This window comes from Microbulbifer maximicatervae (SeqCode) (assembly GCF_052467065.1).
Genome location: NZ_CP174299.1, coordinates 228,169 through 285,839 on the forward strand (window position 1 = coordinate 228,169; position 57,671 = coordinate 285,839).

Sequence of the window (57,671 nt, forward strand, 5' to 3'; positions counted from 1 at the left end):
ACCGCAGATCCCCCATTGCCGTTTTGCGACAGAGGCTCTTCCTCATCGATGGCGGCAGAAATACTCGCTGCAAGGCCGATGTCGACCGGCGCGACCTGTTCGCGGCGCATAACACTCGCCGCAAGTTGGTAACGCGACCAGCGCTCACCGAACTCTTCAGAGGCCGCGCTGGCCTTCAGAAGCCGTTGCAGCTCCAGTTCGCTGACTTCGCCATCCATGAGCGCCGAGAGCGACTCGTTAAGACGTTCCTGATGATTCCCGTGGGACATAGGGGTTAACCCTCTTGTGCAATCATTTATTCGGTGCCCACAAGCACCATATTTGGTTACATGTTATGACCGGAGTCTGAGCGGTTGGTTTCCCCGACTGGGAAAATTTTCCGCAATTTTAACCCCTGTCACCCAGTGTTTCCGGCTCGCCGGCCATCACGGCCTGGACTGTCCGGTCTATCGCCTCCCGTGCGCGAAATATTCTAGAGCGCACAGTTCCCACCGGGCATCCCATAACCTCGGCGATTTCCTCGTAGCTCAGTCCCTCAAGCTCTCTCAGCGTTACCGCTGAGCGCAGATCCTCTGGCAGTGCGCGAATAGCGCGATGCACCGCCGCTTCCAGCTGGTCGCGAAACATCTGACTTTCAGGTGTCTCGTTGTCACGCAGCAGGTCAGCGCCCGAGTAAAACTCAGCATCTTCCAGTTCAACATCGGAAGATGGCGGCCGACGACTGCGGGAAACCAGGTGATTCTTGGCGGTATTGATCGCAATCCGATACATCCAGGTGTAAAAAGCACTCTCGCCGCGAAAATTGGCAAGAGCACGATAAGCCTTAATAAAAGCTTCTTGGGTTACATCCTGTACTTCACTGTGGTCCTTAATGAACCGACTCACTACAGCAACAATTTTGTGCTGGTACTTGAGTACAAGAAGGTCAAAAGCGCGTTTGTCCCCTTTTTGTACCCGTTCTACCAGCTCACGGTCACTCGTTGACGCCTGATGCGCTGTCATCCCCAACTCCCATATCCAGCCACACTGCGGGCGCCACAAAATTTAACTGCGGGGCCACCGGCGCAGGCGTTTCTTTTACTGTGTTGATGACAATGACAATAGGACATAAGTTCCACGTCAAATCGACGAATAATCAGGAGGCGCTATACTACGCGACCCTTAAACATAATTGAAATCTATGAATGCCCAGGCAAACTACGACGTTCTCGTAATTGGAAGCGGTGCAGCAGGCCTTACACTGGCCCTGCATCTCGCCTCCCAGTATCGCGTGGCCCTGCTCTCCAAACAGAGATTGCAAGATGGCTCCACCTGGTTCGCCCAGGGAGGCATCGCTGCAGTGCTGGATGAGATGGATTCGGTTGAGTCGCATATTGCAGACACATTAGACGCGGGTGCAGGACTCTGCCACCCCGCTTCAGTGCGCTTTACCGTAGAGGAGAGCACTGCTGCGATCAGCTGGTTAATCGATCAAGGGGTGGACTTCACCCGCGAGGAGCAGGGCTACCACCTCACTAAAGAGGGGGGGCACAGTCACAGGCGCATTATTCATAGCGCTGATGCCACCGGCCAAGCGGTACACAGCACCCTGATCACCAAGGTGCTAAACAGCCCCAATATCGATTGTTTCGAACACCACGTTGCCATCGATCTAATTCGCCAGCCGGATCCAGATAAAGGCCGATTTCGCTGTGCCGGCGCCTACGTACTCAACAAGCGCAACGATGAGGTCGAGCTGATCCAGGCTAAAGCCGTCGTCCTGGCCACCGGGGGGGCCAGCAAGGCCTACCTTTATACCAGCAACCCGGACGGCGCCAGCGGCGATGGAATCGCAATGGCTTGGCGCGCCGGGTGCCGCGTGGCCAATATGGAGTTCAATCAATTTCACCCCACTTGCCTTTACCATCCCAAGGCCAAAGCCCTGCTGGTAACAGAGGCTTTACGCGGTGAAGGCGCTGTACTCAAGCTTCCCGACGGCAGCCGGTTTATGGACCGCTTCGACAAGCGAGGAGAGTTGGCGCCACGGGATATCGTCGCCCGCGCTATCGACCACGAAATGAAGCGGCTGGGGGCAGATTGCCTCTATCTGGACATTTCCCACAAAGATCCTCAGTTTGTACGCGATCACTTCCCAACGGTTTATAACAATTGCCTTCGATATGGCATTGATATCACCCGAGAGCCTATTCCAGTGGTGCCTGCAGCTCACTATACCTGTGGCGGCATTATGGTCGATCGCCATGGGCGTACAGATCTGGACCAGCTCTACGCCATTGGCGAAACGACATTTACCGGCTTACACGGCGCCAACCGCCTTGCCAGTAACTCGCTGTTAGAGTGTCTGGTTTACGCTCGCTCAGCAGCCCTGCATATCGATGAGCACCTGGGTATGGTACAGGCGCCCCGCCCATCTCCTGACTGGGATGCATCGCGAGTCACCGATTCCGATGAAGATGTAGTGATTTCCCATAACTGGGATGAGCTGCGCCGGTTTATGTGGGACTACGTGGGCATTGTGCGCACCCGCAAGCGACTCTTGCGCGCGCAGCACCGAGTAACGTTGCTGCAGAAAGAAATTCGCGAGTTCTACGCCAATTACCGCATCAGCAGCGATCTGGTTGAACTGCGCAATCTCTCCCTGGTATCGGAATTGATTATTCGTTCGGCCCTGGATCGCCGCGAGAGCCGGGGGCTGCACTACTCCCTCGACTACCCCCAACTGCGTGAACTTGCTATGGACACGATTTTGGTGCCAGAGAACTTTGCCGGCCAGCGCCAATTTATTTAACCGACCAGTTTTTAGCCAACTGGGCCCGCCACGGCAACCCAGCTAACTAGCGGGAATAGCGCAGTGCCACTTGTAGCCTGCGCCAATCCTGCGGCGCCAGCATATCCTTGGCCAACACCAAACGGAGCCGGCGCCCAGCCCTGTCCCGACCATTAATCACCACCAACCAAGACCACAACACCAGCTCATTTACAAACTGGAATTCGCGACGATCTGCGCCATCAGGGTGCCAAAACCACCTTCGCTCGCGGGTCGATAAATGGCCTCTCACAGCTTTTACCTTGCGCCACTCTATTCCGGCGTAAACCACAACAAAAAGGCTCGCCAGCCCAGATAATACTGAAGGCAAGTTACACAACCAGACGAGTAAGATCGCCAGAAGGGTGATCAGTAAAAGGAGCAAATGCAAAAGCAAGGAAGGCGCAACGACGCAACTTAGGCGGGCGCTGCGCTCATAAAGCGGGGGTGTCGAGCTATTCCTGGAGTCCGGTGTTGTCACGGATGATCTGCACTATTCGCTTCAAGTCCGGGTCAGCCGGATCTTCTCGACGCAAGAACCAGGCGAACAGATCCTGATCCTGCTCATCGAGCAGGCGGATATAGCGCTGCTGATCCTCTGGCTCCAGGGTCTCGTAAACATTATCCAGAAACGGCAGCAACACCAGATCCAATTCCAACATGCCACGGCGGCTGGCCCAAAACAGGCGGTTGCGATCCATACTTCTTTCCAACCAGATAAAAAGCGCAGTATACCCCCTGCCCCACCAAACTTGAAAAGGGCGCGAAGGACCCCCAAATTATGCCCCGAATACAAATGCAGGTGGCAGGATTATGGATCAGCAACAGTGGCAGGATTTTCTCAGCAACGAGGGCGCCATTTGGGAGGGCAGCAAAGCTCACTTCCCTCTCACCAGTCGCGAAGACCCTCAGAGTTTGCACCTGCTGGACCTGGGCCCAATCGGAGCTATTTCCATTACCGGACCCGACAGCCAGAAGTTCTTACAGGGGCAGCTCACCTGTGACTTGATCAACCTTCCCGATGAACACAGCACCCTGGGAGCTCACTGCAACCCCAAGGGGCGTATGATCAGTGCTTTTAGTGCACTGAAACTTTCGCAAAGTGAATTCATCTTCCGGTTGCCAAAGGATTTGGCCCCCATCGCCCAGCAAGCGCTGGCCAAGTACGCCGTCTTTTTCAAGACAGAGCTGCACGACATCAGTGATGAAACCCACTGGTTAGGCCTGCAGGGGCGCGATGTGGCAGAGCGCACCTCCAAACTGCTGGGCTTCGAGCAACCCTCAGTCGGCGAGGTGAAGCTATTTGACTTCGAAGGAGAGCGCTGCATTGCCCAATGTATTACCGACCTGCAGCTAGCCATCCTGGTACCCACCAGCAAGGTCCAGCAACTGTGGCAAAAGCTATCACCAGAGTGTGAAGCTACCGGCTATGACTGCTGGCAAATGCGCCAAATTGAAGCCGGTATCCCTCAGGTGGACGCCGCCACGACAGAGATGTTTATCCCGCAGATGACCAACCTGCACCTGCTCGGTGGCGTGAGCTTTAAAAAAGGCTGCTATACCGGCCAGGAAGTAATTGCCCGGATGCAATTCCGCGGCGCTGCCAAACGTCGCCTTTACCGGGCCAGCTGCGCTTCGGGGGATCTCCCTGAATCGGGCATGGAGATATTTGGAGATGGAAAGCAAAGTATTGGTAATCTGGTGGAAGCCTGCCATAGCAAAGAAGGCATTCAGCTACTCGCCGTACTCACCATATCCAAAGTGGCCGCAGGTGAAACCTTACACCTGAAAGATGGCCGCACTTTGGATATCGAGGAACTCCCCTACGATGCAGACGCCGATCCGCTAGCCTAAACAGGAAAATTACTTTTAATCAAAAAGGCGACTTTTTAGTCGCCTTTTTTGTTTATGAGTTAACAACCAGAAAGAACCTCTGAAAAGCAAAAAGGTTTGCACCACTCAAAACGCAGCTTACTACCGCTACTATATTTATAGATATTCCCCTAGGCTTCAAAATTCCAGCTTAATAAAGCAGTAGAGGGAGGCAATATTGAAAGAGTTAGACCAACTAATTGTCGTTCTTGAATGCTGCATTATTCTGGCAGGCTTTGCTGCAATAGTTGGCACACTCCAACCCACAAAAGGCAGAAATCTTGGCGAAGGAAGAATTGTATCCCTCGCGATGATTATTTATATCAGTTTGATCAACGCATTACTGGCTGCCTTCACCCTGACTCTATCCAATTTTGATCTCGCTGATCGCACCCTGTGGTCCTTAAGTAGTTTTGCCATGAGTGTGGCTACATCATTCTCTATCGGCTATCTCTGGATAAAGAAACGGCTCAAATCTATCTCTATTGTCGCCAAGATTACCTACTTCCTTCTTTTTGGAATTGCCGGCTCAGTAGTTATTATCAATATCATGAATGCGCTAGGGATTGTCTTCAACAAGGAATATGGGCCGTATTTTTTATCTTTTGTATGCAACCTCTTTGTCGTTGGTTATGCATTTTCAAGACTGCTTATGCGCCCATTGTGGGTAGCTGTTAAAGAAAATGAACTAGGCCGAACCGACAAGGAGAAAACGGTGGCGTCCGGCTGATTTTCAGCTAAAAGTGTGGTGCCAACCATTGGACACCTACACCTAACAATAATTATTAACCATATAGCAAGCGGGCTAAAATAAAGCTAATTGTGAGACGGGAAACAACTTACCAGCTCTCCATTTCACTCATATACTGTTATCAGCTTTCCTATTTAACCTTTCTGCTTAGGGCAATAGCGGAAGATGGAAAAACTGTCGGTACAAATCGATCAATTACTTGTCATTATTGAAATATCCATAGTGTTGGCAGGGTTTGCGGCAATGGTTGCCACATTTCAGTCACGGAAAATAGAGAGTATATCTAGGGGGCATGTGGTGTCCCTGGCCATGATTGTCTATATCAGCCTATTCAGCGCACTGCTCGCCGCCTTTTCTTTGGCACTTTTGAACTTCCGTATCGATGCTGGCTATGTGTGGTCTACAAGCAGCTCCTTGATGGGAATAGCCACCACAGGCTTTATTGTCTATCTGTGGAAAAAAAGACACTTCAAATTTGTGTCTATTGTAATGAAAGTTACCTACTATGGGCTTTTCAGTATCGCTTCATCGGTAGTTATCGTCAGCACCCTCAACGCTACTGGCATATTTTTCGAAAGAGAGTTTGGCCCTTATTTTTTAGCCTATATCTGTAACTTGTTTTTTGTCGGCTTTGCATTTGCCCGGCTATTAATGCGACCTCTTTGGAAGGCCGTTGAAACCAAAAAGAAACACCCTGTGAAGGGCCGCTAATCCAAAACAGAAAAGATTATTGAGCAATTAATATATCACCACTCAACTGGAAATACTTTCTGACTTACTCAAGCCCTATATCCACAGTCAATTCCAACACGATTTTAGCGCCATTTTTTACGCTCAAATGATTTTTACCTATAAATACTAATTTTCTCTATTTACAATCCGGGAGAGCTGAAAACTCTTCTTTTTTTGACTCGTACCACTTCTGCATGGATTCAGGATCCTTCATCAGTTCCTGCATTTTCTTCATAGCCAGTAAGTGTTGGGCATCATTTTTACGATACATCTCGATTCCGTGCATCTTACTGAGTTCCGCCACCTCTTCAAAACTATCCCCGTGAAACTCCAAATCGCAGGCACCCCCCAACTCCTTACAAGTCATCATTTTCATAGCAATATCACCTTAGATTTCATAAGTTATATTTTATCTGACAGATAAATAACTTCAAAAGAGCCAAAAATAGATAATAGCTCTAATTGGCTTTCAAGCCTCGATAGATTTCCATCCCAAAACACTGCCGAAGCAAAGAGTAGACGCATATAGCCACTAAAATTTTTTATCTAAAAGCCAAGAGAAGGATAACAGGAATAGAATTTTTGGCGCTCTGGATAAATACAAACCCAGATAGATAATACCTATCCGGGTTAAGCCACTAAATCTCCACAGCAACCCGCTTCAATTGACTCGCCTCTGGCAAAGTCCATTCAATAGGCTTTTCACCACGTTGCTGCAACCAGTTATTTGCCTGGGAAAAAGGACGGGTTCCAAAGAAACCCCGGTGCGCAGATAGAGGAGAGGGATGTGGAGCACGCAACACTAAATGCTTATTGCGGTCGATAAAGCCTCCCTTCTTTTGGGCATAGCTCCCCCAAAGAACAAAGACTAACCCTTCACGCTGTTCCGCCAGCTTGTGAATCGCCGCATCCGTAAATTGCTCCCAACCCTGCCCTTGGTGGGCGCCGGCCTTGCTGTCCTCAACAGTAAGGGTGGCATTTAGCAAAAGCACGCCCTGCTCTGCCCATGGTTGCAGGCAACCGTGGTGTGCAGGAGGAATACCCATATCGGAGTGCAACTCTTTATAAATATTTTGCAGCGATGGGGGAATGCGTACTCCGGGCATCACAGAAAAGCACAGACCATGGGCTTGGCCAACGCCATGGTATGGGTCCTGACCCAGGATAACAACTTTTACCTGATCAAAAGGTGTGGAGTTAAAGGCATTAAAGATCTGGCCACCAGCTGGGTAGATCTTCTTGCCGGCAGCCTTCTCCCCCTTTAAAAACTGACGCAATTGGGCCATATAGGGTTGGTCAAACTCCCCGCCCAAAACATCGTACCAAGAGGGGTGGATCTTTATTTTGTCCGGAACCGGCATTCTTAAACCTTCAATATCTTTTTAACATAGTGTTGTAACTCGGGCACAACTTCCTCCTCAAACCAGGGCCTGCGACGCAACCACAGGGTGTTGCGCGGGCTTGGATGCGGCAAGGGAAAGTATCCCGCTGGCAGTGCATCGCGGTAATGGCGAACATTCTCGGTAATACTGCCATACCAGTGCGGGAGGTAATGGCGCTGGGCGTATTGTCCCACCAACAGCGACAGTTGCAAGTTGGGTAATTGTGCCATTAGGCGCTGATGCCAGGTGGCGGCACACTCGGGTCGCGGCGGCAGGTCACCGCCCTTGCCGCGCCCAGGGTAACAGAAGCCCATGGGAATAATGGCAATCTGGGACTCGTCGTAAAAGGTGTTCCTATCAATCGCCAGCCAATCTCGCAAGCGATCTCCTGAGGGATCATTCCAGGGAATACTGGTCGCGTGGACCTTGGTGCCCGGGGCCTGGCCGACGATCAGTAAGCGTGCAGACGCTGCAGCCCTCAAGACTGGATTCGGCCCTAGAGGAAGCTGTTCTTCACAGAGGCGACAAGCCCGTATTTCCTCCAGCAGTGCCGGTAACTTCTCAACTACCACCTACTATATGTCCCTATTGTTTACCGTCGGGGAAAGCCAAATGTAACAACCGCGCGCGGCGATCCTGGGGATCACGGGCACGACTGATATTATTGTTATTGAAAACCACAAATATCCCCTGGTTATTTACAGCAACTCCAGACCCCATTCCCCCCAACCGCGACACTTCATAGGCGTGCTCCGGGGATTCTTCAATCTCACGGTAAACCAAGCACCATTCAGCTTGCAAGCTCGGCAGAGCTCTTCTACATACCGCATATGCGTTGCTTTCAAGAGTAAAAAGAGCGCCGTCATGATAATCAAGTCCTCTCAGATTCTCCGGGTGGTCTCCAAAATCCAGCCCCACTACAGAAGGCAAGGAGAAAACTTGAAACTCTCCTTTATTTCCCACCTTTAACAATCCCCTGGGTTCCCGCTCTAAAGCTACCCACAAGTCATCGCCAACCTCAACTATCCCCTCCCCGCCATTATTGTATCTCAGCGAATAACCCAGGTGTTCTATTGCTGATGACCACTTGTTATTAATCCAGCGTGAACTCCCATCTGTGTCCACTTCTGCTATTCGATTGTGGCGTTCACTCAATAAAAATGTACCGTCGTCTCTACAACATATTCCACCAAAACGCATTGCGGATTTAGGCCGCAATAAATCCATAACAAAGTGAGAAACATTATCGGCTACTCCCCTTTTGGGCGGAGGCAGGCCGCTAACTTTCAGGTATTTTTCTAATGTCGCACTCTGACCGTGTAAATTGATTCTATATATTTTTTCCGATTCTTTAGGAGAGATCGTTATTAATTGACCACAAAAACTCAAACCAGATAGACCTACACCCGAGCTATTATCTATCCAGTAATCAGCAATATCTTTAGCCAAAAAAATCTCAGCAGCCATTCCCACGGATGCTAAAAATATGAAATTAATTGCGAGGAAAACTGTCTTGATCATTACATTCCCCATTAAACACAACCCAACTATTCGAACCCCAATAACAGAAAGTCTCTATTGGTATTTAGTCAGATTGATCTGGCAGAGCCAGATGTAATAAGAGTGCTCTGCGATCCTGAGGGTCGTGAATACGGCTGATATTATCATTGTCAAACACAATAAAAACGCCCCGCTCTCCAATAGCCAAACCATCTCCCTTGCCACCGGTCCGCGATACCTCGTAGCCGAGTTCAGAGGAGTTTTCATGTTCCCAGTAATCCAGACACCACTCAGCTTTCAAGCTGGGTAATTCCCTGCGACAAACTGCATAGGCATTAGGTTCCAGGGTCCACAAAGCCCCATCATAGTAATAGAGGCCTGCCATATTTTCCGACTCATCACGAAAATCCAGCCCTTTTACTGGCGGCGGTGTAAAAATCTGTACACTTCCCTTGGGGCCGAGTTTTACCAGGGCACGGGGATCCCGCTCTATAGCCATCCAAAAGTCATCGCCCACCTTCTGCAGCCCTACACCGGAGAGATTGTACCCGTGCATATAGCCTTGGGCTTTAGCCGTGGCCGACCACATATTTTCTAACCAATGCCCCTTTCCCTCCATATTTATTTCGGCTATGCGGTTGTAACGTTCACTCAACAAATAGAATTTATCATCGGCACAGGTGATGGCTTCAAAATCCATCGCTGCAGCTGGGCGAGTAAGTTCCAGTAGAAAATACCATAAATTAGTAGGCCTATCTTTTTTCGGAACCCGGAGCCCAGCCAGCTTGATATAAGGCTCCAAGGTTGCACTCCTATCTCCCAATACTATCTGGTAGATCTCCCTGGATTGCTTATCCGACACCGTAACCATTTTTCCATCGCAAAAACTCAGTCCAGATATGCTTAACCCGGCACTATCATCTACCCAATAATGAGCTATTTTTTTGGCGGGAATAATTTCAGCTGCCAGCCCCAAGGATGACAAGAGCGCACATACGATAGTTAAAAAAATACGCTTAATCACGATCCTTCCAATTTATCGCCAAAGTGATTTAAGAACCGGGAGATTCCCTGCGGCCAACAGACACTACCAAGCTGTAAGATCCCAATAGCTATTGGTACACAGCATAGTTACCCCAATTGCTCTAAACAATTTTAGCGCTAGTGACTAGAAGATATTTTAAAAATGGAGGGACTTGTTGAACGGGAAAGAACTAAAGGGATGGGATTAGCGCCGACTCCCGGAAAGTACGGCGCCAGACAGAGTCAATTATTGCAGCCTACTGACCTCATCTGGCATTGCCAGATGCAACAGCAGCGCGCGCTTGTCGTCAGGCGCCTGGGCACGGCCAACATTATTGTTGTCGAGGATAACGAAAATACCCTGCTCTCCGACTGCCAGCCCCTCGCCCTTTCCATAGCGGGTTTCTTCATAAACCCGCTCGGGAGATTCTTCAAGGGCGCGATAATCCAGGCACCACTCTGCTTCCAGGCTAGGAAGTGCCCTGCGGCACACGGCGTGGGCGTTGCGCTCCAAGGTAAAGAGTGCGCCGTCGTGGTAATCCAATCCCGCCAAGTCCTCTGAACGGCCAGCAAAATCCAGGCCATCTACTTGAGGCAGAGTCAGTGTGCTGGCCTCGCCATCTGCATTAAGCCTCAACAAACCACGGGGTTCGCGCTCCATGGCTATCCAGAAAGTATCGTCGGCTTTCACCAACCCCTCGCTGGAAGCATTGGTCTTCTGTAGAAACCCCTGGGACCTGGCTAATGCCGACCAGCTATGCTCCTGCCAGCGTGCATTTCCCTCGATATCTACGATGGCAATACGGTTGTAATGCTCACTGACCAGATAGACCTGGCCATCGCTACAGGTAACACCTTCAAAGTCCAGATCTCCTGCCGGGCGGAACAACTCCTTGAAGCCTTCCCAAGCACTGACAGGCTCATCCTGCTCCGGTATCCCAAGGCCGCTTAAGCGAAGATGCGATACCAGGTCGGCACTGCCATCGCGAAGTTCAAGCGTGTAGATCTCTTCAGAATTCTTATCGGAGACTGCCAGCAGATCTCCAGAACAGAAACTTAAGCCGGAAATATCCAGGCCTGCACTACTATCAACCCAATAGCTGGCCAGCAACCTAGCCGGGGTAATTTCTGCGGCTATCGCCAGTGGCGACAACAGCACGGATAGAACACTGAAGAGAGTACGCTTGATCACTGCAAAACCAACTAATCGCGGAAGTTATTAAACTGCAATGGCTGTTCCAGCTCTTTACCGCGTAACAAGGCGATCACCTGCTGCAAGTCATCGCGCTTCTTGCCAGTAACACGCACCTGCTCACCCTGAATGGCAGCCTGCACCTTGAGCTTTTCATCTTTGATCAGCTTAACAATCTTTTTTGACAGTTCTTTGTCAAGGCCATTTTTCAGGGTCACGTCCAATTTGACCTGCTTGCCGGATTGCTCTTTATCACCTACATCCATCGCCAGTGGATCGATATCGCATTTGATCAGTGCGCCGCGCAGCATATCCACCATCTGGTCTACCTGCATGTCCACTTCAGCGCGAACTACCAGGGAGAACTCACTCATCTCCACTTCCGCATCCACACCTTTAAAGTCGAAGCGGTTGGTAATAGTGCGATTCACCTGATCCACAGCGTTGGTGAGTTGGTGCTTATCCACTTCAGATACAATGTCAAAAGAAGGCATTAAGTTGTCTGCTCCTATTTCCAGGTTTCCGGAGTAATCTCCGCGTTGTTGTCACTATCAGCGAGCCAGATATGACCATCCTGAATGGTTGCACTCAGGTCCATATTACGCTCAGCCATAGCCGCCAATTGCTCAGTGGCATCAGCGGCTAAATGGTAGACGGTAAGGTTATCAAAGCGCTCCAATTGGCTGGCCTGTTTCTGCCACCAGATTGGTGCTGCACGGCGCCCGTAACTGTATACGATAACGCGCTTCGAGCGGTTGCAGGCTTTGCGAATTCGCTCCTCAGTGGGAAGCCCCACCTCGATCCAGAGATCGATTTCCCCGCTCAGGTTCTTTTGCCAGAGATCCGCTTCCTCATCGGAGGACAATCCCCGGGTAAACTCCAGCGTTTCCGCCGCATTGTGTGCAAAAGCCAGTAGGCGCACCATCATACGCTCATCTGTTTCCGAGGGATGTCGCGCCAAAGTGAGCGGGTGCTCGGCGTAATAATCCCTGTCCATATCGGATATCTGGACTTTGGCCTTAAATATTGTTGCTTTTAGCGCCATTTTGGCTCCATGGTGATGCCTTCTCCAGCGCCGGGAGTCAGGCGGACTATTCTTGATGGGTTCACGTGAGAATAAGGATATTCCGCATGACCTCTGCGCTCCCCAGCGGCTGGCCCTTTTGGCAGAGCTCACTGCTACTGCTGCTGGCAACCACCCTCAGCGGCTGTGGTGTCAACAATATCCCAACCTATGACGAGCAGGTTAAAGCCACCTGGGCCCAGGTTCAAAACCAATACCAGCGCCGTGCCGATCTGGTTCCCAATCTGGTGCAAACCGTAAAAGCTTACGCATCCCACGAACGGGAAACCCTACAAGCCGTCACTGAGGCCAGGGCCAAAGTCAGCTCTCTCCAGGTTGACGGCAACCTTCTCAATGACCCAGCCAAGCTGCAACAGTTCGAAGCAGCACAAGGCCAGCTAACCAGCGCGCTATCCCGCCTTATGTTGGTGGTAGAGCGATACCCCGACCTCAAAGCCAACCAGAACTTCCTCACACTGCAATCTCAGTTAGAGGGCACCGAAAACCGCATCAGTGTCGCGCGCCGGGATTATATCCAGGCTGTAGAGCGCTACAACCGCGAGATTCGCACTTTTCCAGGAAGAATCTGGCATGCCGTGCTCTACAGGGATATGCCGCTTCGAGAAACTTTCGAAGCCACCAGTGAAGATGCCAATAACGCACCTGAGGTCAACTTCCAATAGACAGGCGCCATCGACCCCAAAATGAACCGCCCCAGTCTTGCCATAACCACCCTGATCGCTCTGGTCTGTGCCATAGCAGCCTGGGCCGATGTACAGTTTCCAGCGCTGTCCGGCCGGGTAGTAGATCAGGGAGAGTTGTTAAAGGCCGATGAGAGATACCAACTTACTGAGTTGATACAGCAGTATGAGCGCGACAGCGACAATCAGCTGGTTGTCGCCACCATCCCCGAGCTTCAGGGCATCACTATAGAGGAGTATGCCAACCAACTGGCACGCAAGTGGAAGCTAGGAAAAAAAGACAAAGACAATGGAGTGCTTTTCCTGATTGCGCCCAATGATAGAAAGGTCCGTATCGAAGTCGGCTACGGCCTGGAAGGAGCCCTAACCGATGCATTGGCGGCAAATATTATCCAAACCAAAGTACTGCCAGAGTTTCGCAATGGCGATTTTAGCGGCGGAATCAATGCAGGGGTTCGATCAATTATCGCCGCGACGAAAAATGAATATGTCGCTGAACCCGTAGAAACCAAAGAGGGGCGTCGAATTGCTGTACTGGTAGGCCTGTTCCTTCTGCTGGTCATGCTACACCTCTTCGGCAGTGCCGTACTGGGTTCACCTGCACAGAGCCGCGTTTTTAAGCGGGGGCGCTACGGCGGCTACTATGGTGGAGGTGGATTTGGCGGAGGTCTATCCGGCGGCAGCTCTGGGGGCGGGTTTAGCGGGGGCGGCGGAGGTTTTGGCGGAGGGGGCGCATCGGGAGGATGGTAATGCTCACCAATACTTATCAACGCCAGGTAGCAGAGGCAATCAAGGAAGTAGAGTCCCGCACCGACGCTGAAGTCATGGCTGTGGTCGCCAAGGAAGCCGACAGCTACCTTTATATCTCTACCCTATGGGCCGCATTCCTAACACTGTTAGTCTCCCCCCTGATCGAATTCCTGCCGTTCTGGATCAACCTCCAACAGGCGGTGACGCTTCAGTGGATTTTATTTATTGTCCTGGCAGTAATATTCCGCTGGCGCCCCATCACCATGCGCCTGGTACCAAAGAAAATAAAATTCTGGCGAGCTTCAAATTTAGCCCGCAGGCAATTTCTGGAGCAGGATTTACACGCAACCAAGGACCGACTCGGGCTACTGATATTTGTTTCAGAAGCCGAACACTATGTAGAAATACTGGCCGACAAAGGCATTGCCCAACACATCACCAATGACAACTGGCAGAGAGTAGTGGAAAATTTTGTGCAACAAATCAAGCGGGGAAAAGCTGGAGAGGCATTACTGGCATGTATTGAGCAATGCGGAGATCTACTTCACGAAGCGATACCCACCAGCACCATTAAAGATGAACTGCCGAATCATCTAGTCGTCATCAATTAAATCCCCGTATCCCCCAAAACTGGCAACACCAACTTATTCAAGTTTCAAAACGAAACTCCACGCCATACCAACCTACCCTCATATTGTGACTTGAATCATCAACTAAGCTGCCTAAAGGCATAAAACCCATAAGTAAACTCTGTACAAGAAGATGATTCCGACTAAAACCCTATTGCAGCTTTTCAGTATTACTCTTCTGTTACTGGTATCTGGATTCAGTGCCGCTCTCTGGTCTCAAGAACTACAAAAGAAAAATACGACTTCGACAATCGGGGACGGTAACTTCCCGGGCACTCGTATAGCCTCCCCTCGCCCAAAGCAAGCCACGACCCGCTTCCTGCCAGCATTGGGTAACAGTGATAAATTAACATTTCATGTCGAGCATCAGTGTAGCAACCACATTAGCGATCTCGACGCTCTCAGGGTGGAATGGGCCATCAGTAACCGGCAAGTGAATTTTCCGACTTGGGACCCCAGCAGTACCAAGCCGGAGTCCGAAAAGTTACCAGCTGCCCCCACTGAGGTTGTATTCGTACCTACTATTTATGGCGGAAAAGTAATTTATACAAAGCTGATTGGGAAAATCTATATGGAAGTCAATATAGCCTTCGGTATTGATCTTGAAGTACCAGACTAAATTAACCCCCCTTCAAAAACGAATAAAGTGCAACTGATCAACTCTGCTCAAGCAACACATGACTCCCAAAGCGAAATTTTATTTATCATTCAACAAAATACTTATCAGCCTGGCCCTGATATTATTCAACAGTACATTATCAACAACCAGCAAGGCTGATTTTATCAGTTTAAGTGGCGCTGAGACCGCCAACAATATTGCGGAGATCGATATACAAAAAAATATCCTAAACATTAGATTCGAGATATCAGCAAGCGATGCCAAACTATTTTGGCCAGGAATTGGTGATACACCAGACATTTATCGACTGGCACAATCGGCAAAAACCCAACAATCTTTCGACTTTCAAGTACTCTCTGGAAATAAGAGCATTAAGCCCAAACTCATCTCAATTCGAGTAGCCCAGAGAAAACCTAGAATTTCCCCTTTTGCTGGGAAAACCGATCCCCGCACCGGCATAAAAATGCCGGATTTCCCGGCAGATAAAAAGATTCTTTTAACTCAGCTGAAATATCCAATCGGTGGACTTTCAGTCCTGCAACTAAAACCACCCATCGGTAGTGATAAGCAGGCATCCGTGACAATTGGCTTTACCAGTCGCCACGGGCAAACACCTATCAGCGGCTTTCACTACCTATCCCAACCTGAACCACTCATTATCGACTGGAAAGACCCATGGAATACACATTTTAAGAACACCAATATTAGTCGGCGTAATCGCTACCCTCTAATGTCTTTCCTCTACGTAGAGCCCCGCCAGATACGCCATGAGATACTCGTGCGCACCAAGGACTTACTGGAGTGGACTAATCACCCTTTCGATGCCTGGCAACTATTAACACCAGAAAGTAAGGCCTTCCTGCACCACACAGTACGCAGCTATCTAAATAATAAAAATCCAACTTCTATTGATCAGTCGCCCTCACAGCCGAATAGCATTGAGACTGTTTTTCTTCGCGCAAATAATAGCGGGTACTCACAGATTTCAGAGAATGACACTATTGAAATGGGCTCAGTGATGATTGGCTACCGGGAAAAATTTTCCATCGATGCACTGCCCCGGAGTGTTACCGTAGACTGGAATCTATTCACCGATACGATCAACTCCGTTCCCACCCTAATTCAGGACCCCGCAGGCCCATTTCCCACCCATGTAATTCCCTCATTTCCTGATATTCAGTGGCACAACTACCTATACGATTACCGACCTCCAAATAGCGATCCACTTGTAATAGAAACCCCTAGCCTGGCGGTCCCTATGGCTATCCTATTTTCATTTCTTATTATTACGATAATTGTATTGACGCTATCCACAAAACACTCACTTATAGGCCGCAAGGGTTCAACTATTCTCTATACCGCCATAATAATCTCAGCTGTCGCTTTGTACCTCAATCTTCCAGAAGAATACCGGGTAAACCTCCCAGGAACCGCTAAAAAACGGGACTTGGGCCAAGTAACAGAACAGCTACTGTTAAAAGTTGCAGCCGCATTTAAAGAGCCTCTACCGATCAATCTGGAATTAAAGCTAAAAAACCTGATTACCAAGGAAGGATTCGAAAGTACCTATTCAAATCTGGCACAAATTTATCGCCCCCAAACAACGAGTGGTGGCTTGGGATCAATCAGTGCTATTACAAATCTTAAAGTCGAGTACTCCAGCCAAATTAACCTGAATGGCAACAAAGGATTCCGGTTGATTACAAGTTGGCAGGCGGTAGTAGAGGACCGAAGCTGGGGACAGTTTGAACAAAGACCGCAAGAGACCCGGGCCAATATCGCAATTATCCAGTCTGATAACCACTGGAAAATCGCTGGATTTACGCCCCTATCCGTACGGTAAGAATAAAATAGAGAAATAGCTAGAGCCATGAAAAACAGCACACTCAAGTTGCCCGCAATGATCGCTCTATACCTCCTCATATCCAGCCTCAGCGGGCAAGCACAAGCGCACTTTCTTCTTAACTTCAATGTACGGATTTTCCATATAGAGCACACAGCCAGTGGTGCCAACCTATATATGAGAGTGCCTATGCCCTATTTACTGGCAGATAAAGCAGGAAAGGGGCGCGACCCCTATACAGGCAAACTCCCGCAACCCGCGCCCTATATCAAAAACTCATTGGATCAAGGCGACTTGGTCCATTATGTGGATTTTAAGCAGCTGGAGCTAGCGCCTCTAGGACTCGGTAAAATTGCAGAGAGCGCCACTTTTCTCCGCCGTACTGACAAACAAATAAAAGGCGATGTAAAAGCCGTGCGCTTGTATCGGATAGGAAGTGAACCGGACTTTGCAACGCTGGAGGAGGCACAGCAGGCATTTTTAAAGCAATATTTACCTGAAGATACCAATCAAAGGTTGTATGTGGGTGACACCTTGGTTGATATTCAGATCTTCTACCCTCTGGAAGCTCCCCTTGGAGAATACCAACTATCCAGCTCTCTTAACCCCGGCCTCCCCAACCAGGAAGATACCGCCAACCTGGTACTGGATTACAACCCAGGTAAGACCCAGGTATTTCGCTCACGCGGTCTTATGCAAAAGCCACTACTGATTACCCACTCCTCAATAGACGCTGTGAAGACTTTTCTGGCGGAGGGCATCGCCCATATCCTGAAGGGGTTGGACCACGTGTTGTTTGTACTCTGCCTAAGCCTCGGTGCACTCAGCCTACCGCTACTCTTATGGCGCGCTACCGGCTTTACCATCGGTCACAGTATCACCCTCTCAGCCGGATTCTTTGGCTTTGTCCCCACAGTCAGCTGGTTCGTACCTATGGTAGAAACCGGTATCGCCCTATCCATAATCTATATGGCCTGGATATCACTACACAGGGAAGACACTAAGATAACAGGTAGCGAAAGCACAATTTTTATCGGCACCTGTATGCTCGGCCTGCTCCATGGCCTGGGTTTTTCATTTGTATTATATAAAATACTCCAAGTTGACTCCCCGAATATCTGGCAAAGCCTCTTGTCCTTCAACCTGGGAATAGAAGCCGGGCAAATACTCATAATTCTTGCCATATGGCCCCTTGCCTATTTAGCCAGGCTGTGGAAAAAGGAATGGGAAATCCGGATACGTTATTCTGTTGCTGGACTCTGCAGCGCAATTGCTTTTATTTGGACATTAGATAGAGGATATGAACTTGTTTCGGCAATCTTCTGAACAGGAGAATGAGTTTTCTCTCTGGCTATTACACTCGAGATAATACACCTAAAAATGTCTTGTATTCTCAAGCTCCAGAGGCAAAACTCACTCCAAAATTAACCTCCCTGTCACTACACACGTAATATTGAATAAAAATACAAAGTGCAATAAATCAGGACGTTAAATAATTTAAGATCCAAACCCCTTGGGATGCTGCTTCCCGGCGTCACCTATTACTTCCCAAGAAGCCTTTGAGTCAACCCATAAATGATGAACCACTTTTAGGTTTTCGTTACCATCCACCAAGCTTCCTGCAGGAATGTAAGTATTTAAAGAATCATTCTCTCCGGGCAGAGTCGAACCGCAAGTAGCGCAAAAATTTGTATGCCAATCATGCCCAGGCTTAGACCAATACTTAAGGTTCTCCTTACCTTTAACCCAACTAAACTTCTCGGTAGGCACGATAGCTACAGTAATAGCGCCACTCCCTGTGGAGCGACGGCAGATTGAGCAGTGGCACATATATAAATCTGTGAGGGATTCTTGTATCTCATAAGCTATCTCTCCACAATTGCATTCACCTTTAGTCAAAAAGACACTCCTTTTTTAATAATATAAAGATACAAAGCCCACATATCTGAGACATCTATATCACCTTGTATAGATTTTAACCGATCATAGAGTCCCAAAAGAGCATCTACTCGCACTGAACAATCTCCCCAGCTAATTTTAAGTCCGGCAATAGCTATATGTTCTACAACAAATGTCTCAGGCTGAACTTCCGCTCCAAAGAGATAAAAGGTTATCAGAAAGAACTGGCTTTTGTGGTGCGCATATCTATTTGCACAAACCTTTATCTAACCTGATTTCTCTCATCATTGATTCAAGTTTTCGGTAGCAAGTGGCTAATAGAGGCTGAGTTGAGCAATATATAAAAGTGAGCACCCGCACACTTAGTGTGGTGCTCACTTTCTCACTTGGTGAAAGGATTCTATACAACTTAACAGGTTACTGCGGGATCAACCGGGGCTTCATGTATCGTGAAGACCGGAAATATCATTAAAGAATTTAAATTTAGCAACATGATGATAGATACAGAGAACTAGGCGTAGCTTAGTGTAAATTTTATTTAGGCCTAAGGGCCTCAATAAACTCCGCATCTACCCACATAATTTCAAAATTCGGTGGAGTACAACGCCGACAGTAGAAAAGGTATTTCCCATCGGGCGTTACATATCCACCACCATCTTCCCCTTCTGTATTGATATTATCACCGAAGTTAATAGCCGCGCCCCATGAGCCATCTTGTTGGCGAAAACTGATGTACATATCGCTATCACCATATCCACCCTCTCTTTCACTATCCCAGATAATGTAGGACTCATCAGGAGCAATAAACGGATGAGCAGTCCACTTGCCTGTATTTATCTGCTCTCCAAAAGGTTTTGGCGCTTCACGCTTACCATCTAACAGACGCGAATATCGAAGAATGCCATCTCCATTTGAACCTACTTCATCAAATACAAACGTTCCTTTTGCAGAAGCCGTAAGGCGCATGATACGAAAGTCTTCAAATAGTGGCCCCAGGCTTTTAGGTTCTGACCAACCATTGTCAGTGCGCTCTCTATATCGATTTCTAGAATACATTATTTGACCATCAGGTGAGATAGAGCCACCCCAGGCCACCTCCGATTCATACCAGCGATTACCCTCAAGCTTGAATACAACTTTCGAAGACTCGCCACTTTGGTGATATCTTCTTGTAACGTAGTACTCCTGCATATCAGGCGTGAAGTAGCCACCCCAATCCCGATACTCTTTCGAGGGATTAGGAGCGAATAACTTTGGAGTTAACCCAGGAGGTTTCTGTCCAAGATAGGGCCCTTCAAGAGCTGTCTGTGTATCCTGACTATAACTGTTAACACCCAGGGCTAGCAGTGAGAGTAGAGCAATTGAAATACAAAGGTGCCTCATGACATATCCTTGCTTAAACATGAAGTAATAAGCAACCAATGTATCTATTCAGGCTTTATAACACCTGACGTCCATATGAATTTTGTCTGATTCTTGTGAGAAGAGGTGTGATCCGCAGACTATTTGTATGAAATATACACAAAAGCGACTCTATAGCGAAGGTTCAGACCTCCCTTTTGCCCTCCATATATACTGACCTTGCGGCTCATTTTGTATTGCCAATCCACACCGAGCCCCCAATTACAGAGAGAGTTATCGGGAAACAACGATCTTAAACCTATAGAAATACACCCTCAGATATTCACCTATTCGCTGTAAGTAAATCCACAAGTCTGCCCAAAAGAAATAAATGATAGTGGAAACTGTGAAACAACGAGTACTATTTTCTAATCTCAACCATATGATCAATTTTTATTCTGCGGGATTAAGAATGAGCGATACTTTAGTCCCAATGGCTGCTGCATTTTCTACCAGATAGACATCAATCTGGTAGAAAGTGCAGCTCAATTAGATACATTGCCTGAAATACACTTACTTAGATCTCTACCTATTGAAGTGAGAGCGCTTTCCTTGGTGGGAGGCTTGGTAAGTGATGTCTAGAGGTTGGATTGGGAGAAAGAACCCTGGGCGTTAGGTTCCTAGAGCTAGACAAGCTATTGAATTTACAACATTTAATCAGCTCCGGTGTCAATACTCTATTTGCTGGGTTTCCAGAACTGCTCCTGGGGTTGTAACTTACCCAAATAACAGAGATGCAATGCCAAACAAACTACCTGCCTTTAGCTGACGCAAGTTGAACTGGGTGTTTAACTAGGCCTGTTGAGTTAATGGAATAGCTTCTAGCTTTGCTATTACGTAGCTTGACAGAATCTTCACAACCCCATTGTTAAGCTGCTCATTTCAAACTTGAGTTTTCGAAATGAAAAGGTTATATCAAATTTGTTTTTTTCTGGTAAGTTCAGTATTGGTTATTGCTTGTAGATCATCACATCTAGAGATTTTTCCTGAGTTAACAGACAGCTCTTTGTTGGAAAAAAAATTAACTGTTGCTGAAATGCGAGAAGATGTGGAGGCATTCTACTTGGGGGCTTTAGAAAGACATCCGGCACTAGATCATTATACCGATTTGCAGGAGCTGGAAGAAGCGGTGAGAGACTTACAGCTACAAATCTCTGATTCTATGAATCGACTCCATTTCTATCGAGTTGTAGGGCAACTGGCGCACAAGTTTAATGATGGTCATTCTTTTCTGATATGGCCTTATCAGGAGTATGAAAAACTTATAGCCAGTGGCAAAAAGCCCTTCCCATTGGCTGTTACTTTAACTCCTGATGGTAGTATCGTAACAAAGAATACGTATATAAATGGTAGGCAATCAGTGCCGGCAGGGGCAAGAATTACAGGAATTAATGGTCAAAGTATTCAAACCTTGATGGATCATATGCAGAAGTTTGCAGGTGGGGAGTCTCGCTTTCTAAGAGAGCAAATTATTACTAAACGGTTTGGTGTAATGTTATGGGCTGTCTTTGGGTTTATTGACGATTTTGAATTGAAGTGGCAGGAGCCTGTGAGCCGATCCAATCATACTACCCAGTTACTTTCCAAACAAAACTGGCACCTTCAAGATGAAATTATCAATGGCAGGCAGGACTTCTATTTTAAAGTCATATCAGATGACACTGCTTATCTTCATATAGGCAGCTTTGATGTAGGATTGGACTGGTTTAGCGAGTTTATCGATCAAGCTTTTACTGATATAAAAAATAGAAAAATTACATGCTTGATTATCGATTTGCGCGAAAACTTAGGGGGTAATACTGATAGTGCCACCTATTTATTAAGCTATATTGCCCACAAAGAGTTTCGTATGATTTCTTATATGACAGAAAAATTGAATCAACAAAATCGAGGGCTTTTTAACTATAAGGGAAAAGCTGGAGAATTGATTCAATACGACTGGGATGAATGGCACCGCCCCATAGATAATAATAACTTATTTGAAGGAGAAGTTTATATACTGATTAGCCCGGTTACTTATTCTGCTGCTATCGTATTTTCTAGTGCGGCTCAAGATCATCGATTTGCTACATTGATTGGTCAGAAAACGGAAGGCTACTCTAACCAAACTGCGCAAGGTAACTTGTTTAATTTGCCACATTCACAATTGAGGGCATATATCACTACACGCAAACTGGTAAGGCCCAATGGGGACGATAAAGTTAGCGGTGTAATACCAGATATCCCAGTAACTCCGGATGCAGAAGCTATCGCTGCCGGATATGACTTGGCCATCAACAAAGTGTTATCTTTACGAAATAGTGCTGACTAAGAGGTAATCATGAGCCTGACAGCTTTATTAATTGAAGACAATACAGACATCGCTTGCCAGGTGTGCGACTTTTTAGAGCAACAACTGTTCCAGGTAGACTATGCCAGTAGTGGCAAGATGGGGTATAGCCTGTTTCAACAACATCAATATGATGTAGTATTGCTGGACTTAATGTTGCCTGATATTGATGGTATTAAGTTATGCCGACAGATCAAAACTAATTATGAAGTGAATACCCCGGTGTTGATGCTCACCGCTAGAGATAGTATTTATGACAAAGGGATTGGTTTTGAAGCTGGTGCTGATGATTATCTAACCAAGCCATTTTCATTGGAAGAGGTGGCTATGCGGTGTAAGGCCTTATATCGTCGACATAACCTTTATCGATCTCAAATCCTTAATATTGGAGAATTGTGTATTGATATACGCCAGCATAAAGCTACCCGCCGAGGGCAGACTCTAAAGCTCAGTCGTACAGACTTCAAACTACTATTGTTACTCGCCAAGGCGTTCCCTCAAGCTATGACCCGCTCTGAACTATTAAGTAGAATTTGGGGAGACAATTTTCCTGATAGTGATGTATTACGATCACATATCTATATATTGAGAAGTATATTGGATAAGCCTTTTTCATATAACATGCTAAAAAATATTCATGGGGTTGGATATAAATTAGATGTGCCATATGAATAACCCAGCTCAGTGGCCAAAGAAAGGCATACAGCAGCGCACCTTGTATTTAATTGCAATTTACTCAATTTTTTTGGGTTTGCTTTATAGTCTTGTAATAGTGGCTTATGCTTGGGTAGTAGAAGATAATATTTTTAATAGATTAGTCAATAATGAGGCCGTATATCTCAAGGAAGTCTATAAATCATCTGGAGAAATTACAACTCCAAGATTGCAGTTTATTCAGTTGTATGGAAGTAGAAGTGCTTTGCCAGGCAATATTCCTGTTTTGCTAGAGCAAGATCCAGAAAGAGTTGAATTTGTATTAGATCGAGGCCCAACTCTCCATATCAAACCAGTAATTCTGGGGGAGCTGGAAATGGTATTAGTTGCAGACATTTCCGCTTACGAAGTTAGTACTGATTTTCTACCAGAAGTAACGATATGGCTATCATTGATGCTTGTGTTACTCGTAGTTTTAGGTTTATTGCTGGCCTTCTGGGTATCAAGTTATACTTTAAAGCCTCTACAATCTCTTGCTTATGCAATCTCAAGAAGTAAGCAGCAGCCCATTTCGCCGGGCTTCGCCAGGGCTTACCCTAAAGATGAAATAGGTTATTTGGCAAAGACTTTTGAAGATACCTTATTGTATAAACAAGTCATCTTAAAGCGTGAGTCCGACTTTACTCGGGACATTAGTCATGAACTCAGAACTCCATTGAGTGTATTACGTAATATTATTAGCAAGGTAGCTGGTACTGGCAGAATATCTTTAATGGAGATTGAGAGGCTACAAAAATCTTCATCAGAGATGCAAAGAACTATATCAACTCTGCTGGCTCTGGCAAGGCAGGAGTCACTGGAACGCCAGGAGGTAAGCTTATTGTTTGTACTTGAAAAATCGATATTAAATCATGTACAAGCAAGCCCTGATAGCCTTTTAACTTTTGAACTTCAGGTTTCTGCTGAAGAAAAGGTGCGAGCTAATGAAAATTTGTTGCTGCACCTTTTTACTAACCTCATAGAAAATGCAGATCATTACGCCAGCGACCATAAATTGAGCATTAAATTTTCACAAGGAAATTTACATTTTTCGAATAATATTGATGAGATTCAGCAGAAGTTGATAAAAGATCCTTTTACTGAAAGTGCAAAAAACAAACATAGTTCCGGCTTGGGGCAAGGGCTGTACTTAGTAAAGCGTATTTGTGAAATGTGTTCTTGGCAAGCACGGTATCAATGCGCTCAAAGCAGATTTGAAATAATTATCAGAACTTAAATTAATGGCCACTCCACTCTCTCAAGTTGGATGCCCCAAGGTAGCAGTGGCTCATAACCCTCAACGGATTGACAGTGAGGAATCTGCTCAAGCAACTTGACGTAATACATTTAGGGGGCAAGGCTGTGCATCTTGGCAGTGCGAATCAATCTGAAGTGCAGGCATAATGCTTTAGCGCCATTGACCAAAGATACAAACAGGAAGGTCTTACGAGCCATCACAAAACTGCTTATCTAATCAATCCTCTTCAGGCGTCTTTCCACTTTTTCTCGCCACTCTTGGGAGAGGGGCCGCAATCGATGGACGGCCTCAAGTACTTGTTTGCTAAAAGCATACCCCTTATCAAATAAGGCTCTAAACATGGCATTTACACTGACAGAACCAGGTGCCTCAGCAACTTTACTTAGTTTTTTTCTTGTCCTATATAACCTTCCTCAAGCACCCTAAAATACACACCAGTGTTAAAGTAATCTTTAAATAATTTAACGGTATTATTATTATCTAAAGCCATATTGAGTTTAAAACATGGAATTCTTGGCTGACTTACCTCGAGGAGACAATCGCCTATGCTAAATTGGTCGCCGATAAAGACTTCATCTTCGATAAGCCCAGAGACTGTAAAATTTTCCCCGAAAGTTCCATAGGGTAAATGGCTTTTATACAGGATTTGTTGCCAATAATCATAACTATTGAAGTTAAGGTATCGTCAAGTGTATTGGTTGTCGTTAGGAAGTCATAACTAACATAGATTGATTTGTTCTAGGCTAAATACAGCTAGCACCAAGTGCTTTAACAGTTTTCAACCAGGAGTCCTGTTGATTCTTATCAGACATAATCATTGAACCAAATAAACTAACCTCTGCTTTCGAGAAGCCGCAGTATTGAAGAGTAAATCGATCAAGCTGCTCTAATACTGGCTTTGCTTGTTCTTCTAAATATTCTGTAGGGGCATCCATTGTCAAAATTATTCTTGATGTTTTGCCTTTAAGAAGTTGTATCGGTTCTGCACTACCACTCTCAAATTTAAAGGTAATTCCGGGAAGAAAAGATCGATCAATCAAGCCTTTTAGCTTTCCTGGCAATCCGCCCCACCAAATAGGCGACACCACAACAATATGCTGTGCCCATTTAAGAGCCTCTTGAAATTCAGATAGACAATCCTCCAATACTTGATAATCATCGTACCCAAACTCTAAATTCGAATTGAAGTCCATTTCCGACAGGTTATATCGCCGAACATTAGCCTGTCTCTTTGCTTCAGACTCATAGACATCGCTCAACTGCTTAACAAAACTGTTCTTCTTTGGATTGCCATTTAAAAGTAGGATATTTTTCATCTCGTCATACTATTGCTTAAAGACATGATGAAAAGTCTACCGTCTCCCCTTAAGGGGAGGGTCAAGGCTTTTATGACAGGAATCTATAGACGCAATACATTGATCAACCTTCTCAGCTTTATTAGAAAGTGATTCCAATTCAGCCTCAATTTTTCTTTTTACTTTCTTCAGAAAAACGCTGATTCGAGCCCAATCAACCTCTCCATTATGGTACCGAATAACATCCTTCAACTCAGCCAAAGTCACCCCAAGTACTTTGGCTTCTGAGATCAAAGTAAGAATTTCAACATCTTCTGCCGTATAGACTCTATATCTGCCCTGCCTTTTAGGAACGGCAATAAGGCCTTTTTCCTCATAAAATCTTATCGCTTTTACAGTGAGATTCGTTCTTCTTGACACCTCTCCTATAAACATACAGACCTCCTACCTATGCTCAATTTCCCGTTGAGATTACAGCCTATGAAAAATATTCATCACATGAAAGGAGCCTTCTATGAGTTTGGGACCTTCGCAGCTCTTACGGGTACCTAGTAGAACCCCATAAGAGCCGGGACTCACTTCTTACATTCTCATGCTTTCGGCATAAACATTACGTTGAAGAACGTAAATACGCAATACCGCAAATTAAGAAGAAAGGGCCATCTATCTGGTTTCCTGTGATCAATTCAGACGGGAGAACCTACCTACGTAAATAAACTACTATTAATGGCAGTAACACCCCCTATGCCGCCTCATACGCATCTAGCAGGTATGACTAGTTCTAGACTACCTCTTAATTGATTTTCAATGGCAGTGAGCAATGCCTATTCAAAGGAAGCTTAGAGACTGGTAGATTTTAATCAGAGGTACTTTACTGTATACCAAAAAGCTCTAGCTAAGTAAGTCTGGAGTTGTACCGCTCGCTTTAAGCATGTGGCCTATCCCCATGTCTTTTTGCTTTAAGTTAACGAATAGCTTTGAGGTAAACACACCAAAGGGCATTTGAGCTACTCCTGTCTCTGTACCGGTCGGCGTAACAATGGCATAACTAGGTGTTTTATAAGGCTTAGTCTTTTTACCTTTGGCTTGATTAATGATAACACTCGCCAAGATGCCTCCTTGAACGTTTGCTATATAGCCGTGCTTATTTTCATCCAGAGTAGAGCAATCACCTATCGCATAAAGGTTAGAATAACCCCTAACCCGCATATATTCGTCCACTTTAATTAATCCCATCTTATCTAACACACCGGGTAGTTCTGTTTTTAGAAACTCGGTATTTGGCGACATACCTACACATTCATAAACCAAGTCTGCCTTGAAAGTTTCTTGAGTATTCATAGAACGGTAAATTGCACCTTCTTTAACTAACCGGGTACTGAGATGTACGCTAACGCCTTTAGCCGTAAGCTGTTCTAGCGCCTTGTTCTGAGCTTTAGGCTTAAGATGGCCAAGTAGTACATCTTTAGAATGGACTAACGTCACGGTTTTATTGGGAAAAGCGCTGCTAATTTCCCCGGCCAGCTCCACGCCAACGGTACCGCCTCCTACAATCAAAACTGACTGAGATTTCGCCAGTATTTTTTGCTCATTCCGCATTTCTTGCTCACGCTCGGAAATCGTATAAGCTGATGTAGATTTAGCTATCGGCAAGGTTGGGTAGCGACTGCCTGTCGCGATAACTGCCTGCTTAAAGTGGATCTCTAATCCATTCGATGACTTTGCTATCCGGTCATCCATGGAAACCACATCTGCTTGAACAAAATCGCTCTGAATAAAGTCACGATAATATTTACGTGGATTAGCAGTCAGTAAGTTAGGCGCTATCGCATTACGTAATGTGGCAAAGGTCACTTCAAAATGGTCCTTTCGGTCAACCAATACCACCTGCATACCCTGCTTAGCTAACTTTTGGGCCACAGAAACACCAGCAAAGCCTCCACCAACGATTAACACGTCTGTCCGTTTGATCATAACTCGCCTCAATATCGTTCAGCTGTTTGGATAAAGCGCGACCGCTCGCAATGCCTCACGAACAGGTCACTTCTTGATAAGGAGATAAGGATAAAGTTAGACTTAAGCTAATGATATTAACTATAATCTAAGTTCTTGTTAGCTTTCACCTAACAAGTTGGTTTAGCTGATATCGGGTGATGATACTGCGCAAGCATGAAGTAAAAAGGTGCACGCAGACTCCCAGCTTCTGCTGGTAGAAGAAAAACAAATAACTGGTTTACGTAAAAGCTGCTCATTCAAAATGATCAGCGGTGTTGATGTTGTCCAGTTTGCAAGCACTGGCAAATGGTATCAAGTGCAAATTACTCATGCTGTCAGCACAACAGAAAAGATGCTTCATAAAAGAAAGCCAGTTAATGGCTATTTTCAGTTTAAGATCCTCAAATATGCTGCATCAGAAACTTACCTATATTTTCTCTAAGCTCACGCCACTATGACTTTGGAACAATTACGATATTTTAAGGCGATAGTTGAAGGTGGCTCGCTAAAAGCTGCTGCCCAAACACTTCACCGAACACAGCCCACTATAAGCGCCGCCATCAAGAAATTAGAGGCGGACCTCAATCTACAACTATTTGATCGGGACCAATACAGGAGCACACTCACAGCTGATGGCAAAGCCCTGTATGAACAATCCAAACATGTACTAGCTGAAGCCCACTCGTTTGAGAGCTTAGCTAAACAGCTAGTCGCAGGAGAAGAACTGGAAGTAGGTATTGCGTTTACTTCCGCCATACCAGTCGGCCCAATACTCAGCGCAATCCGTCAGTGCAAAATTGAGTACCCAAAAACACGCTTGGAGGTCTATTCCGAAAATGGCCTTGGGCCACTGGACTTATTGAAGGGAGGCCAGGTTTCCATAGCTATTATTCCGTGGACTGAAACTTACGACCAGCTTGAATCCATTCATCTAATGAATATGAAATTCATTTCTGTGATCGCTGGCGACTCTCCCCTACTTACCCAATACGAGGAAGTCCCAAGGCAGATTATGCTACGCCATCCCCAGGTAATCATCAGTGGTAGGAAGTCATCCACTAAAACCTACGGGGTGCTTGAAGGGGGCGATCAATGGAAAGTCAACGATTTTCCGACTAAAAAAGAAATTATTCTTCAAGGTATGGGTTGGGGTACGCTACCAGAACATATGATAGAAGCGGAGCTTGAACAGGGCTTATTATCTCCCATTGCAGTGGAAGGGATCCCAAAACCGCAAGAACTGGAAGTACGCGTGGCAAGACAAGCTTCTAATCCAATGGGCCCCGTAGCAAGTTACCTTTGGCAATTATTCCTAAACCTTCAGGGTTTTCATTAAAAAAATACTTACGATATTTCTACCAAAATTTTTCAGATTCTTTATGTTTAACATATAGATTCTAAGAATTTGAAGCTGACCTACCAGGTGCTTGTATTTTACGAGAGAAACTCTTTGGTTGAGCTTCATCACACTAGCGCATAGGTAAATAAAAGGCGCTTAAATTATCCTATTAAAAACAATTAAGTTTGTTTCCATATCAAAGATGCGTAAAATCGATAGATCTCTATTAGTATTTTGTCATTTTTGGTTGGGCTTGATTCGACTCTCACCTAAAGAGAAGTACCAGAATTTCCTAAGCGATCTATTCCTTCAAGAGGAGAACGGTAGCGAGATATAAGAATAAGTAAAAGGCGCTGACCCAAGGTGCTACCAACACCCGGGGCCAGCTAACCAAATTGATAACGCAACTATCAAAAGTCGAGTAGACCAAAGGAACTTCCCCTTCGACCTCTCACAGAACCGTACGTGAACCTCTCAATTCATACGGCTCTTCGTATTCAGCACATTTTCAATCTTCCCATTCTCCAGTGTGCAAACAAGCCGCGCATTTGTTGACGAACTTTTCCAATAAAGGCCCAACTCTTGAAACAGCTTCGCTTCAGATGCTTAAACTTCTTCCTGGCCCAACGCATCAGTGTTTGGTCAAGATACTTCTGAAGTCGATAAACACCATATCTCCGCCCAAAGTGACCATAGTAGTTCAGCCAACCCTGTATTGCGGGATTAAGTACTTTTGCCATTTCAGATAGTGATCGATCCACCCAGTTTATTACTCGCCATTGCCTGACCTTATCCTTAATCCTCTTGAAGGCCTTAGGGCTCATTGAAGGACTAAATGCGGTGAAGATCTGTCCTTGGCGATTCCTTGCTTTTCTGGGACCAAATCGAAAGCCCAGAAAGTCAAAGTGGATCACTGGGTGGGAGTCTTTACGATTACTGTTCTTGCAATAGACCTTGCGCGTTTTCTCTGGATGAGCCTCAAGCCCGCAGGTAGTCAAGCGTGCTTTTAGAGCCGCCAGTAAGCGATCCGCCTCTCGAGGATTACGACAATGGTAAACAGCATCATCCGCGTAACGCTCAAAAGGAATATCTCTGTGCGTTCTCACCATCCAGGCGTCCAGCGCGTAGTGCAAAAACAAGTTTGCCAGTAGAGGGCTGATTACACCCCCTTGTGGAGTACCTTGTGTTCGCTCTTCAAGCTGTCCGTCCCGATGTTGTACTGGAGCCGTTAACCAGCGCTGTACATAGAGTCTGACCCACTGATGATTATTATGTTTATCTAATGCCTTCAGCAGGAGTTCGTGATTAATATTGTCAAAGAAACCCTTGATATCTAAATCAACTACCCAGATTCTATCCCAGCATCGTTGTCGAGCTCGGCGCACTGCGTCTATAGCAGATTTGCCTGGCCGATAGCCGTAGGAGTCAGGGTGAAATACCTTCTCCAATTCTGGCTCCAGCAGTTGCTTAGCCACCATTTGCGCAATGCGATCTTCGATTGTGGGGATACCCAGTGGTCGCAGGCTGCCATCGAGTTTCGGAATATCCACTCGTTTGACGGCTGATGGAAAATAGCTGCCAGATGACATCCGATTCCATAGCTTGTACAGGTTTTTGGCGAGATTCGATTCATATTGCTCTATCGTTATCTCATCAATCCCCGCTCCGCCGCCATTGGCCTTGATCTGCTTCCACGCTTCCCAAACCGCTCGCTTGGGAATATTGAATGGCTTTGCGCTAATCGTTAATTCCTCCCCATCTGGGTTGATTACACGGTTAGTCGCCGAATACGACAACCCCTTCGCTCCACGTCCATTACAGCCGCTTCTCCACTACTACGGGCTGTTCCGCCCCTGTGACCAGTCTTGGTACTCAACGTCTTGCAGGGCCTCTACTTGACGCTCTTCCTTAACACCTGGACGACAGGTTCTCCTGTTCCACCCAAAAGCCTGTTGTGTGTTCACGCCACCTCTATGCCGGATGCCACTCGGTCGGTAAACAGGTAACCTCCAAGCTTATCCCCGCACTTAGCCAGTGCACGGGTTTTGACATCATCTTGGTAATACGCTTTCGACACCTCATCAGTGGTTCATTTGCATTCGTCTCTACACAACATACCTGACGTATCTCGTACGCCTTTTCCTCAAGCGCTTCTAACCAAAGCTCTTTACTCCGATCACCTTGAGGGGGTTTGTTATCACTTCCTGCAAAGCGATAACGGAGGGCCGACCTCCATCTCCTGGATAGCACGTATTTTTTTTATTTATAAAAATAAAAAATAAAAAAATACTCAGGACGCACTGGCTATATGCATCATACGCTAGATACCCGCTCGTCTTCAATAAAGTGGAGTAGATTCAGTAGCTTGGGATGTGTCCCCAAGCTCTGGGAGCGTTGCGCTCGCCTTTTCTTCTTCTATGCTTATCGTTCTCGTGCGCCCCCTCTTCTAGCCGCTTCTTTCAATACTCACCCAAGAGAACGCTCTTTCTTGTAGCCTATATCAGTAGGAAATGAATATGTTGATATTGAAACGCCGAATAGGTGAAAACCTACGAATCGGCACCAAAGTTTCGGTTAAGGTATTAGAGGTTAAAGGCAATCAAGTGAAGATGGGGATACATGCCCCCAAGTCCGTACCCGTTCATCGAGAAGAAATATATAGGCGCATCCAAAAGGAATAGATGGTGAACTGCCGAAGCCGTTGAGAAGCAAGTGTTCGGTCTTCCCAGCGGCTTTCCAATTAGTTTATGACCTTTGGAAAGGCCTCGGTTAGCTAAATACTTGCACAAACTAACCAACAACAACTGTCTCTATGTGATATTTGTCAAACTCCAATACGAACTGCATTCAACTGAAACCTTTACAGATGGGGTCGTTGAAGGGCGTATTACATACTATCTGCTTGTATTTAGCATAAGCTTCTGCATTATAATTTCTGGATTGGGGATTCATAAAGCCATGAAGGTAAGTGGAATGATGAACCTCCACTTGCTCTTTCTGCTTCAACGTCTGCATAACCTCTAATACAGAAAAGTGAGGCTCCATCGCCGGGAATATCAAGCGCGTAGAAAATATAGGATCAATTTTGACGTAATGGCGAACTTGTGAACTATAAAATAAAATTGCCCCTGAAACATTACTCAAAGCTTGATGATCAGATAACCTCCATATGGCCGATGCACCAATACTAAAACCTACTAAACTCACATGACCAAATGATGCGCTGATTCGTTCTGATAATTTTTCAACGTATTTATCGAGCCCAACCTTTGATGTAAAGTGTGAATACGCCTCAACTTCACAATCGAAATTCATCAATTCTGAATTATACGGATCAACTATCTCTACACTACCAGGAAGATCAGCTGCAAATCGCTCTAACGCTTTTGTACGACCAAAAATATCTGAAACCAAAATCCAAGCCATAGTTTATTTTTTTCATATAACAAGAAAGAAACGATACACCGACCAGTTATAGTTTAATCTATGCATATTTATCGAGCTCGATACAGTATGTCGTAAAACATCGACCCAACAGCTCGGTTTTATGTACTGTTTTGGATATTCTTTTCAAAGCTCTGTATTCTGGCCTACTGTCAAGCAAATGACACACTATTTCTTTATGCCCCAACTCCTTAGCCCAACCGATCATTGTTTTGAATACTGAGAGTCCAAAACCCCAAAACTGTTGAGATATAACAACAGCCATCTCATAGCCGCTATCATCAGGTTGAATACCACACCACCCAGCTAATACTCCACCAATGTAAATTAGTCGAACACGGCACCCAGGCAGGGAGTCTACTTCTAACTTAAACTTGATCCACTCATTAATACTCTGGACATCAAAGTATTCATGTTTAATTAAGTGCTCCCTAAGTGAATCCTCATTGAGTACAGCTAACAGCTTATCTCGCTTCACTTGGGTTAGCTCCTTAAACTCGATTCTACTCATATTAAAGTAATTTTGACCTTCTCGTTTTGGGGTGGCTTTAAAGACAAAATAGTTTTTGCCTGCTTTGTAAGTTACCCAAGAGTAATTGCGACCGAAAGGTAGGCGCCTATTCAATGGGGAAAGTTTCTTTATTTATTTGAGAAAAAGAATACAGCCGCAGTGCAAAAAAACACACAAATAGGACGTCAACTTCATCACTTTATTAGTCGCTACGGTTTGCTCTCTTGTACTTTTCCTGGTACTCGCGGCGCTGCTTAGTAACTTCATATAATACAATTCCAGAAGTTGTTCCGAGGTTCAGACTTTCAATCATTCCAAACATTGGAATGGATACGCAGAAAGCGCTATTTTCGACTGCAAGATCACTTATACCTCTAGATTCGTTACCAAACCAAACAGCCAGTTTTGGCTGAGTGTAATCAGCCTCATGCAATATAAAGTTGTCTTTTCCTTTTACATGGGGAGAGGTGACAATCGAGATAAATCTATTTTTTGCCAAATGATCCAGGCATTCCTCGGTACTATCAAAACGCTTTACGAAGCTCCATTTGATCGCAGAGACAGATGGTTTTGAGAGTGACTTTCTTTCTCTCATTTCCTGCCATTCATTGGGCAATAGGTTGCGTGGATCAACAATATACGTTTTTTCAACGCCTAACGCATTGACGTTTCTTATGACTGTTCCAATGTTCTTCATATCCATTGGGCACTCGAGAACAGCTATCAGATTTTTACAGCGATAGGGCTTAATTTCATCAGCTCTTTTTCGGGCACCATTTTTATCAATTTCCATATTCTCGAAGACCTTAGATAATTTGTTCACTACTAACATCGCAGTCAGACACAGCCTGGACTGTGTAAATACTAACAACAATAAGCGCAGCAACCTCACAAAATATGTATAATGCTATGTTAATGGCTGCATTACTTAATTAACTATTAAGCTACACCGACGCCCATAAACCGCCTATATAATTAAACGATATTATACCTAGCGCCAAATAATACAGGGTAGTGCCGATGGACAGTTGTACCCAATACTTTTCTCCACCCATCGATTTGCAGTGATAAAACCATACAGCCCCTATGGCTATCAATGGGCCAACAACTCCCCAAAAAATCCATGTAATTATTCCAGGAATAAACTGAACATTGATGGACACTATGTTCAGTATCGTATATAAAATTGTAAATAGTACAGATTTAGTCAAAGGATACTTAATTATTTCCACTCTCTACCTAGACATTTAAACTTGAGCATAGAGCACGCTGTCTAGCCACAACATCAGAAACAGCATGCGCCAGTTATAGGAAGTTAACTCCAAATAACCCATCCGATAGCCACTCCTAAAACCAAGCAGGAAGCTCCTATTTTAACCAGTAAGTTATGCTCTGCTCTATCTTCCATTATGGCGCCCTGAATGTACAAGTTAAGCGCTTTCTCTGCTTCATCTGAAGATGGAAATTCTTTATAGAAATTCAGTAAAGCGTTTTGAACTTTGGGTACCCACAAGGATGGATTATCCTCCTCAGGAGGATAATCTAATACAGCCAAAACATAAGGTGCCTGGGGCTCTACTAGCTTTCCTATTTTCTTAGCTTCATCGTAATACTGAGATATATCCATCGTTGTATCTACGTATACCATTTCAATTAGATGATACCTTTGCAGTCGATTGTACTACCTTGTTAGCCCTAAAACTTCCACCAAGCCTTCCTTTTTGGCTTGGCCAAGGTAACACTTTCAATTGGAGTGCCCTCTGGCAAACCCTGAACTTTTTTATGAAATTGTCCTGATATTGAGAAGTGGACTTCGATATCAGTTATCTCAAAATTTTCTACGTCAATTTCACCACCAAGAAATAGAGGTATCTTAATGCTGTAAATCATATATTTAGAAAGTGACTTACCTGATTCAATCAAGCTACGTACAAATTTTGCCCCCATAAAACCGCTAACAAATTCAGAGTCTTGTAATTTTGAGAGAAACTCTTCTCCATCTTTTGCGATGAACTCGACTTGGCAAAGTGTAGTACTCAAAAACTCCACTTCATTGGTTTTTACGTTTTGAATAAACGCATCGCCAAGAGCGGTAATAACTATAGGTAACTTACCCTTACCAATAAGCCATTCCCAATCGGATAGAAGGTCTCCCTGGTTAATATGAGAAAAATTTACTGTTAAATCATTTAATGTCATGAGAATATTTTTACTAGTTAGCGCTTGCGAACCGGAGTGGAGATCAAAACTACGAAGCAGCGGATCATGGCCTACTCTGTTAGATCACCACTCCCTCATTTTTCCATCATTTGCCATATAACTATTGACCAAGCTTTCAGAAAGGCTTGCAACTCTCATAACCTCCTCCTCTGTCAGTTCTCTACCTAAATTTAATTTAAGCTGAGAAAATGCCTTCGAGTCTTCACAAATCACGTTTGGCATAGACGATATTGCTGCCCATTCAATTTCGTGACCTGGTATATTTGTAGTAGCCTCATATGCATCAACTACCCATCCACACCCCAATCGAATTGCAATTAACCCACTTTCGACAGCTCTTTTATCATCTTCTGGAGTTAGATTTTTTGGGTGAATATACACCCATTGGCGAACATCCTCGACAGCCTTTTTCTTTATCGCTTTTAATGCAGCCTCTCCACCGACTTTATACTGAAGGTACTCAAGAAGCCCCTCTACACATGAATAGGCTTCTGGTTAAAGCTGATCATACTGATCATCAATAATAAATTCACATTCATCAATTAGCTCTTTGAGCTGCTTTTTATCAAAATAATTTAATTCCGAGTAATCCTTAATATCTAGGACCGATGGAAGCTCCATATATACCCCTCAAATCTAACATTTATATAATAGCTATCCAAACCACTATTATCTTTACTACGGTTTCAAATGTAAATTCACTCCTCACATTTACTTTTAATTATGAAGCCGATAAGGTAAACACAAATGGGACCATAGAGCTAAATAAAAAATGCGTTCTATATGGCCACTATCACAAGCACCAAATAAATATCTAACTCTTTGATTTTAAACTTATGACTCTAATGAACTTAGTTTCTTCATAAACTGAACTCGCTCAACTACCACCGCCAAGTCGCCGCTATATACGGCCCATGCTGAGTAATATCATAAGCAAAACGCCCATCAGAAAGTCGATCGGAATAATCAATACTGTAATACTGATACCCAAAACGCAGTGAACTGGTTTTCCAGGCGCGCCAGTCGAATCCGGCTAGTAGATTCCACTGTAAGTCATCACCCCCAGCGCCAAAGCCTCCCAGTTCCGTACGTACAGCAATGGTTAGGCATTCAGTAATTCCGATTGCACCTCGCGCAGATAACGTAGGTTCCCACCAACTCTGTTTGCCTCCAAGGCGATTCCTGAACTCTGGTCTGGGGCCTATATTAATTCCCGCTCGTGCTTTCACTTTCTGCTTTAATCGGTTCCAGCGCAAACCCGCTCCCACATCAACAAAGTACTTTCGTCCACTATTAGCCAGGTTCCCTTCTAAAACCCTGTAACCCGCCAGGGCATTTATCCAGCCCTGGCGAGCATCCACTTCTACATCAATATCTATATCGATATCCAGTTGTGGGTTTCGCGGCGGGGTTATGGTTGCTCCCTTATCCAATCTGAGGTGCACATAGTAGAGATCCGCCACTACCCCAAAGCGCCCTTTCCAGGCTTCCAGGCGCACAGAAAATGCAGCGTTGAGGAGCTCCAGGGTTTTGCTTAAATCCAGATCAATATCGACACTGGTGTCAGCGACAGTGGAAGTCCCTTTAGTGCGAAGCGGGAGGAAAAGATAGGGAGTGGCAAGGAAGCGCCAGTCATCGGGCTCTTTGGAAGTTAGGCTGGCAGCTGTTGCAGGCTCCGAACTTTGCGCAGCGGCGGTACAGGAGATAAAGCTACAGAGCGCCAGCGCCAATATTTGCCTTGCGCTTTTCGCTTTCGCCTGTCCCTGTTTCATAGCAGCAACCGCTCCAAATCATTCGAGGCTCGATAGAGCACCAATGAATAAGGATAGATAGAGCTGAGGGAAGTTTCAGAGTGAGGAAATCTGCGGCATAGGGGGAGGAAATACTGCCGGGCAGGTCAAACTACCCGGCAGTGAGAAGCGATTAGTCGTTCGCTTCAGGGCGCATATGCGGGAACAGCAGTACGTCGCGAATCGACGGAGAGTTGGTAAACAGCATTACCAGACGGTCGATACCGATGCCCTCACCAGCGGTGGGCGGTAGGCCGTATTCCAGCGCGCGGATATAGTCGGCGTCGTAATGCATGGCTTCGTCGTCACCGGCATCTTTCTCCGCAACCTGGGCTTTGAAGCGCTCGGCCTGATCTTCCGCGTCGTTCAACTCGGAGAAACCATTGGCTATCTCGCGGCCGCCTACGAAGAATTCAAAGCGGTCGGTGACAAACGGATTGTCATCGTTACGGCGAGCCAACGGAGACACTTCGGTTGGGTACTCAGTGATAAAGGTCGGCTGGTCGAGACGATGCTCTACAGTCTTCTCGAAAATCTCGATCTGTACCTTACCCAGGCCCCAGCTGTCTTTCAGCGGGATTTCCAGCTTCTCAGCTACCGCGCGGGCGGATTCGATATTGTCGATATCGGCCGCAGTGAGTTCCGGGTTGTAGTGCAGGATGGAGTCGAACACAGACAAACGCGCGAACGGCTTGGAGAAGTCGTAGCTGCTGTCCTGGTATTCCACAGTAGTGGAGCCCAGTACATCTTCACAGATACCGCGCAGCATCTTCTCAGTGAGGTCCATCAGGTCGTTGTAGTCCGCGTACGCCTGGTAGAACTCAAGCATGGTGAATTCGGGGTTGTGGCGTGTGGACAGACCTTCGTTGCGGAAGTTGCGGTTAATCTCGTAAACCCGCTCAAAACCACCCACAACCAGACGCTTCAGGTACAGCTCCGGGGCAATACGCAGGTACATATCGATATCCAGCGCATTGTGGTGGGTAACGAACGGACGCGCGCTGGCACCACCGGGAATAACCTGCAACATGGGCGTTTCCACTTCCATAAACTGCTGGCCGTTGAGGAAGTCGCGGATGTACTCGATCACTTTGGAGCGCACGCGGAACACTTCGCGGGCTTCCGGCGTCGCGATCAGGTCCACGTAGCGCTGGCGATAACGCATTTCCTGATCGGCAATGCCGTGGAATTTTTCCGGCAGCGGGCGCAGCGCTTTGGTCAGCAGGCTGTACTCTTCACAGTTGACGTAGAGGTCGCCCTTACCAGATTTGTGCAGGGTGCCTTTTACGCCGACGATATCGCCGATATCCCAGGCACCGAAGCGCTCTTTAATATCTTTCTGTGCCGCTTTATCGGCGTATAGCTGGATGCGGTCAGATACATCCTGGATCACCATAAAGGGTCCGCGTTTAGCCAGGATTCGCCCTGCTACGCACGCCCGTTTACCCAGTTCTTCCAGCTCCTCTTTCTGTTTATCGCCGAACTCAGCTTGCAGGTCGGCAGCGAGGTTCTCGCGGCGAAAACTGTTGGGGAAAGCATTGCCCTTCTCGCGCAGAGCGGAAAGCTTGGTGCGGCGCTCGGCGATCAGTTTGTTTTCGTCTTGCTGGATATCAGTCATGGTGATCTATCAGTTTTGTGATTGATATTGCCCCTCATCGACGAGGGGCGCGGTGAGAGTGGAGACTTTAAATCAGAGGCCGGCTTTTAGGCTGGCTTCGATAAATTGGTCCAGGTCTCCGTCCAGTACTGCCTGGCAGTTGCTGGTCTGGACATTGGTGCGCAGGTCCTTGATACGCTGGTCGTCCAACACGTAAGAGCGGATCTGGCTGCCCCAACCGATGTCGGCCTTGCTGTCTTCCATGGCCTGCTTCTCTGCGTTGCGCTTGAGCATTTCCTGCTCGTACATTTTTGCGCGCAGCATTTTCCAGGCTTTATCGCGGTTCTGGTGCTGGGAGCGCTCGCTCTGGCACTGCACGACGATACCGGATTCTGTGTGGGTCAAACGCACCGCAGAATCGGTTTTGTTCACGTGCTGACCACCGGCGCCGGACGCGCGGTAGGTGTCTTCACGCACCTGGGACTTGTCGATTTCAATCTCGATATTGTCATCGATTTCCGGTGACACAAATACCGAGCTAAAAGAAGTGTGACGGCGGTTGCCGGAATCAAACGGCGATTTGCGCACCAGGCGGTGTACACCGGTTTCTGTGCGCAGCCATCCGAACGCGTGGTCGCCGGCGAAATGCACAGTGGCACTTTTGATACCGGCCACTTCCCCCGCGGAGACCTCTTCCAAGGTGGTCTTGAAGCCGTGGGCCTCACCCCAGCGCAGGTACATACGCAGGATCATTTCCGCCCAGTCCTGGGCCTCGGTACCACCGGAGCCGGCCTGGATATCCAGATAGGCGTTGTTCTCATCGTTCTCGCCGGAGAACATACGGCGGAATTCCAGAATCCCCAGCTGCTGCTGGAGGCCTTCGATCTCAGTGGAGACCTCCCCTACGGAGTCCTCATCATTTTCCTCAACTGCCATTTCCAGCAGCTCGCGGCAATCGGCGATGCCGGAGTCGAGATTTTCGATGGTATTGACCACCGTTTCCAGGGAAGAGCGCTCGCGCCCCAGTTCCTGTGCGCGGTTGGGGTCGTCCCAAACGCTCGGCTCAGCCAGCTCCAGCTCTACTTCGGTAAGGCGTTCTTTCTTGCTGGCGTAGTCAAAGATACCCCCTAAGAACGTCAGTGCGCTCTTCGAGGTCTTTTAATTGATTGATGAGGGGATTGATTTCCATGAACTTTCGGTGTCCGGACAAAATAAAAAGCGGCGCGCATTCTACCGCAGCGCGCGGGGGTCCTTCCAGTCAGATAGGGGCTGATATGGCGGCAAATCCTCTACTAGGCGGTCTGTCCCGATAGCTTTTCCAGGATTGCGCAGTCCGGGGACTCATTGCCGGCGCAACTATCGGCAAAGGCCCGCAAGGTTGCGCGCATCCCCAGCAGGGTCTGCAACTGCTCTTCGAGCTGCCCGAGCTTGTGATTGACCAGGTCTTTGGTCTCGCGGCTGTGGCGCTCCGGGTTATCCCGCAACCCCAGTAACGCCCGGACTTCCTCAGTGGTAAAGCCACAGGCCCGCGCGCGGCGCACAAAGCAGAGGGTTTCGACATCGGCAGTGGAGTAATCCCGATAGCCATTAGCAGAGCGGCCGGGCACCACCAGGCCAATATTTTCGTAGTGCCGCAGGGCCTTGGCACTGAGGCCCGAATTCTCTGCGGCCTGGGAAATGTTCACGATTACCCCACTTAAGATTTCAACTCAGGCACTGTTGTCCCGACAGGCAGCAAACTGATACTGCACTTTCTCGGCGGGGCTATATCCCAGCTCAATTGAGGCATCCAGGGCATCCATACCGATCAGGTGCATCAGGATATCTCCTGTGGGTGCGCCACATACGGCGGGGAACATCCTGTCGGTGCGGACTCCACAGCGGGACTCCTGCACCTTTACCCCATTGTCACTCAACTTGGCCTGACTCTGCTGAAGGGTCATACCACCCCCTTCACACTGCTTGCTGCCACTGCCGCGGTAAATCCACACCATTTCCCCTGGCCTCATAGTCGCTGCAGGAGGCGTGGGTGCGACTTCGGGCTCCGCCGCGCCGGGTGTGTTCTCAACCTCGTTCTCCATCGCTTTCTCCTCCCTCGACTGGCCGCAAGCCGCCACTGAGATAATCAGGGCCCATACCCATAAGAATGACAACCGTTTTTTCAACACAGAACATCCTCCATAAAGCGATAAATAGCCGTGTCAGGATAACGCCAACCAGGCTCCCACCGATAGCATCAAAGTACCAGAAATCCGATTAACCAAACGCACATTTTCAGACCGCTCCAACAATCGACTCAGGGCCTGGCCGCCACCGGCATAAATCAGCAGGCACAACGCCTCCAAAAGCAGCAATATCGCCAGCAAGACTGAAAGCTGGGGTATCAAAGGTTTGGTATCGTTAATAAATGGCGGTAATAACGCAATAAAAAACGCCCAGCCCTTGGGGTTAGCCACAGCTGTAACAAAACCCTGTAGTGCCAGCGCTCTTCGCGATGGTCGGCTAGCGTCGACCGTATCACCCTGATCCATCAGAGCCAGCTGCCCCCGGGAGCGCCACATCTGCACGCCTATCCAGGCCAAATAGGCGGCCCCGCAGTATTTGAACAGCTGAAATAAAGTCGGATACTGAACCATCAATACCGCAGCACCGAGTGCAGAGGTAATCGCCACCGACGCAACACCGATCAACTCTCCCACCATCATCCATAGAGTCTGACGCACGCCCAGGGTAATTCCCAGACTGAGCGATAGCATCATGCAGAGCCCCGGTGTGACCGAGGCAAAGAAGCTTGCGGGAACAAAGAGTGCCAGTGTCGATAATTCCATTGATATTCCTAGTGGTGAGTACCGCTGTGGTTGCCGTAGTGACTGACCAGCATCCCCGCCAGCATCAAACCACAGCCAATTAACTCCGTGGTATTGAGCATTTCATTGAGGAATAGCCAGCCCGCCGCCAGGGCAAAAACTGCCTCCAGGCTCATAATTACGGTAGCGTGAGAAGGCGCGGCGTAGCGTTGGGCCAAGAGCTGGAAAGTAAACGCCAGTGCCGTGGAGAAAATCATCATATAGGCAATAGGCCAAGCCGCATCGATCGCCGATTGCAGTGTCGCCTCTTCGGTAAATAGCGAAGCTACGGCGGACAAAAGGCCACACACCAGGAACTGGATACAGGCCAGCCGCAGGGCATCGTAGCGTTTTACCAATCGATCCGCCGTCAATACCTGAATGGCAAAAACAAAGGCGCTGGCAAATACCATTAAGTCGCCCACCAGCTGGGATTCTTCACTGAAGTCCGCCAACCAATAGAGACCGAACAAAGCGAGACCAATTCCCATCCAGGTCCAGCGATTGGTTTTATGCCCCAGGGACAAACCGATTACAGGCACCAGCAGTAAATAAAAACCGGTAATAAATCCAGCGCGGCCGGCAGTGGTATACAGCAGGCTCACCTGTTGCAGTGCCGCGCCTAGAAACAGCCAAAAACCCAACAGTGCGCCACCGGGCAGGCAGGCGCGCCAGGTGTGATTCACCGATTGCCCTTCGGCTTCACCGGGCTGGGCATCGCGACGGGAGGACAACCAGTAAACGATGGGGATCAGGATTAAACCGCCGAGAATAAAACGCCATGCGTTAAATGCCAGCGGCTCAATATCCGCCATGGCAATCTTTTGTGGCACAAAGGCAACGCCCCAGAAGAGAGCGGCTAATAACAGTAGGACTTCGGCCTGGACTTGTTTACGTTTCACTACTTTTTACTTCCAAACAACTTGGGAGCTGTTGCAAAAAACTCCGTGTTTTTCCCAACAGCCAAATACAAAGTGCGCCCTATACCGCTTCTAACAGGCTCACCATTAATTGCAGGGATTCCCGCCCGCGAAATTCATTAACATCGAGCTTAAAAGCCAAGCGCACTCTTTCCGTGGGCTGCGGCCACTGCTCGGTGTCCACATTAAAAGCAATAGCATCCAGCGCCAGTTGCGGCGCCTGGGGCGGCGCCACCACCATTTTTAAATGGCGCTCGCCGACGATGCGCTGTTGCAGCAACAGGAATTCACCGTCGAATACCGGCTCTGGAAACGCCTGTCCCCAGGGCGCACAAGCGCGCAACATGGCTGCCGTGTGCAAAGTGTAATCCCCAGATTCCAACTCACCGTCAGAGTCGATAACCGCGTGCAGCTGGTTTTCATTCAGGCGGTTGCGCACCACCTGCTCAAAAGCCTTACGGAAAGCCTCCAGGTTTTCCTGGGGTAAGCTCAGCCCCGCCGCCATGGCGTGGCCACCGAACTTGCTGATCAGGTCCGGGTGAGAGGCGGCTACGTCACTCAGGGCATCGCGAATATGCAGCCTGGGAATCGAACGCGCAGAGCCCTTCACGAGGCCGTTATCACCCTCAGCAAATGCGATCACCGGGCGGTGGAATTTCTCTTTGATGCGGCTGGCCAAAATACCCACCACACCTTGATGCCAGTTGGCATCGTACAGACACAAACTCCAGGGAATTTCGCCCTCCAGGCGCAACTCATCCAGGGCCGCCATTGCCTCCCGCTGCATCCCCTGCTCGATCGCTTTGCGATCCCGGTTCAGGGCGTCCAGCTCGCCGGCCAGCTCCCGCGCCTCAGTGGGATCGCGGGTGAGCAGGCAGCGGATACCGGTGCCGATATCGTCGAGACGACCAGCCGCATTAATTCGCGGCCCCAAAATAAAACCAATATCTGTGGTAGAGAGCCTGCGCTGGTCGCGCCCGGCAACCTCCATCAGGGCGGCAATACCGGGCCGGCAGCGGCCGGCACGGATACGGGCGATGCCCTGGTGAACCAGAATCCGGTTGTTGTGATCCAGCGGGACCAGGTCGGCCACTGTACCCAAGGCGACCAAATCCAGGTATTCGGCCATATTGGGCGGGGCGATACCGCTCTGCTCAAACCACCCACTCTGCTGTAGGGCCGTGCGCAAACGGCTGAGCAGATAAAAGATCACCCCCACCCCAGCGAGATTCTTGCTGGGAAAGTCACAGTCCGGCTGGTTCGGGTTTACGATGGCATCCGCCTGCGGCAGCTCACTGCCGGGCAGGTGGTGATCCGTCACAATCACTTTCATACCAGCAGCTTTTGCCGCTGCCACGCCCTCGATACTGCTGATACCGTTATCTACGGTGATCAGCAGATCGGGCTGATAATCTTTGGCTACCTCGACAATTTCTGGAGTCAGCCCGTAGCCGAAGTCAAAGCGGTTCGGCACCAGGTACTCCACTCCCGGCGCGCCCATTGCACCTAGGGCCAACACCCCCAAGGTGCTGCTGGTGGCTCCATCCGCATCGAAATCCCCCACGATAAGGATTTTCTTTTGCCCGTGGATAGCATCCACCAGCATGGCAACGGCAGCCTCCAGCCCTCGCATACTCTGTGGGCTCTGTAGTTGAGAGAGGCTGTGATCCAGCGCTTCTTCGCTGACAATCCCCCGCCCCAACAGGACACGCTGCAATATTTTTGGTGTTTCAGAAGCAAAACGGCCAGTAGACAAATCCACTGGCCGCCGCTGAATTTTTGTACTCAATGTATTTCTCAGCAAACTAATAGCTAATCGGTTGCCGCTTATTGCACGACAGTGTGCCGATTAGCTGCCTTCTGACAGCATCGTCGCCATATAGTCGTGTACTTGGGACAAGTTATTGGGCAATACCTTGAAGCGCTCCTCCCGCTGCCAGAGATCCTGCATATGAGTCGGCAGGGGAATCTCTTTTTCTGGCAGGGCCTGGGCCACGGCATCGGGGAATTTTGCCGGGTGTGCGGTAGATAAGCAAACCATGGGCTGTTCGGTAGAGTGACGTACCTGTCGTGCGGCTTCAACCCCGATAGCTGTATGCGGATCGAGCAGATATTCGCAGGAGCTGAAGGTCTCGCCAATCACTTCAACCGTGCGCTTGTCATCCACCCGGCTGGAGGAGAAAACCTCCCTCGCTTTGCCCAGGGCCGATTCACCCAAATGCATGGGCTGGCTGCGATCCGCCAGCAATTCAGCAACCGACGCGCCATCGCGACCGTAGAGATCAAACAGCAATCGCTCAAAGTTGCTCGACACCATAATATCCATACTGGGAGACAAGCTGTGCACCAGTGGTTTGGGAGTGTGGTCATTGCCGCTGATGCAACGATGCAGAATATCGTTGGCATTGGTCGCAATTATCAATTGGTCGATAGGCAATCCCATCTGCCTCGCCAGGTAACCGGCAAAAATATCGCCAAAATTACCGGTGGGCACGGAGAAATTAACGGTTTTATCCGGCGCCCCCAGGCGCAGGGCAGCATAAAAGTAATAGACGATCTGCGCCATAATCCGCGCCCAGTTAATGGAATTAACCGCTACCAGGCGGCGTCCATCGGGCAGGAATGATTGATCGGCAAAACTCGCTTTCACCATATTCTGGCAATCGTCGAAATTACCTTCGAGAGCGATATTAAATACGTTGTCCGACTGCACTGTGGTCATCTGGCGTCGCTGGACTTCAGACACACGGTTATGGGGGTGCAGAATAAAAATATCGATATTGTCGCAGTGGCGGCAACCTTCGATCGCGGCCGAACCGGTATCCCCAGAAGTTGCCCCCATAACCACCACTCTCTCACCACGCTTTTTCAGCAGGTGATCAAAGAGTTGACCGAGGAACTGTAAGGCAAAATCTTTGAATGCCAGGGTGGGCCCATGAAACAACTCGAGCACCCACTCATTGGTGTCTGTCTGCACCAGCGGGGCAATAGCTTTGTGGCGGAAGTGCTTGTAGGAGCGTCCGATAATACCGCTCAGCTCTTCATCACTGAGATCATCCCCCACAAACGGCTGGATAATGCGAAAGGCCAGCTGCTCGTAATCGAGCCCCGCCATAGAGGCAATTTCCTCGCGAGAAAACTTCGGCAAAGTCTCGGGAACATAGAGGCCTCCATCGCTGGCAAGGCCTGTTAGTACGGTATCGGCGAAGGAGAGAGACGGCGCGCTGCCGCGTGTGCTGACAAATTTCACAGTATTTCTTGGCTCTTATCGCTGGCTGGGGAGTTTATTGATTGGGGCACCGAGCCCGGGGTTATGTCACTCGGCGCCCGCGGGGTTTATCCGAGGCTCTCGACACGAATCCTGACGACTTCACCTTCGACCGTTTCCAACGCCTCTATTTGTGCAACCGCTTGGCGGAGGCTGGCTTCATCGGCCCGGCTGGTCAAAATCACCACCGGGACAAGTGCCTCACCTTCAACCGGTTCGTGCTGGATCAGAGCCTCGATGCTGATGCCTTGATCACTGCAAATGGTGGCCACCTGAGACATAACACCGGGCTTGTCGTGGGCGGCGATACGCAGGTAATAACTGGTAATAACATCTTCTTCCGGTAGAACCTGGGTTCCCCCTTGGTTCGCAAGAGCGACACCCGCTGCCGGCACTCTGTGCTCCGGCTTGGCCTCAAGAGTGCGGGCCACATCAACAAGATCGGCAATCACTGCCGATGCCGTGGCTTCATCGCCCGCACCAGCGCCGTAATACAGGGTTGGTCCCACAGCATCGCCGCTGACCAGCACCGCATTCATAACGCCGTTTACGTTGGCGATCAGGCGGCGCTGGGGGATTAAGGTCGGGTGCACCCGCAACTCCACGCCCTTGTCGGTGCGACGCGCAATCCCCAGATGCTTGATACGGTATCCCAGCTCATCGGCGTAGCGAATATCTTCACTACAGATCCGGCTGATGCCTTCGGTGTACACCTTGTCAAAAGCGAGCGGCATAGCAAATGCCAGGGAAGCCATAATCACCAGCTTGTGAGCAGCATCGATACCTTCCACATCAAAAGTGGGGTCCGCTTCTGCATATCCTAATGCTTGGGCCTGGGCCAGAGCTTCATCAAAGCTCCGCCCTTTTTCCCGCATCTCAGTGAGGATGTAATTGCCGGTGCCATTAATAATTCCGGCGAGCCACTGCACCTGGTTGCCCACCAATCCTTCGCGCAGGGATTTAATAATAGGAATACCGCCAGCTACTGCCGCCTCATAGGCAATAGTGACATTGTGCTTTGCGGCCAGCTCAAACAGCTCGTTGCCGTGTTCGGCAATCAACGCCTTGTTAGCGGTGACAACATGCTTGCCATTTTCAATCGCTGTGCGCACCAGCTCCTTGGCTACCGTAGTACCACCGATAAGCTCCACCAAAATATCCACGTTGGGATTATTGGCGACATCGAAAATTTCCCGGGTAACGTTTATCTGGCTGGTATCACAGTGTGCGTTATCGCGGCGCGCACCTATTTGCTCAATGACCAGGGCGCGACCGCAACGGGCTGCAATTTCCCGCCCATTGCGCGCCAATACATTCACCGTTCCACTGCCGACAGTACCCAGGCCACAGATACCGATCCGCACGGCACGGGGTGCCTTTTTTACAACCACCTGAGCCTCCGCCTCCGCAGTCTCTTCCACTGTTGCGCTCACAATGTTCCTCCGCGCAACTATAAGGGCAGCGAACCAGACCGGGATCTACCCCGATTACATAGAAAGTGCCACCACAGGAAGTCGCGCAATAAATGCAAATAAAATTGACAAAAGATCATCAACCTTACCGAGCGGAACGTAAAAAAGTCAATATAATTGCGCCATAAAGGCACCGCTTCCAGCTAGAGTAGAGTCGAAACTTCTGTCACCCAAAATCACCTCTTGAAACCAACAGCGTCCTCAGTAGATGCTATAGAAGCATCTACTAGCATCAGGTAACAGCAACCTGCGAAATTGCATCCACCGCGCCTTTGCACAAAATAGGGGCGTACTGAATCCGGACTCAGATAGTGGTCGAGTAATGAAGAAAACCCTAATCCTTTATACAGGCGGAACCCTGGGAATGCGCCGAGGCGAATCGGGCTATGTGCCTGACGCCGACTTGGAAGGCGCTCTGGGCCGCCTCTTACAAGATGTTATCGGCCAGCTTCCACAATACGATTTCCAGGCACTCGACCCCCTGCTGGATAGCGCCAATATGCGACCAAAGGACTGGTATCACATTGCCAGCCTGATACGCGACAACTATAGCCAGTACTCAGGCTTTTTGGTGTTGCACGGCACTGACACCATGGCCTACACCGCCTCAGCACTGTCCTTTGCCCTGCAAGGCATAGAAAAGCTTGTGGTCGTCACCGGTTCCCAGATTCCCTTGCGGGAGATGCGTAGCGACGCCTATAACAACTTAATTGCGGCGCTATTATTAAGCGGCTCCGACGATATCAGGGAGGTTTGCCTCTACTTCAACGGCAAACTTCTACGCGGCAACCGTGCAGTGAAGGTCAGTTCTGGCTCACTGGATGCTTTTAGCAGCCCCAATTACCCCTGTCTCGGGGAAGTGGGTATCCAGGTCAATATCGACCACAACGCCCTGCTGGTGCCCACCGGTGAACCGCAGTTTCAGATTCCCACCAATGCCAATGGCGGAGTGATTTTACTGAAACTATTTCCCGGTATATCTCCCTCACTGATTGAGAAAATTTTAGAGAGCCGCCCCAAGGGCCTGATTATTGAAACATACGGCACCGGCAATGCACCGACTGACGACATTGCATTTACTGAGCAGCTTGAGAAGGCTTCAAAGCTCGGCACTATTTGTGTAGCAGTGTCCCAGTGTTTGGAACACCAGGTGGATCTGGGTAAATACGCTGCGGGCTCCGCACTGCTTGATGCCGGTGTTATAGGTGGTCTGGATATGACCAGCGAAGCCTGTTTTGTAAAGCTCAACCACCTGTTGGCAATGGGCCATTCCGATACGGAAATTAAAACCCTATTACAGCGCCCGTTGTGCGGTGAGTGCAATCACCCCAACTGATAGAAACTGAAACTATTGGCGAGGCCATATGGCTTCGCCTTTTAAAAGGGATCGAGTGATTAACAGGGATTGAAGGGATAACCTCTATCCAGAAGCAAAATACCGATGAGCAATGATTTTTCGCAAAACCTCCGCCTTCTGTGCAGCTTCTACCCATCCATAGCCGAGGTGTGCCGGCGAATTGGGGTGAATCGTGCCCAGTTCAATAAATATCTCAACGGTAACACTCAGCCCTCCCAGTATACCCTGGGAAAGATATGTCATTTTTTTGGCGTAGAGCCCCATGAAATCGTGATGCCCCACGAGCAATTCAGCCAAATTGTTCGCGTGCGCAGCGCACCCGTCTCCGACAGCCTCCCCGCCAGGCCCTACAATCGCGATATTGATATTCTGATGCGGGAGTCCCAGGGGCGGGCCGATAAATATTTAGGCTTCTATTTCGAGTACCACTACTCCATGACCTTCTCCGACCATATTATTCGCAGCCTGCTGCATATTGAGTCGGATGGTGATGGGTATTATTTTCAGCGCTTCGAACGTATGCGCTACCCGGATAGGGATGAGTGGTATAAATCCCGCTATAAAGGCATGCTGCTCTTTCTTGCCGATCGTATTTTTTTGGTCGGCTATGAATCCTTGACTCACAATGAAATCGCACAAACTATTTTATACCCTACTTATAAAAGCCGGGTCAGCTATCTATCCGGATTAAAGCTGGGAGCATCCGCCAGTGACAGGCGTGAGCCAGTCTGCACAAAAGTGGTTCTCGAATCTCTCGGTCGCAACATCAGCATAAAAAATGCACTGAAACTATGTGGTGTTTTTGGTCCTGAGTCCGAAGAGATAAACAAAAATATTCGCGAGAATATTCGCGCAACCTCTACAGAGGGGCCGCAGAGTTTCTTTGCGACACCACTCTAAAAATACTTCCCAATTAATTACTAAATTACCCCAACACGAGGCTTGCGGGAGGTGGGGATATTACCTCACCCCACACAGGCCCATACGATGAAGAGAAGAGAAACTGATGACCAACGATTTCCACACACTCAAACCAATGCCGGTTTTTAGTGCAGGTGCAGAAACCCGCTTGGAGAAAGACTTATTGGGTGAGCGCGAAGTACCGGCCGATGTCTATTTTGGCATTCAAACTTTGCGCGCTTTGGAAAATTTCCAGATTACCGGAATTACCCTGAATCACTTCCCCAATCTGGTAAAAGCACTGGCGATGGTAAAAAAAGCTGCAGCCAGCGCCAATGGACAGCTCGGCTACCTGGAGCCCAAACTGCAAGATGCCATTGCCACTGCTTGTGACGAGATTATCGATGGCAAACTGCACGATCAATTTTTGGTAGATATGATTCAGGGCGGCGCCGGCACTTCTACCAATATGAATGCCAATGAGGTGATTGCCAACCGCGCGCTGGAATTACTCGGTCACAACAAAGCCGAGTACAAAAAAGTACACCCCAACAACCATGTAAACCTGTCGCAATCTACCAATGATGTTTATCCAACCTCGATAAACCTGGCCATTCTGCTCAGCTACAGCGACCTGGTTCAGTCCATGGAGAGCTTGTGCGTTGAGTTCGACAAGAAGGCCAAAGAATTTGCCTCAGTAATTAAAATGGGGCGCACCCAGCTGCAAGATGCGGTACCTATGACCCTGGGCCAGGAGTTTGCCGCCTTCGCCGCTACTGTGCGCGAAGATGTCGATAGAGTTAAGGAGCTGGTCGCTCTATTCAAAGAGATCAATATGGGTGGTACCGCGATCGGCACCGGTATTAATACCGATCCGGAATATCGCCAGCTGGTTGTTAACGCACTGTCAGAAATTTCCGGCATCGATTTCGTCTGCGCAGAAAACCTGGTGGAAGCCACTTCCGACATGGGCGCCTTCGTAATGTTCTCCGGCGTAATGAAACGCATCGCCGTTAAGATCTCGAAAATTTGCAGCGATTTACGCCTGATTTCCAGCGGTCCTCGCGCTGGCCTCAATGAAATTAACCTGCCGCCGATGCAACCCGGCTCATCCATTATGCCCGGCAAGGTCAACCCGGTTATTCCCGAAGTGGTTAACCAGGTCGCCTACCAGGTGATCGGCAACGACCTCACGATTACCCTGGCTGCTGAATCCGGTCAGTTGCAGCTCAATGTAATGGAGCCAGTGATCGCCTTTAACCTGCTACAGTCCATGCGCCTGATGACCCAAGCCATGACCACGCTTGCGGAGCGCTGTGTGAGCGGCATCACTGCCAACGAAGAGCACTGCCTGCAACTGGTTGAGAACAGCATCGGCCTGATTACTGCGGTCAACCCGTTTATTGGCTATGAAAATGCCACCCGCATCGCCAAGCAGGCACTAATTACCGGAGCCAGTGTGAAGCAGTTAATTCTTGATGAGGGGTTACTGAGTGAGGAGGAACTGAACGATATCCTCGCGCCAGAGAATATGACTCAGCCGAGAAAAGTAGAAATTAAAAATCCTGCTTAAAAACAAAAACCGGCGGCCTCTCGGCAGCCGGTTTTTTAGCTATCAGCCGGGCTTAAATTCCCAGCTCTTTAAGCAGGCGATCCGGTGGTAAGTAACCGGGAACAACCCGGCCATCTTCCATCACGATAGTCGGCGTACCGCGCACATCGATAGCCTCGTTGCCCAACTTGTATTGAGCTGCCACCGGGTTTGTCTTACAGACATCCAAAGGCACGTTTTCACGGTTCTTAAGTGCAGTCAGCGTCTTGTTGCTGTCTTCCGCACACCATGCAGTTGCCAGTTTGCGATATCCCAGGGAGTTAAGACCACCGCGCGGGAACGCCAGGTAGCGCACTTCGATACCGCGCTTGTTCAACTCGGGCACATCCTGGTGCAGCTTGCGGCAGTAACCGCAGTCCACATCGGTAAATACATAAACGCTTGCCTTGGTTTCACCTTTCGGGGAGAAGACAATCATATCTTCTGTATCAAGGGCGCCCATAACCGCAGCGCGGCGCGTCGCTCTACGCTGCTCGGAAAGGTTGGCAACACCGCCAGCCTTCACCTGGTAGAGATCGCCATAAACAAAGTGATTGCCATCAGCAGAGACGAACAGGGTCGTGTTGCCATCATCGACATCCACTTCGTAAAGCCCCTCAATTGGACTCTCCCGCACCTCTCCATAGGTTGCTTTGGGATTACTCGCCTCAAGGCGTGTCTTGATGGTTTTTACAACGTTGGTATCGACTTCTGCCAACGCTGCAGAGCCCACCAGACTGAGTAGCGCGCCAGCGATTGCCAGCGGCTTCTTGATAAGCGTCATTACCAATTGCTCCTTAAATTCTCATTGGGCTTCGACTTAATCATCGGCCTTCAGTTCCAGCCAGTATGGCAGCTCTTTGCCGCTGCGAACCTAATTGGCACGTTTTAACATATCCAGTCACCTTGGACTACGCAAAACACCGCAAGACGTGAGCGCTTTAGCGAAATTGACTGTATCCCCGCGCCAGGGCAAGCCCGTGTCCATTTATGTCAGTTAAGGCAAGCAGGCCCCATCTGGGACACTAAATAAGCTGCTCCTAACCCACATACAAAAAAGGCCGAAGCGTACGCTTCGGCCTTTTTCTGCGATCAAGGAGAGCTTAGTTGAGCTTCTCTTTGATACGTGCAGCTTTACCAGTCAGGCTGCGGAGGTAGTACAGCTTGGCCTGACGCACGTCACCGCGACGCTTAACCTTGAGGCTGTCAACCATCGGGCTGTGAGTCTGGAAAGTACGCTCAACGCCAACACCGTGGGAAATTTTACGCACGGTGAAGGAGGAGTTCAGACCACGGTTGCGCTTACCGATAACCACGCCTTCGAACGCCTGCAGACGCTCACGGTTGCCCTCTTTTACTTTTACCTGAACGATTACAGTGTCGCCCGGTGCGAAGGGAGGTACTTCGCTCTTCAGCTGTTCCTGCTCCAGCTGCTGGATAATTTTGTTAGTCATTTGGATCGCTCCCAAATACAGATTGTGTAGCTTCTCAGCTAGTTCACCGAACTACTCGCGCCTCCCGGCGAATTCGGCCTCAATTTTCTTCGAGCTTCTGTTCCCGCTGGATCTCATCCAACAACAACTTCTGCTCATCGCTCAGCGCCAACCCTTGCAATAAGTCCGGGCGTCGCTGTTGCGTGCGCGCCAATGCCTGTTTCAGGCGCCAGCGGCGTATTCTTTCATGGTTGCCGGAAAGCAAAACTTCCGGTACCGCTACTCCCCGATATTGTTCCGGTCGGGTGTAGTGTGGGCAGTCCAGCAGGCCAGAGGAGAAAGAGTCCTCAACCGCCGATTGGTTGTGTCCAAGTGCGCCGGGAATCAAGCGGGTAATAGCATCCACCATCACCATAGCAGCCAGTTCGCCACCGCTGAGGACATAGTCACCAATGGACCACTCCTCGTCGATCATAGATTCGACGATACGCTCATCCACACCTTCGTAGCGCCCCGCCAACAACACCAGGTTGCCAGCTGCAGACAGCTGCTCCACTCCACCCTGATCGAGCTGTCGACCCTGGGGAGACATGTAGATACTGCGTACAGATTCACCGTCTTCACCAGCCCAAGCTCGAGCAGCCTCGAGAGCCTGGTAAAGGGGCTCAGCCAACATCACCATTCCCGGTCCGCCGCCGTAAGGGCGATCGTCCACAGTCCGGTGCCTGTCACTGGTAAAGTCCCGAGGATTCCAACAGCGAACTTCTAAAAGGCCATCTTTCACAGCCCGTCCACTGACGCCATACTCGGTCAATGCGGCAAACATTTCCGGAAAAATGCTTACCAGAGCGATTCGTTTTGTCATCGCTCCTACGCCTTAAAAAGCCGGGTCCCAGTCGACGGTTATTACACCGACTTCCAGGTCAATATTGGTAATAAACTGATCAGGTAGATAGGGAATCAAGCGCTCGCGCTTATCCGCTCCACCGCGCACCACCATTACATCGTTGGCGCCAGTTTCCATCATGCGAGCAACGGTACCAAAGTCGTGATCTTCGCCATCGAAATGGCTGACAACCTTTAACCCTTCGAGCTGGTGCCAGTAATACTCACCATGCTCAAGCTCAGGCATCAGTTCACGAGCTACAGCAATATCGCGCTGGCAAAGTCGAGCCGCCAAATCGCGGTCATCAATGCCTTTCACATGCACAATCAAGCCCTTGCCGTGACGCTTACCAGCGTCAATTTCGAGAGCTTCCCAACCTTTCGGCCCCTGCAAGCGCCAATTAGGGAACTGCAGGATGTTGTCCATCGGCTCGGTATAGGAGTGAACCTTGACCCAGCCGCGCACACCATAAACGGTAGTAACGCGCCCAACCGTGACCAACTCTTCGGAAGGTTTTCCGTTATCTGTCACAGGAGCACCACTTACGCGCAAATTAAGCAGATTCTTTCAGAAGCTTGCCGACGCGGTCAGAAACCTGTGCGCCACGACCCAGCCAGAAATCAACACGCTCGCGATCAACACGCAGACGCTCTTCCTGACCACGGGCAACCGGGTTGAAGAAACCAACACGCTCAATAAAACGACCGTCGCGAGATTTGCGGCTGTCGGTAACGGTCAGATGATAAAACGGGCGCTTTTTAGCACCACCACGGGCCAAACGAATGGTTACCATGTAACTTTCCTATAGGTTCAACACTAGGCAACCGCACTAAGCAGTCACCACAACAACTTTTTACCGGCAGCAGGGCCGGCAGAAAGGCGGCGTATTCTAATGTACCACCCCAGATTTGTATAGGGTCGCCAAGCCGCCCGGAGAACCGTGGTTCTCTACTTCTTTTTGAGGCCCGGTGGCAGGCCTCCGGGCATACCGCCCATACCGCCAGGCATACCACCGCCCATACCGGGCAGGCCGCCGAGGCCGCGCATCATTTTACCCATGCCGCCGCCTTTGAGCTTCTTCATCATCTTGCCCATCTGCTTGTGCTGCTTGAGCAGGCGATTCAAGTCCTGCAGCTGGGTGCCGGAACCGGCAACGATGCGGCGCTTGCGCGAACCGTTAAGAAGGTCAGGATTGCGGCGCTCGGCCGGCGTCATGGAGGAAATCAGGGCGTCCATACGCTTAAATTCTTTGCCCATATCGGCCTGTTGTGCGGCCTGCGCCACACCGCCCATGCCGGGCATTTTCTCCAACAGGGAGCCAAAGCCACCCATGTTTTGCATTTGCTGCAGCTGATCGCGCAGGTCTTCCAGGTCAAAGCCTTTACCCTTCTGGACCTTCTTAACCAGCTTTTCGGCTTTCTCTTTATCGATCTTCTGCTCTGCTTCTTCAATCAGAGACAGAATGTCGCCCATGCCCAGGATACGGGAGGCGATACGATCCGGGTGGAAGGTTTCCAGGGCGTCGGTCTTTTCACCAACACCAATAAACTTAATTGGCTTGCCGGTGACGTGGCGCACGGAGAGAGCGGCACCACCACGGGCATCGCCATCGGCCTTGGTGAGAATCACACCGGTCAGCGGCAGTGCATCATTAAAGGCACTTGCGGTATTTACCGCATCCTGACCGATCATTGCATCGATCACGAACAGGGTTTCAGCTGGGGCCAACTCGCTGTGCAGCTCACGGATTTCATCCATCAGCTCGGAGTCCACATGCAGTCGACCAGCAGTATCCACAATCAGCACATCGGCAAATTGTTTGCGGGCAGCGTCCACAGCACCCCTGGCAATATCCAGCGGCTTTTGCTCGGCAGTAGAGGGATAGAATTGCGCCCCCACTTCGCCGGCCAGGGTCTCCAGCTGTTTGATTGCAGCGGGGCGGTAGACGTCCGCACTCACCACCATGACTTTTTTCTTTTCACGCTCCTGCAGGTATTTGGCCAGCTTGGCCACACTGGTGGTTTTACCAGCGCCCTGGAGACCCGCCATCAGGATTACCGCCGGAGGTTGTACGGCGAGGTTGAGAGGCTCTGCAGCCGCACCCATCACCTTAACCAGCTCATCCTGAACAATCTTGACGAACTGCTGGCCCGGGTTGAGAGCCTTGCTAACCTTCTGTCCTACCGCAGCGGTGCGCACTTGCTGAACAAATGCCTTAACCACTGGCAGAGCGACATCCGCCTCCAACAGCGCCTTGCGCACTTCGCGCAAAGTATCGCGGATATTGTCATCCGTAAGGCGCGCTTTACCGGTAACTTTCTTTAAGGCCGCCGATAAGCGGTCACTCAGGTTATCGAACATAAATTCGTCTCGATCTCTCCGTTTACGGACTCAACCCCAGTGCGGAGGGGCGCGAAATTAGGGGGGAGCAAACTGCAACTCCCTCTCTGAGGCGCGGCAGTATAGCCCAGGTCTCGCCACAGCCGAAATATCGCAAGTCTTCCTTGTTTCAACTGGCTATGACACACTCCTGCCCTAACGCAATAATGAAGACACGGATTTACCCATGGCGGCTTTCGCCCACTGGACAGCTATCGCTCTCTACCTGGCCACAACCATAGTTGCAGGTGCGGCTCTGGCCCGAAAACAACAGCCGAATTCCAAACTGCTTCTCAGCCTTTTGGCGGGTGCACTTGTCACCCACGGAATATCCCTGGGACACATTCTCTTTTCACCCGAAGGCTATCGCTTTGACCTGCTGGCAATGCTCTCGCTGATTTCCTGGGTAGTTAACTTTCTATTATTGATCCTGGCCGTTGGCCGGCCACTTACGCTACTTATTCTTATTTTCGCACCAGTGGGAGCCGCCACTGAATTTGCCGCATCCCATATTTGGGGCACCGTAACGCCACACCAACAAATCTCTGCCGGCATTGCGGTACACGCTCTATTGTCTATTTCTGCCTATTCGCTGCTGACCCTGGCTACCCTTCAGGCGATCTACCTCTACTACCTCAACCAGCAGCTGCACAACCACAGGCCGGTAGGCGCCACCCGTCTTCTGCCACCATTGCAGAGCATGGAATCACTGCTGTTCGGTCTGATCACTTTCGGGCAACTACTGCTCACCGCCTCCCTGCTGACCGGTTTCGTCTTTGTTGGCAATTTGTTTGAAGAGGGGCCAATACACAAAACCATCCTCTCTATGGTCGCCTGGGTTCTCTACACCATACTCCTATGGGGACACTGGAGATTGGGCTGGAGAGGCAATACCGCTGTGCGTTGGACCTTAAGCGCTTTCGCCGCTCTACTACTTGCCTATTTTGGTAGTAAGCTGGTTATGGAAGTCATTCTCCAGCGCGGGTAATCGAATATACGACTGCAAAGCTTGCGGAGGTCGGCAATATGTTCCAATATCTCCGCTTGGAAATAAAAAGAGTTCTCCCTTGAACGAGATGCCCACGGGCCTGCTATTCGGTTTGCTGGCCCTATTGATACTGATATCCGCCTTCTTCTCCAGCTCCGAAACCAGCATGATGGCGCTTAACCGCTATCGTCTGCGGCACCAAGCCAAAAGCGGGCACCGCGGGGCAAAACGCGCCACCGAGCTACTCGCACGCCCGGACAAGCTGATCGGCTCAATTCTAATCGGCAACAATCTCGTTAACGTTCTTGTATCTGTAATCGCCGGCTCGGTATTCGCGCAGATATACGGAGAAATACTCACCACCATAGTCTTAACTCTTGCCCTGCTGATTTTTGCTGAGGTCACACCAAAGACTATTGCCGCTCTACACCCGGAAAAAATTGCTTTCCCCGCCTCATTTATTTTGCGCCCACTGCAGTGGCTGCTCACTCCTCTGGTTCTTTTGATTGGTGGCATATCCAACGGCCTGGCGCGTATGCTGGGAGTCGAAACAAAAGCGAATAGCGAAGCGGAACACCTGGCCCCCGAAGAACTCCGAACCGTTGTATTCGAATCAGGCGCCCTGCTTCCCAGCAAGCACAAAGGCATGTTGCTCAACGTGCTGGACCTGGATCAGGCAACCGTTGAAGACATCATGATTCCGCGCAATGAAGTCATGGGCGTTGACCTGGAAAACAGCGCCGAAGAGATCCTGCAGCAGCTAGCGGAAAGTTCCTACACTCGCCTCCCCGTATATCGCGGTGACATCAATCGAGTAGTAGGCATACTTCACCTGCGAAAAGCGGCGCAAATACTGCGCGACGGACCAGAAAATTTAACGGCAGAGCGGCTCAACTCCTTCACCGATGAGCCTTACTTCGTACCCGAGGCAACACCACTCCCCACACTGCTGATGAACTTCCAGAAAACCAAGCGCCGCATGGGGCTGGTAGTTGAT

The 57,671-nt window shown here is 48.8% G+C and carries 62 protein-coding genes (2 of these 62 only partly in view); 21 read left to right on the top strand and 41 right to left on the bottom strand.

Annotation, left to right across the window (positions count from 1 at the left end):
* Together ACJJI1_RS01050 and rpoE are read right to left on the bottom strand one after the other, a co-directional pair.
* Positions 1–269 carry the beginning of a sigma-E factor negative regulatory protein gene (locus ACJJI1_RS01050; protein WP_444898008.1) on the bottom strand. Its footprint begins 436 nt before the window's first position, so 269 of the gene's 705 nt are visible here — the first part of the coding sequence; its start codon is at positions 267–269; its stop codon lies off the left edge, out of view.
* A gap of 118 nt (positions 270–387) precedes the next feature.
* Complete coding sequence (gene rpoE, locus ACJJI1_RS01055; protein WP_282931954.1) at positions 388–1,002, bottom strand: RNA polymerase sigma factor RpoE; 615 nt, start codon at positions 1,000–1,002, stop codon at positions 388–390.
* Positions 1,003–1,180: 178 nt separating this feature from the next.
* On the opposite strand from rpoE, the gene nadB reads away from it, so the two are divergent.
* On the top strand, positions 1,181–2,788 hold the full coding sequence (gene nadB / locus ACJJI1_RS01060; protein ID WP_444958309.1) for an L-aspartate oxidase: 1,608 nt from the start codon (positions 1,181–1,183) through the stop codon (positions 2,786–2,788).
* A 46-nt stretch (positions 2,789–2,834) separates the two neighbouring features.
* On the opposite strand, the gene ACJJI1_RS01065 is transcribed toward nadB, so the two are convergent.
* Entirely contained in the window at positions 2,835–3,287 is a 453-nt protein-coding gene (locus ACJJI1_RS01065; RefSeq protein ID WP_444958310.1) for a protein YgfX, read from the bottom strand.
* Positions 3,262–3,507, bottom strand: coding sequence for an FAD assembly factor SdhE (locus ACJJI1_RS01070; protein ID WP_282931952.1), 246 nt, complete (start codon positions 3,505–3,507; stop codon positions 3,262–3,264). The genes ACJJI1_RS01065 and ACJJI1_RS01070 overlap by 26 nt, the downstream gene beginning before the upstream one ends.
* A 112-nt stretch (positions 3,508–3,619) precedes the next feature.
* On the opposite strand from ACJJI1_RS01070, the gene ygfZ reads away from it, so the two are divergent.
* The 3 genes from ygfZ (at position 3,620) to ACJJI1_RS01085 (ending at position 6,140) form a co-directional block, all read left to right on the top strand.
* Complete coding sequence (gene ygfZ / locus ACJJI1_RS01075; RefSeq protein ID WP_444958311.1) at positions 3,620–4,660, top strand: CAF17-like 4Fe-4S cluster assembly/insertion protein YgfZ; 1,041 nt, start codon at positions 3,620–3,622, stop codon at positions 4,658–4,660.
* 196 nt (positions 4,661–4,856) lie between these two features.
* Entirely contained in the window at positions 4,857–5,408 is a 552-nt protein-coding gene (locus ACJJI1_RS01080) for a hypothetical protein (RefSeq protein ID WP_444958312.1), read from the top strand.
* 186 nt (positions 5,409–5,594) lie between these two features.
* Positions 5,595–6,140, top strand: coding sequence for a hypothetical protein (locus ACJJI1_RS01085; protein ID WP_444958313.1), 546 nt, complete (start codon positions 5,595–5,597; stop codon positions 6,138–6,140).
* 157 nt (positions 6,141–6,297) lie between these two features.
* Here the strand turns inward: ACJJI1_RS01085 and ACJJI1_RS01090 are convergent, their stop codons facing one another.
* The 8 genes from ACJJI1_RS01090 to ACJJI1_RS01125 all read right to left on the bottom strand — a co-directional run bounded on the left by ACJJI1_RS01090 (position 6,298) and on the right by ACJJI1_RS01125 (position 12,303).
* Complete coding sequence (locus ACJJI1_RS01090; RefSeq protein ID WP_444958314.1) at positions 6,298–6,537, bottom strand: DUF1059 domain-containing protein; 240 nt, start codon at positions 6,535–6,537, stop codon at positions 6,298–6,300.
* Positions 6,538–6,799: 262 nt separating this feature from the next.
* Positions 6,800–7,522, bottom strand: coding sequence for a uracil-DNA glycosylase (gene ung / locus ACJJI1_RS01095; RefSeq protein ID WP_444958315.1), 723 nt, complete (start codon positions 7,520–7,522; stop codon positions 6,800–6,802).
* 2 nt (positions 7,523–7,524) lie between these two features.
* Positions 7,525–8,115, bottom strand: coding sequence for a uracil-DNA glycosylase family protein (locus ACJJI1_RS01100; RefSeq protein WP_444911219.1), 591 nt, complete (start codon positions 8,113–8,115; stop codon positions 7,525–7,527).
* A 13-nt stretch (positions 8,116–8,128) separates the two neighbouring features.
* Complete coding sequence (locus ACJJI1_RS01105; RefSeq protein ID WP_444958316.1) at positions 8,129–9,064, bottom strand: SdiA-regulated/phytase-like domain-containing protein; 936 nt, start codon at positions 9,062–9,064, stop codon at positions 8,129–8,131.
* A gap of 64 nt (positions 9,065–9,128) precedes the next feature.
* Positions 9,129–10,067 carry a hypothetical protein gene (locus tag ACJJI1_RS01110; protein ID WP_444898016.1) on the bottom strand — a complete coding sequence of 313 codons (939 nt, stop codon included), beginning with the start codon at positions 10,065–10,067 and terminating at the stop codon, positions 9,129–9,131.
* Between the two features lie 246 nt (positions 10,068–10,313).
* Complete coding sequence (locus ACJJI1_RS01115; protein WP_444958317.1) at positions 10,314–11,258, bottom strand: esterase-like activity of phytase family protein; 945 nt, start codon at positions 11,256–11,258, stop codon at positions 10,314–10,316.
* Positions 11,259–11,269: 11 nt separating this feature from the next.
* Complete coding sequence (locus ACJJI1_RS01120) at positions 11,270–11,752, bottom strand: YajQ family cyclic di-GMP-binding protein (RefSeq protein WP_108733959.1); 483 nt, start codon at positions 11,750–11,752, stop codon at positions 11,270–11,272.
* Between the two features lie 14 nt (positions 11,753–11,766).
* The gene (locus tag ACJJI1_RS01125) at positions 11,767–12,303 is read right to left on the bottom strand and encodes a YaeQ family protein (RefSeq protein ID WP_282931942.1); all 537 of its coding nucleotides are present in this window, start codon (positions 12,301–12,303) and stop codon (positions 11,767–11,769) included.
* Between the two features lie 86 nt (positions 12,304–12,389).
* On the opposite strand from ACJJI1_RS01125, the gene ACJJI1_RS01130 reads away from it, so the two are divergent.
* From ACJJI1_RS01130 to ACJJI1_RS01155, 6 genes are all read left to right on the top strand, one after another.
* Positions 12,390–13,004: a LemA family protein gene (locus ACJJI1_RS01130; protein WP_444958318.1), complete on the top strand. Its 615-nt coding sequence runs from the start codon at positions 12,390–12,392 to the stop codon at positions 13,002–13,004.
* A gap of 21 nt (positions 13,005–13,025) precedes the next feature.
* Positions 13,026–13,772, top strand: a complete 747-nt coding sequence (locus ACJJI1_RS01135) for a TPM domain-containing protein (RefSeq protein WP_444958319.1) — start codon at positions 13,026–13,028, stop codon at positions 13,770–13,772.
* A complete protein-coding gene (locus ACJJI1_RS01140; protein WP_413662770.1) occupies positions 13,772–14,383 on the top strand; it encodes a TPM domain-containing protein in 612 nt (203 codons plus the stop codon). Before ACJJI1_RS01135 ends, ACJJI1_RS01140 begins: the two co-directional genes overlap by 1 nt.
* Positions 14,384–14,534: 151 nt before the next feature.
* A complete protein-coding gene (locus tag ACJJI1_RS01145; RefSeq protein ID WP_413662771.1) occupies positions 14,535–15,020 on the top strand; it encodes a hypothetical protein in 486 nt (161 codons plus the stop codon).
* A 58-nt stretch (positions 15,021–15,078) separates the two neighbouring features.
* Positions 15,079–16,863, top strand: a complete 1,785-nt coding sequence (locus tag ACJJI1_RS01150; RefSeq protein ID WP_413662772.1) for a hypothetical protein — start codon at positions 15,079–15,081, stop codon at positions 16,861–16,863.
* Between the two features lie 27 nt (positions 16,864–16,890).
* Positions 16,891–18,189 (top strand): HupE/UreJ family protein, encoded by a 1,299-nt coding sequence (locus ACJJI1_RS01155; RefSeq protein WP_444958320.1) that lies wholly within the window; start codon positions 16,891–16,893, stop codon positions 18,187–18,189.
* 171 nt (positions 18,190–18,360) lie between these two features.
* Here the strand turns inward: ACJJI1_RS01155 and ACJJI1_RS01160 are convergent, their stop codons facing one another.
* Entirely contained in the window at positions 18,361–18,762 is a 402-nt protein-coding gene (locus ACJJI1_RS01160; RefSeq protein ID WP_413662774.1) for a GFA family protein, read from the bottom strand.
* Positions 18,763–19,296: 534 nt separating this feature from the next.
* A complete protein-coding gene (locus ACJJI1_RS01165; protein WP_413662775.1) occupies positions 19,297–20,145 on the bottom strand; it encodes a TolB-like translocation protein in 849 nt (282 codons plus the stop codon).
* 919 nt (positions 20,146–21,064) lie between these two features.
* Between ACJJI1_RS01165 and ACJJI1_RS01170 the strand changes: the two genes are divergently transcribed.
* The 3 genes from ACJJI1_RS01170 to ACJJI1_RS01180 are packed head-to-tail and all read left to right on the top strand — an operon-like array spanning position 21,065 to position 24,422.
* Positions 21,065–22,474 (top strand): S41 family peptidase, encoded by a 1,410-nt coding sequence (locus ACJJI1_RS01170; protein ID WP_413662776.1) that lies wholly within the window; start codon positions 21,065–21,067, stop codon positions 22,472–22,474.
* A 9-nt stretch (positions 22,475–22,483) separates the two neighbouring features.
* Complete coding sequence (locus ACJJI1_RS01175) at positions 22,484–23,167, top strand: response regulator transcription factor (protein ID WP_444898028.1); 684 nt, start codon at positions 22,484–22,486, stop codon at positions 23,165–23,167.
* On the top strand, positions 23,160–24,422 hold the full coding sequence (locus ACJJI1_RS01180) for a sensor histidine kinase (protein ID WP_413662778.1): 1,263 nt from the start codon (positions 23,160–23,162) through the stop codon (positions 24,420–24,422). Before ACJJI1_RS01175 ends, ACJJI1_RS01180 begins: the two co-directional genes overlap by 8 nt.
* Before the next feature lie 403 nt (positions 24,423–24,825).
* Here ACJJI1_RS01180 and ACJJI1_RS01185 read toward each other — a convergent pair whose 3' ends face one another.
* The 4 genes from ACJJI1_RS01185 to ACJJI1_RS01200 all read right to left on the bottom strand — a co-directional run bounded on the left by ACJJI1_RS01185 (position 24,826) and on the right by ACJJI1_RS01200 (position 27,712).
* Complete coding sequence (locus ACJJI1_RS01185) at positions 24,826–25,089, bottom strand: MOSC domain-containing protein (protein WP_413665881.1); 264 nt, start codon at positions 25,087–25,089, stop codon at positions 24,826–24,828.
* 97 nt (positions 25,090–25,186) lie between these two features.
* The gene (locus ACJJI1_RS01190; RefSeq protein ID WP_413662779.1) at positions 25,187–25,759 is read right to left on the bottom strand and encodes an NAD(P)H-dependent oxidoreductase; all 573 of its coding nucleotides are present in this window, start codon (positions 25,757–25,759) and stop codon (positions 25,187–25,189) included.
* Positions 25,760–25,795: 36 nt separating this feature from the next.
* On the bottom strand, positions 25,796–26,173 hold the full coding sequence (locus ACJJI1_RS01195; protein ID WP_413662780.1) for a MerR family transcriptional regulator: 378 nt from the start codon (positions 26,171–26,173) through the stop codon (positions 25,796–25,798).
* Between the two features lie 456 nt (positions 26,174–26,629).
* On the bottom strand, positions 26,630–27,712 hold the full coding sequence (locus ACJJI1_RS01200) for an NAD(P)/FAD-dependent oxidoreductase (RefSeq protein ID WP_444958321.1): 1,083 nt from the start codon (positions 27,710–27,712) through the stop codon (positions 26,630–26,632).
* 208 nt (positions 27,713–27,920) lie between these two features.
* Between ACJJI1_RS01200 and ACJJI1_RS01205 the strand changes: the two genes are divergently transcribed.
* Together ACJJI1_RS01205 and ACJJI1_RS01210 are read left to right on the top strand one after the other, a co-directional pair.
* Positions 27,921–28,175: a hypothetical protein gene (locus ACJJI1_RS01205; RefSeq protein WP_444958322.1), complete on the top strand. Its 255-nt coding sequence runs from the start codon at positions 27,921–27,923 to the stop codon at positions 28,173–28,175.
* 12 nt (positions 28,176–28,187) lie between these two features.
* Positions 28,188–29,069, top strand: coding sequence for a LysR family transcriptional regulator (locus ACJJI1_RS01210; protein WP_444958323.1), 882 nt, complete (start codon positions 28,188–28,190; stop codon positions 29,067–29,069).
* Positions 29,070–29,569: 500 nt separating this feature from the next.
* Here the strand turns inward: ACJJI1_RS01210 and ltrA are convergent, their stop codons facing one another.
* Positions 29,570–30,868, bottom strand: a complete 1,299-nt coding sequence (ltrA, locus tag ACJJI1_RS01215) for a group II intron reverse transcriptase/maturase (RefSeq protein WP_282931929.1) — start codon at positions 30,866–30,868, stop codon at positions 29,570–29,572.
* A 720-nt stretch (positions 30,869–31,588) separates the two neighbouring features.
* On the opposite strand from ltrA, the gene csrA reads away from it, so the two are divergent.
* A complete protein-coding gene (csrA, locus tag ACJJI1_RS01220; RefSeq protein WP_282933640.1) occupies positions 31,589–31,753 on the top strand; it encodes a carbon storage regulator CsrA in 165 nt (54 codons plus the stop codon).
* Between the two features lie 166 nt (positions 31,754–31,919).
* On the opposite strand, the gene ACJJI1_RS01225 is transcribed toward csrA, so the two are convergent.
* From ACJJI1_RS01225 to ACJJI1_RS01300, 16 genes are all read right to left on the bottom strand, one after another.
* Complete coding sequence (locus tag ACJJI1_RS01225) at positions 31,920–32,498, bottom strand: dienelactone hydrolase family protein (protein WP_444958324.1); 579 nt, start codon at positions 32,496–32,498, stop codon at positions 31,920–31,922.
* 58 nt (positions 32,499–32,556) lie between these two features.
* Positions 32,557–32,994 (bottom strand): N-acetyltransferase, encoded by a 438-nt coding sequence (locus ACJJI1_RS01230; protein ID WP_444958325.1) that lies wholly within the window; start codon positions 32,992–32,994, stop codon positions 32,557–32,559.
* A gap of 235 nt (positions 32,995–33,229) precedes the next feature.
* On the bottom strand, positions 33,230–33,820 hold the full coding sequence (locus tag ACJJI1_RS01235; RefSeq protein ID WP_444896558.1) for a TrmH family RNA methyltransferase: 591 nt from the start codon (positions 33,818–33,820) through the stop codon (positions 33,230–33,232).
* Positions 33,821–34,342: 522 nt separating this feature from the next.
* Entirely contained in the window at positions 34,343–34,654 is a 312-nt protein-coding gene (locus ACJJI1_RS01240; RefSeq protein ID WP_444933812.1) for a hypothetical protein, read from the bottom strand.
* Between the two features lie 68 nt (positions 34,655–34,722).
* Positions 34,723–35,226 carry a T6SS immunity protein Tdi1 domain-containing protein gene (locus tag ACJJI1_RS01245; protein ID WP_444933813.1) on the bottom strand — a complete coding sequence of 168 codons (504 nt, stop codon included), beginning with the start codon at positions 35,224–35,226 and terminating at the stop codon, positions 34,723–34,725.
* An 84-nt stretch (positions 35,227–35,310) separates the two neighbouring features.
* Positions 35,311–35,628 (bottom strand): hypothetical protein, encoded by a 318-nt coding sequence (locus ACJJI1_RS01250; RefSeq protein WP_444933814.1) that lies wholly within the window; start codon positions 35,626–35,628, stop codon positions 35,311–35,313.
* 500 nt (positions 35,629–36,128) lie between these two features.
* Positions 36,129–37,019 carry a hypothetical protein gene (locus ACJJI1_RS01255; RefSeq protein WP_444958326.1) on the bottom strand — a complete coding sequence of 297 codons (891 nt, stop codon included), beginning with the start codon at positions 37,017–37,019 and terminating at the stop codon, positions 36,129–36,131.
* Positions 37,020–37,170: 151 nt separating this feature from the next.
* Entirely contained in the window at positions 37,171–38,655 is a 1,485-nt protein-coding gene (gene lysS / locus ACJJI1_RS01260; protein WP_444886817.1) for a lysine--tRNA ligase, read from the bottom strand.
* Positions 38,656–38,727: 72 nt separating this feature from the next.
* Positions 38,728–39,823 (bottom strand): peptide chain release factor 2 gene (gene prfB, locus ACJJI1_RS01265; RefSeq protein ID WP_444893198.1). Its coding sequence is split into 2 segments (ribosomal slippage): positions 38,728–39,750 and positions 39,752–39,823, totalling 1,095 coding nucleotides; the frame shifts between segments, so codons are not numbered across the junction.
* Between the two features lie 103 nt (positions 39,824–39,926).
* Positions 39,927–40,319: a MerR family transcriptional regulator gene (locus ACJJI1_RS01270; RefSeq protein ID WP_444893197.1), complete on the bottom strand. Its 393-nt coding sequence runs from the start codon at positions 40,317–40,319 to the stop codon at positions 39,927–39,929.
* A gap of 24 nt (positions 40,320–40,343) precedes the next feature.
* Positions 40,344–40,802, bottom strand: coding sequence for a hypothetical protein (locus ACJJI1_RS01275; protein WP_444933817.1), 459 nt, complete (start codon positions 40,800–40,802; stop codon positions 40,344–40,346).
* Between the two features lie 33 nt (positions 40,803–40,835).
* Positions 40,836–41,462, bottom strand: a complete 627-nt coding sequence (locus ACJJI1_RS01280) for a LysE family translocator (RefSeq protein WP_444893195.1) — start codon at positions 41,460–41,462, stop codon at positions 40,836–40,838.
* Between the two features lie 8 nt (positions 41,463–41,470).
* On the bottom strand, positions 41,471–42,382 hold the full coding sequence (locus ACJJI1_RS01285) for a DMT family transporter (protein WP_444893194.1): 912 nt from the start codon (positions 42,380–42,382) through the stop codon (positions 41,471–41,473).
* 79 nt (positions 42,383–42,461) lie between these two features.
* Positions 42,462–44,189 carry a single-stranded-DNA-specific exonuclease RecJ gene (gene recJ, locus ACJJI1_RS01290; RefSeq protein WP_444958327.1) on the bottom strand — a complete coding sequence of 576 codons (1,728 nt, stop codon included), beginning with the start codon at positions 44,187–44,189 and terminating at the stop codon, positions 42,462–42,464.
* A 60-nt stretch (positions 44,190–44,249) separates the two neighbouring features.
* Positions 44,250–45,650, bottom strand: coding sequence for a threonine synthase (gene thrC / locus ACJJI1_RS01295; RefSeq protein WP_444958328.1), 1,401 nt, complete (start codon positions 45,648–45,650; stop codon positions 44,250–44,252).
* A gap of 86 nt (positions 45,651–45,736) precedes the next feature.
* On the bottom strand, positions 45,737–47,059 hold the full coding sequence (locus tag ACJJI1_RS01300; protein WP_444898218.1) for a homoserine dehydrogenase: 1,323 nt from the start codon (positions 47,057–47,059) through the stop codon (positions 45,737–45,739).
* Between the two features lie 403 nt (positions 47,060–47,462).
* Here ACJJI1_RS01300 and ACJJI1_RS01305 point away from each other — a divergent pair, with 403 nt between their 5' ends.
* The 3 genes from ACJJI1_RS01305 (at position 47,463) to aspA (ending at position 50,970) form a co-directional block, all read left to right on the top strand.
* Complete coding sequence (locus ACJJI1_RS01305) at positions 47,463–48,476, top strand: asparaginase (protein WP_444958329.1); 1,014 nt, start codon at positions 47,463–47,465, stop codon at positions 48,474–48,476.
* 105 nt (positions 48,477–48,581) lie between these two features.
* Positions 48,582–49,397 (top strand): helix-turn-helix domain-containing protein, encoded by an 816-nt coding sequence (locus ACJJI1_RS01310; RefSeq protein ID WP_413662803.1) that lies wholly within the window; start codon positions 48,582–48,584, stop codon positions 49,395–49,397.
* A gap of 106 nt (positions 49,398–49,503) precedes the next feature.
* Positions 49,504–50,970, top strand: a complete 1,467-nt coding sequence (gene aspA / locus ACJJI1_RS01315) for an aspartate ammonia-lyase (RefSeq protein WP_444958330.1) — start codon at positions 49,504–49,506, stop codon at positions 50,968–50,970.
* A 52-nt stretch (positions 50,971–51,022) separates the two neighbouring features.
* On the opposite strand, the gene ACJJI1_RS01320 is transcribed toward aspA, so the two are convergent.
* The 6 genes from ACJJI1_RS01320 to ffh all read right to left on the bottom strand — a co-directional run bounded on the left by ACJJI1_RS01320 (position 51,023) and on the right by ffh (position 55,668).
* Complete coding sequence (locus ACJJI1_RS01320; RefSeq protein WP_282933659.1) at positions 51,023–51,772, bottom strand: DsbC family protein; 750 nt, start codon at positions 51,770–51,772, stop codon at positions 51,023–51,025.
* A gap of 319 nt (positions 51,773–52,091) precedes the next feature.
* Entirely contained in the window at positions 52,092–52,448 is a 357-nt protein-coding gene (rplS, locus tag ACJJI1_RS01325) for a 50S ribosomal protein L19 (protein ID WP_282934563.1), read from the bottom strand.
* A gap of 73 nt (positions 52,449–52,521) precedes the next feature.
* A complete protein-coding gene (gene trmD, locus ACJJI1_RS01330; protein ID WP_444907651.1) occupies positions 52,522–53,286 on the bottom strand; it encodes a tRNA (guanosine(37)-N1)-methyltransferase TrmD in 765 nt (254 codons plus the stop codon).
* 12 nt (positions 53,287–53,298) lie between these two features.
* A complete protein-coding gene (gene rimM / locus ACJJI1_RS01335) occupies positions 53,299–53,838 on the bottom strand; it encodes a ribosome maturation factor RimM (RefSeq protein ID WP_108735295.1) in 540 nt (179 codons plus the stop codon).
* A gap of 22 nt (positions 53,839–53,860) precedes the next feature.
* Positions 53,861–54,100: a 30S ribosomal protein S16 gene (gene rpsP, locus ACJJI1_RS01340; protein WP_108733998.1), complete on the bottom strand. Its 240-nt coding sequence runs from the start codon at positions 54,098–54,100 to the stop codon at positions 53,861–53,863.
* A gap of 155 nt (positions 54,101–54,255) precedes the next feature.
* Positions 54,256–55,668 carry a signal recognition particle protein gene (ffh, locus tag ACJJI1_RS01345; protein WP_444911250.1) on the bottom strand — a complete coding sequence of 471 codons (1,413 nt, stop codon included), beginning with the start codon at positions 55,666–55,668 and terminating at the stop codon, positions 54,256–54,258.
* A gap of 205 nt (positions 55,669–55,873) precedes the next feature.
* Between ffh and ACJJI1_RS01350 the strand changes: the two genes are divergently transcribed.
* Positions 55,874–56,674 carry a cytochrome C assembly family protein gene (locus ACJJI1_RS01350; protein WP_444958331.1) on the top strand — a complete coding sequence of 267 codons (801 nt, stop codon included), beginning with the start codon at positions 55,874–55,876 and terminating at the stop codon, positions 56,672–56,674.
* Positions 56,675–56,753: 79 nt separating this feature from the next.
* Positions 56,754–57,671: the 5' portion of an HlyC/CorC family transporter gene (locus tag ACJJI1_RS01355; protein WP_413662809.1), read on the top strand. It continues 345 nt past the right edge of the window; the window shows 918 of its 1,263 coding nt (coding positions 1–918); it begins with the start codon at positions 56,754–56,756; the stop codon falls past the right edge of the window.

Coding starts and splice junctions, on each gene's coding strand:
- nadB (WP_444958309.1), top strand. CDS start 1,181: ATGAATGCCCAGGCAAACTACGACGTTCTCGTAATTGGAAGCGGTGCA.
- ung (WP_444958315.1), bottom strand. CDS start 7,522: ATGCCGGTTCCGGACAAAATAAAGATCCACCCCTCTTGGTACGATGTT.
- ACJJI1_RS01195 (WP_413662780.1), bottom strand. CDS start 26,173: ATGTTTATAGGAGAGGTGTCAAGAAGAACGAATCTCACTGTAAAAGCG.
- ACJJI1_RS01310 (WP_413662803.1), top strand. CDS start 48,582: ATGAGCAATGATTTTTCGCAAAACCTCCGCCTTCTGTGCAGCTTCTAC.
- ACJJI1_RS01305 (WP_444958329.1), top strand. CDS start 47,463: ATGAAGAAAACCCTAATCCTTTATACAGGCGGAACCCTGGGAATGCGC.
- ACJJI1_RS01255 (WP_444958326.1), bottom strand. CDS start 37,019: ATGAAACAGGGACAGGCGAAAGCGAAAAGCGCAAGGCAAATATTGGCG.
- ygfZ (WP_444958311.1), top strand. CDS start 3,620: ATGGATCAGCAACAGTGGCAGGATTTTCTCAGCAACGAGGGCGCCATT.
- rpoE (WP_282931954.1), bottom strand. CDS start 1,002: ATGACAGCGCATCAGGCGTCAACGAGTGACCGTGAGCTGGTAGAACGG.
- ACJJI1_RS01170 (WP_413662776.1), top strand. CDS start 21,065: ATGAAAAGGTTATATCAAATTTGTTTTTTTCTGGTAAGTTCAGTATTG.
- ACJJI1_RS01140 (WP_413662770.1), top strand. CDS start 13,772: ATGCTCACCAATACTTATCAACGCCAGGTAGCAGAGGCAATCAAGGAA.
- ACJJI1_RS01165 (WP_413662775.1), bottom strand. CDS start 20,145: ATGAGGCACCTTTGTATTTCAATTGCTCTACTCTCACTGCTAGCCCTG.
- ACJJI1_RS01090 (WP_444958314.1), bottom strand. CDS start 6,537: ATGAAAATGATGACTTGTAAGGAGTTGGGGGGTGCCTGCGATTTGGAG.
- ACJJI1_RS01130 (WP_444958318.1), top strand. CDS start 12,390: ATGACCTCTGCGCTCCCCAGCGGCTGGCCCTTTTGGCAGAGCTCACTG.
- ACJJI1_RS01145 (WP_413662771.1), top strand. CDS start 14,535: ATGATTCCGACTAAAACCCTATTGCAGCTTTTCAGTATTACTCTTCTG.
- ACJJI1_RS01135 (WP_444958319.1), top strand. CDS start 13,026: ATGAACCGCCCCAGTCTTGCCATAACCACCCTGATCGCTCTGGTCTGT.
- ACJJI1_RS01070 (WP_282931952.1), bottom strand. CDS start 3,507: ATGGATCGCAACCGCCTGTTTTGGGCCAGCCGCCGTGGCATGTTGGAA.
- ACJJI1_RS01190 (WP_413662779.1), bottom strand. CDS start 25,759: ATGAAAAATATCCTACTTTTAAATGGCAATCCAAAGAAGAACAGTTTT.
- ACJJI1_RS01175 (WP_444898028.1), top strand. CDS start 22,484: ATGAGCCTGACAGCTTTATTAATTGAAGACAATACAGACATCGCTTGC.
- lysS (WP_444886817.1), bottom strand. CDS start 38,655: ATGACTGATATCCAGCAAGACGAAAACAAACTGATCGCCGAGCGCCGC.
- ACJJI1_RS01210 (WP_444958323.1), top strand. CDS start 28,188: ATGACTTTGGAACAATTACGATATTTTAAGGCGATAGTTGAAGGTGGC.
- ACJJI1_RS01125 (WP_282931942.1), bottom strand. CDS start 12,303: ATGGCGCTAAAAGCAACAATATTTAAGGCCAAAGTCCAGATATCCGAT.
- rpsP (WP_108733998.1), bottom strand. CDS start 54,100: ATGGTAACCATTCGTTTGGCCCGTGGTGGTGCTAAAAAGCGCCCGTTT.
- ACJJI1_RS01235 (WP_444896558.1), bottom strand. CDS start 33,820: ATGGAAATTGATAAAAATGGTGCCCGAAAAAGAGCTGATGAAATTAAG.
- ACJJI1_RS01200 (WP_444958321.1), bottom strand. CDS start 27,712: ATGATCAAACGGACAGACGTGTTAATCGTTGGTGGAGGCTTTGCTGGT.
- ACJJI1_RS01150 (WP_413662772.1), top strand. CDS start 15,079: ATGACTCCCAAAGCGAAATTTTATTTATCATTCAACAAAATACTTATC.
- trmD (WP_444907651.1), bottom strand. CDS start 53,286: ATGACAAAACGAATCGCTCTGGTAAGCATTTTTCCGGAAATGTTTGCC.
- ACJJI1_RS01225 (WP_444958324.1), bottom strand. CDS start 32,498: ATGGCTTGGATTTTGGTTTCAGATATTTTTGGTCGTACAAAAGCGTTA.
- ACJJI1_RS01180 (WP_413662778.1), top strand. CDS start 23,160: ATGAATAACCCAGCTCAGTGGCCAAAGAAAGGCATACAGCAGCGCACC.
- ffh (WP_444911250.1), bottom strand. CDS start 55,668: ATGTTCGATAACCTGAGTGACCGCTTATCGGCGGCCTTAAAGAAAGTT.
- aspA (WP_444958330.1), top strand. CDS start 49,504: ATGACCAACGATTTCCACACACTCAAACCAATGCCGGTTTTTAGTGCA.
- ACJJI1_RS01240 (WP_444933812.1), bottom strand. CDS start 34,654: ATGGATATATCTCAGTATTACGATGAAGCTAAGAAAATAGGAAAGCTA.
- csrA (WP_282933640.1), top strand. CDS start 31,589: ATGTTGATATTGAAACGCCGAATAGGTGAAAACCTACGAATCGGCACC.
- ACJJI1_RS01155 (WP_444958320.1), top strand. CDS start 16,891: ATGAAAAACAGCACACTCAAGTTGCCCGCAATGATCGCTCTATACCTC.
- ACJJI1_RS01320 (WP_282933659.1), bottom strand. CDS start 51,772: ATGACGCTTATCAAGAAGCCGCTGGCAATCGCTGGCGCGCTACTCAGT.
- ACJJI1_RS01120 (WP_108733959.1), bottom strand. CDS start 11,752: ATGCCTTCTTTTGACATTGTATCTGAAGTGGATAAGCACCAACTCACC.
- ACJJI1_RS01245 (WP_444933813.1), bottom strand. CDS start 35,226: ATGACATTAAATGATTTAACAGTAAATTTTTCTCATATTAACCAGGGA.
- ACJJI1_RS01105 (WP_444958316.1), bottom strand. CDS start 9,064: ATGATCAAGACAGTTTTCCTCGCAATTAATTTCATATTTTTAGCATCC.
- ACJJI1_RS01085 (WP_444958313.1), top strand. CDS start 5,595: ATGGAAAAACTGTCGGTACAAATCGATCAATTACTTGTCATTATTGAA.
- ACJJI1_RS01280 (WP_444893195.1), bottom strand. CDS start 41,462: ATGGAATTATCGACACTGGCACTCTTTGTTCCCGCAAGCTTCTTTGCC.
- ACJJI1_RS01350 (WP_444958331.1), top strand. CDS start 55,874: ATGGCGGCTTTCGCCCACTGGACAGCTATCGCTCTCTACCTGGCCACA.